This is a genomic window from Pseudomonas sp. TH41, assembly GCF_016650695.1.
GTDB lineage: Bacteria > Pseudomonadota > Gammaproteobacteria > Pseudomonadales > Pseudomonadaceae > Aquipseudomonas.
The window spans coordinates 230687-287939 of sequence record NZ_JAEKFH010000007.1 but is presented as its reverse complement, the minus strand read 5'-3'; the positions used below and the strand labels follow the sequence as shown (position 1 = coordinate 287939).

General features: G+C 59.5%; 48 protein-coding genes and 4 pseudogenes (2 of these 52 cut by a window edge). 23 read left to right on the top strand and 29 right to left on the bottom strand.

What is annotated here, in order from left to right:
- The 3 genes from metE to JFU37_RS28315 form a co-directional block, all read left to right on the top strand.
- Positions 1-1551: the 3' portion of a 5-methyltetrahydropteroyltriglutamate--homocysteine S-methyltransferase gene (gene metE, locus JFU37_RS28325; protein ID WP_201120435.1), read on the top strand. Its footprint begins 762 nt before the window's first position; the window shows 1551 of its 2313 coding nt (coding positions 763-2313); the start codon falls outside the window, past its left edge; its stop codon occupies positions 1549-1551.
- A 204-nt stretch (positions 1552-1755) separates the two neighbouring features.
- Positions 1756-2790, top strand: coding sequence for an alpha/beta fold hydrolase (locus tag JFU37_RS28320; protein ID WP_201120434.1), 1035 nt, complete (start codon positions 1756-1758; stop codon positions 2788-2790).
- A 124-nt stretch (positions 2791-2914) separates the two neighbouring features.
- Positions 2915-3580, top strand: coding sequence for a DsbA family oxidoreductase (locus JFU37_RS28315; protein ID WP_201120433.1), 666 nt, complete (start codon positions 2915-2917; stop codon positions 3578-3580).
- Between the two features lie 96 nt (positions 3581-3676).
- On the opposite strand, the pseudogene JFU37_RS31095 reads toward JFU37_RS28315, so the two are convergent.
- From JFU37_RS31095 to JFU37_RS28290, 6 genes and pseudogenes are all read right to left on the bottom strand, one after another.
- Positions 3677-3817 (bottom strand): annotated as a pseudogene (locus JFU37_RS31095) (DUF6124 family protein); the annotation flags it as partial.
- Positions 3818-4351: 534 nt separating this feature from the next.
- Positions 4352-5740, bottom strand: a complete 1389-nt coding sequence (locus tag JFU37_RS28310) for a sigma-54-dependent transcriptional regulator (RefSeq protein WP_201120432.1) — start codon at positions 5738-5740, stop codon at positions 4352-4354.
- Entirely contained in the window at positions 5730-7502 is a 1773-nt protein-coding gene (locus JFU37_RS28305) for a sensor histidine kinase (protein ID WP_201120496.1), read from the bottom strand. Before JFU37_RS28305 ends, JFU37_RS28310 begins: the two co-directional genes overlap by 11 nt.
- 227 nt (positions 7503-7729) lie before the next feature.
- Entirely contained in the window at positions 7730-8608 is an 879-nt protein-coding gene (locus tag JFU37_RS28300) for an alpha/beta hydrolase (protein WP_201120431.1), read from the bottom strand.
- Positions 8605-9999 carry an aspartate aminotransferase family protein gene (locus tag JFU37_RS28295; protein ID WP_201120430.1) on the bottom strand — a complete coding sequence of 465 codons (1395 nt, stop codon included), beginning with the start codon at positions 9997-9999 and terminating at the stop codon, positions 8605-8607. Before JFU37_RS28295 ends, JFU37_RS28300 begins: the two co-directional genes overlap by 4 nt.
- Entirely contained in the window at positions 9992-10690 is a 699-nt protein-coding gene (locus JFU37_RS28290; protein ID WP_201120429.1) for an MtnX-like HAD-IB family phosphatase, read from the bottom strand. Before JFU37_RS28290 ends, JFU37_RS28295 begins: the two co-directional genes overlap by 8 nt.
- A gap of 219 nt (positions 10691-10909) precedes the next feature.
- Here JFU37_RS28290 and JFU37_RS28285 point away from each other — a divergent pair, with 219 nt between their 5' ends.
- Positions 10910-11671, top strand: coding sequence for a MipA/OmpV family protein (locus JFU37_RS28285; RefSeq protein ID WP_201120428.1), 762 nt, complete (start codon positions 10910-10912; stop codon positions 11669-11671).
- Positions 11672-11787: 116 nt separating this feature from the next.
- Here the strand turns inward: JFU37_RS28285 and JFU37_RS28280 are convergent, their stop codons facing one another.
- The 13 genes and pseudogenes from JFU37_RS28280 to JFU37_RS28220 form a co-directional block, all read right to left on the bottom strand.
- Complete coding sequence (locus tag JFU37_RS28280; protein WP_201120427.1) at positions 11788-12186, bottom strand: transporter; 399 nt, start codon at positions 12184-12186, stop codon at positions 11788-11790.
- A gap of 10 nt (positions 12187-12196) precedes the next feature.
- Positions 12197-12583, bottom strand: a pseudogene (locus JFU37_RS28275) (hypothetical protein); the annotation flags it as partial.
- A 308-nt stretch (positions 12584-12891) separates the two neighbouring features.
- A pseudogene (locus tag JFU37_RS28270) lies at positions 12892-13220 on the bottom strand (GlpM family protein).
- An 8-nt stretch (positions 13221-13228) separates the two neighbouring features.
- Positions 13229-14557, bottom strand: coding sequence for a sigma-54-dependent transcriptional regulator (locus JFU37_RS28265; RefSeq protein WP_201120425.1), 1329 nt, complete (start codon positions 14555-14557; stop codon positions 13229-13231).
- Complete coding sequence (locus tag JFU37_RS28260; protein WP_201120424.1) at positions 14554-16455, bottom strand: sensor histidine kinase; 1902 nt, start codon at positions 16453-16455, stop codon at positions 14554-14556. The genes JFU37_RS28265 and JFU37_RS28260 overlap by 4 nt, the downstream gene beginning before the upstream one ends.
- A gap of 148 nt (positions 16456-16603) precedes the next feature.
- Positions 16604-17338, bottom strand: coding sequence for an amino acid ABC transporter ATP-binding protein (locus JFU37_RS28255; RefSeq protein WP_129438052.1), 735 nt, complete (start codon positions 17336-17338; stop codon positions 16604-16606).
- Positions 17335-18006 (bottom strand): amino acid ABC transporter permease, encoded by a 672-nt coding sequence (locus JFU37_RS28250; protein WP_201120423.1) that lies wholly within the window; start codon positions 18004-18006, stop codon positions 17335-17337. The genes JFU37_RS28255 and JFU37_RS28250 overlap by 4 nt, the downstream gene beginning before the upstream one ends.
- Entirely contained in the window at positions 18006-18752 is a 747-nt protein-coding gene (locus JFU37_RS28245; protein ID WP_201120422.1) for an amino acid ABC transporter permease, read from the bottom strand. The genes JFU37_RS28250 and JFU37_RS28245 overlap by 1 nt, the downstream gene beginning before the upstream one ends.
- A gap of 191 nt (positions 18753-18943) precedes the next feature.
- The gene (locus JFU37_RS28240; RefSeq protein WP_201120421.1) at positions 18944-19858 is read right to left on the bottom strand and encodes a glutamate/aspartate ABC transporter substrate-binding protein; all 915 of its coding nucleotides are present in this window, start codon (positions 19856-19858) and stop codon (positions 18944-18946) included.
- A 441-nt stretch (positions 19859-20299) separates the two neighbouring features.
- Complete coding sequence (gene glpD / locus JFU37_RS28235; protein WP_201120420.1) at positions 20300-21838, bottom strand: glycerol-3-phosphate dehydrogenase; 1539 nt, start codon at positions 21836-21838, stop codon at positions 20300-20302.
- 246 nt (positions 21839-22084) lie between these two features.
- Entirely contained in the window at positions 22085-22840 is a 756-nt protein-coding gene (locus JFU37_RS28230; RefSeq protein WP_059406283.1) for a DeoR/GlpR family transcriptional regulator, read from the bottom strand.
- 95 nt (positions 22841-22935) lie between these two features.
- The gene (gene glpK, locus JFU37_RS28225; protein WP_201120419.1) at positions 22936-24441 is read right to left on the bottom strand and encodes a glycerol kinase GlpK; all 1506 of its coding nucleotides are present in this window, start codon (positions 24439-24441) and stop codon (positions 22936-22938) included.
- Positions 24442-24516: 75 nt separating this feature from the next.
- Positions 24517-25368: an MIP/aquaporin family protein gene (locus tag JFU37_RS28220; RefSeq protein WP_201120418.1), complete on the bottom strand. Its 852-nt coding sequence runs from the start codon at positions 25366-25368 to the stop codon at positions 24517-24519.
- 484 nt (positions 25369-25852) lie between these two features.
- On the opposite strand from JFU37_RS28220, the gene ybaK reads away from it, so the two are divergent.
- Both ybaK and JFU37_RS28210 read left to right on the top strand, forming a co-directional pair.
- Positions 25853-26323, top strand: coding sequence for a Cys-tRNA(Pro) deacylase (gene ybaK, locus JFU37_RS28215; protein ID WP_201120417.1), 471 nt, complete (start codon positions 25853-25855; stop codon positions 26321-26323).
- Positions 26324-26429: 106 nt separating this feature from the next.
- Positions 26430-27212 carry a PhzF family phenazine biosynthesis protein gene (locus JFU37_RS28210; RefSeq protein ID WP_201120416.1) on the top strand — a complete coding sequence of 261 codons (783 nt, stop codon included), beginning with the start codon at positions 26430-26432 and terminating at the stop codon, positions 27210-27212.
- 108 nt (positions 27213-27320) lie between these two features.
- Here JFU37_RS28210 and JFU37_RS28205 read toward each other — a convergent pair whose 3' ends face one another.
- Both JFU37_RS28205 and argF read right to left on the bottom strand, forming a co-directional pair.
- Positions 27321-28430, bottom strand: a complete 1110-nt coding sequence (locus tag JFU37_RS28205) for an ABC transporter ATP-binding protein (protein ID WP_201120415.1) — start codon at positions 28428-28430, stop codon at positions 27321-27323.
- A complete protein-coding gene (gene argF, locus JFU37_RS28200) occupies positions 28427-29347 on the bottom strand; it encodes an ornithine carbamoyltransferase (protein ID WP_201120414.1) in 921 nt (306 codons plus the stop codon). The genes JFU37_RS28205 and argF overlap by 4 nt, the downstream gene beginning before the upstream one ends.
- Before the next feature lie 406 nt (positions 29348-29753).
- Between argF and JFU37_RS28195 the strand changes: the two genes are divergently transcribed.
- From JFU37_RS28195 to JFU37_RS28160, 8 genes are all read left to right on the top strand, one after another.
- A complete protein-coding gene (locus tag JFU37_RS28195; RefSeq protein ID WP_201120413.1) occupies positions 29754-30050 on the top strand; it encodes a hypothetical protein in 297 nt (98 codons plus the stop codon).
- A 127-nt stretch (positions 30051-30177) separates the two neighbouring features.
- Positions 30178-32286: a molybdopterin oxidoreductase family protein gene (locus JFU37_RS28190; protein WP_201120412.1), complete on the top strand. Its 2109-nt coding sequence runs from the start codon at positions 30178-30180 to the stop codon at positions 32284-32286.
- A gap of 97 nt (positions 32287-32383) precedes the next feature.
- Positions 32384-32725: a Grx4 family monothiol glutaredoxin gene (grxD, locus tag JFU37_RS28185; RefSeq protein ID WP_201120411.1), complete on the top strand. Its 342-nt coding sequence runs from the start codon at positions 32384-32386 to the stop codon at positions 32723-32725.
- A gap of 281 nt (positions 32726-33006) precedes the next feature.
- A complete protein-coding gene (locus JFU37_RS28180; protein ID WP_201120410.1) occupies positions 33007-33666 on the top strand; it encodes a FadR/GntR family transcriptional regulator in 660 nt (219 codons plus the stop codon).
- Positions 33656-34963, top strand: coding sequence for a CynX/NimT family MFS transporter (locus JFU37_RS28175; protein ID WP_201120409.1), 1308 nt, complete (start codon positions 33656-33658; stop codon positions 34961-34963). Before JFU37_RS28180 ends, JFU37_RS28175 begins: the two co-directional genes overlap by 11 nt.
- Positions 34964-35076: 113 nt before the next feature.
- Positions 35077-35547 (top strand): nuclear transport factor 2 family protein, encoded by a 471-nt coding sequence (locus tag JFU37_RS28170; protein ID WP_201120408.1) that lies wholly within the window; start codon positions 35077-35079, stop codon positions 35545-35547.
- Between the two features lie 58 nt (positions 35548-35605).
- Positions 35606-35896: a GIY-YIG nuclease family protein gene (locus JFU37_RS28165; protein WP_201120495.1), complete on the top strand. Its 291-nt coding sequence runs from the start codon at positions 35606-35608 to the stop codon at positions 35894-35896.
- Positions 35897-36092: 196 nt separating this feature from the next.
- A complete protein-coding gene (locus tag JFU37_RS28160) occupies positions 36093-37028 on the top strand; it encodes a glutathione S-transferase family protein (protein ID WP_201120407.1) in 936 nt (311 codons plus the stop codon).
- A 90-nt stretch (positions 37029-37118) separates the two neighbouring features.
- On the opposite strand, the gene JFU37_RS28155 is transcribed toward JFU37_RS28160, so the two are convergent.
- Together JFU37_RS28155 and yejK are read right to left on the bottom strand one after the other, a co-directional pair.
- Entirely contained in the window at positions 37119-37469 is a 351-nt protein-coding gene (locus JFU37_RS28155; RefSeq protein ID WP_201120406.1) for a glutaredoxin family protein, read from the bottom strand.
- On the bottom strand, positions 37469-38473 hold the full coding sequence (gene yejK / locus JFU37_RS28150) for a nucleoid-associated protein YejK (protein WP_201120405.1): 1005 nt from the start codon (positions 38471-38473) through the stop codon (positions 37469-37471). The genes JFU37_RS28155 and yejK overlap by 1 nt, the downstream gene beginning before the upstream one ends.
- 394 nt (positions 38474-38867) lie before the next feature.
- Here yejK and JFU37_RS28145 point away from each other — a divergent pair, with 394 nt between their 5' ends.
- Positions 38868-39149 (top strand): HU family DNA-binding protein, encoded by a 282-nt coding sequence (locus tag JFU37_RS28145; protein ID WP_007905514.1) that lies wholly within the window; start codon positions 38868-38870, stop codon positions 39147-39149.
- Positions 39150-39347: 198 nt separating this feature from the next.
- Here the strand turns inward: JFU37_RS28145 and rlmF are convergent, their stop codons facing one another.
- The 5 genes from rlmF to JFU37_RS28120 all read right to left on the bottom strand — a co-directional run bounded on the left by rlmF (position 39348) and on the right by JFU37_RS28120 (position 46114).
- Positions 39348-40370, bottom strand: coding sequence for a 23S rRNA (adenine(1618)-N(6))-methyltransferase RlmF (rlmF, locus tag JFU37_RS28140; RefSeq protein ID WP_033056419.1), 1023 nt, complete (start codon positions 40368-40370; stop codon positions 39348-39350).
- Between the two features lie 225 nt (positions 40371-40595).
- The gene (locus JFU37_RS28135; RefSeq protein ID WP_201120404.1) at positions 40596-43442 is read right to left on the bottom strand and encodes a valine--tRNA ligase; all 2847 of its coding nucleotides are present in this window, start codon (positions 43440-43442) and stop codon (positions 40596-40598) included.
- 219 nt (positions 43443-43661) lie between these two features.
- Entirely contained in the window at positions 43662-44036 is a 375-nt protein-coding gene (locus JFU37_RS28130) for a DNA polymerase III subunit chi (RefSeq protein WP_201120403.1), read from the bottom strand.
- Positions 44037-44044: 8 nt separating this feature from the next.
- Positions 44045-44473: a DNA polymerase III subunit chi gene (locus tag JFU37_RS28125; protein ID WP_201120401.1), complete on the bottom strand. Its 429-nt coding sequence runs from the start codon at positions 44471-44473 to the stop codon at positions 44045-44047.
- Between the two features lie 150 nt (positions 44474-44623).
- The gene (locus JFU37_RS28120; RefSeq protein WP_201120399.1) at positions 44624-46114 is read right to left on the bottom strand and encodes a leucyl aminopeptidase; all 1491 of its coding nucleotides are present in this window, start codon (positions 46112-46114) and stop codon (positions 44624-44626) included.
- Positions 46115-47688: 1574 nt separating this feature from the next.
- On the opposite strand from JFU37_RS28120, the gene lptF reads away from it, so the two are divergent.
- The 8 genes and pseudogenes from lptF to pdxJ all read left to right on the top strand — a co-directional run.
- On the top strand, positions 47689-48807 hold the full coding sequence (lptF, locus tag JFU37_RS28115; RefSeq protein WP_201120397.1) for an LPS export ABC transporter permease LptF: 1119 nt from the start codon (positions 47689-47691) through the stop codon (positions 48805-48807).
- Complete coding sequence (lptG, locus tag JFU37_RS28110) at positions 48800-49861, top strand: LPS export ABC transporter permease LptG (protein WP_201120395.1); 1062 nt, start codon at positions 48800-48802, stop codon at positions 49859-49861. Before lptF ends, lptG begins: the two co-directional genes overlap by 8 nt.
- Positions 49862-50032: 171 nt before the next feature.
- Complete coding sequence (lepA, locus tag JFU37_RS28105) at positions 50033-51832, top strand: translation elongation factor 4 (protein ID WP_201120387.1); 1800 nt, start codon at positions 50033-50035, stop codon at positions 51830-51832.
- Between the two features lie 5 nt (positions 51833-51837).
- On the top strand, positions 51838-52692 hold the full coding sequence (gene lepB / locus JFU37_RS28100; RefSeq protein ID WP_201120385.1) for a signal peptidase I: 855 nt from the start codon (positions 51838-51840) through the stop codon (positions 52690-52692).
- 184 nt (positions 52693-52876) lie between these two features.
- Positions 52877-53566: a ribonuclease III gene (gene rnc / locus JFU37_RS28095; protein ID WP_033053426.1), complete on the top strand. Its 690-nt coding sequence runs from the start codon at positions 52877-52879 to the stop codon at positions 53564-53566.
- Positions 53559-54461 carry a GTPase Era gene (gene era / locus JFU37_RS28090; protein ID WP_059403406.1) on the top strand — a complete coding sequence of 301 codons (903 nt, stop codon included), beginning with the start codon at positions 53559-53561 and terminating at the stop codon, positions 54459-54461. Before rnc ends, era begins: the two co-directional genes overlap by 8 nt.
- Positions 54462-54593: 132 nt before the next feature.
- Positions 54594-55283, top strand: coding sequence for a DNA repair protein RecO (recO, locus tag JFU37_RS28085; protein WP_201120384.1), 690 nt, complete (start codon positions 54594-54596; stop codon positions 55281-55283).
- Between the two features lie 74 nt (positions 55284-55357).
- A pseudogene (gene pdxJ / locus JFU37_RS28080) lies at positions 55358-56089 on the top strand (pyridoxine 5'-phosphate synthase); the annotation flags it as partial.
- A 10-nt stretch (positions 56090-56099) separates the two neighbouring features.
- Here pdxJ and mltF read toward each other — a convergent pair.
- A protein-coding gene (gene mltF, locus JFU37_RS28075; RefSeq protein ID WP_201120382.1) for a membrane-bound lytic murein transglycosylase MltF crosses the window boundary here: on the bottom strand, positions 56100-57253 show its 3' portion. The gene runs 307 nt beyond the window's last position; the window shows 1154 of its 1461 coding nt (coding positions 308-1461); its start codon lies beyond the right edge, outside the window; it ends in the stop codon at positions 56100-56102.

The following is a 57253-nucleotide window of genomic DNA, read 5'->3' as shown; positions in this document are numbered from 1 at the left end:
GGCCTGGAAGACAACCTCGGCCTGGCCGTCGGTTTGCCGGTGCAGGGTTTGCACATCGACGCGGTGCGCGCACCGGACCAACTGGGCCAGGTGCTGGACCGTCTGCCGACCTACAAGATTCTTTCGGTGGGGCTGGTCAACGGTCGTAACGTCTGGCGCTGCGAACTGGAGCCGGTGCTGGCGCAACTGCAATTTGCCCAGGAACGCTTTGGCGACAACCTGTGGGTCAGCAGTTCCTGTTCGCTGCTGCACAGCCCGGTGGACCTGGATCGTGAAGACAAACTCGACCCGGAACTGAAAAGCTGGCTCGCCTTCGCCGTGCAAAAGTGTGGCGAAATCGCCGTGCTGCGCGATGCCCTCAACGACCCGCAATCGCCCAGGGTGCAAGCCGCGCTGGCCGAAAGCCGTGCCATTGCGGCCCGTCGCGCCGAATCGCCACGCATTCACAAATCCGCCGTGCAGGCGCGTATCGCGGCGATCAGCGCAACGGACAGCCAACGCCATTCGCCATTTGCCACACGCATCGAGCAGCAGCGTGCGCGCTTGAAACTGCCGGCGTTCCCGACCACCACCATCGGCTCGTTCCCGCAAACCGGCTCGATCCGTCTGGCGCGTCTGGCGTTCAAGCAAGGCAAGCTGTCGGCCAACGACTACACCGATGCCATGCACAGCGAAATTCGCCATGCCGTGCAGGTCCAGGAACGCCTGGGGCTGGACGTGTTGGTGCACGGTGAAGCCGAGCGCAACGACATGGTCGAATACTTCGCCGAGCAGCTTGATGGTTATGCCTTCACCCGGTTCGGCTGGGTGCAGAGCTACGGTTCCCGTTGTGTGAAACCGGCAATCATCTACGGCGACCTGAGCCGCCCGAACGCCATGACTGTCGACTGGATCACTTATGCACAGAGCCTGACCGACAAGGTCATGAAAGGCATGCTCACCGGTCCTGTGACGATGCTGATGTGGTCGTTCCCGCGCGAAGACGTTTCACGCAAAGTCCAGGCGCAGCAATTGGCATTGGCCCTGCGTGACGAAGTGCTGGACCTGGAAACCGCCGGGATCAAAATCGTGCAGATCGACGAAGCGGCCTTCCGCGAAGGCTTGCCGCTGCGCCGTGCGCAATGGCCGGAATACCTCGACTGGGCGGTGGAAGCGTTCCGCCTGAGCGCCGCCGGCGTACGTGACGAAACCCAGATCCACACCCACATGTGCTACAGCGAATTCAATGATGTGATCGAGGCCATCGCGGCGATGGACGCTGACGTGATCACCATTGAAACCTCGCGTTCCGATATGGAATTGCTGGAGGCCTTCGAAGCGTTCGATTACCCGAACGACATCGGTCCGGGCGTCTACGACATCCATTCGCCACGGGTGCCGGATACGGCTGAGATGGTCGCGTTGATGAGTAAAGCCGTGAAGCGCATTCCGGCCGATCGGCTTTGGGTCAACCCGGATTGCGGATTGAAAACCCGGGCCTGGCCGGAGACTGAGGCGGCGCTGGTGAACATGGTCGCGGCGGCACGGCAGCTGCGCAGCCAGTTGGCTTAAAGGAAAATCAAAAGATCGCAGCCTGCGGCAGCTCCTACAGGTGTACATAAATCTGTGTAGGAGCTGCCGCAGGCTGCGATCTTTTTGCTTTGGTAAATGACCGTTCAGCACTCTTCATCAAACTGTCACGCAACTGTGGCAGCGCGCTTGAACAAACTTCATCAGACTCGCGCTCTACTGGGGTTCTGCGTTTCGGTGTTTTTCATGCGTGCGTCTTTTTTATCGAGAGCCATTTTTCTGGCCGCGTTGTTGTTTAGCCTGCCGTCGTTGGCGGCGTCTCGTTGTGATGTGAATGTTCCGACCGAACGGGTTGACCTGGCGCAGGTGAGCCTCGCGTATCAAAGCATCGGTCGCGCGTCGGACCCGGCGTTGTTGCTGGTGATGGGCCTGGGCGGGCAGTTGATCCACTGGCCGGACGAAGTCGTCGTCGCGTTGTGTCAGCAGGGTTTTCGGGTGATTCGTTATGACAATCGCGATGTCGGCTTGTCGACCTGGCGGCAAGCGCCCATCGACGCCAACCTGACCTTCGAAGTGCTGCGCTACAAACTGGGTTTGCCGGTGTCTGCGCCGTACACCCTCACCGACATGGCGGACGATGCGTTCGGATTGATGGATGCCTTGCACGTCGAGCAATTCCACGTGCTGGGCGCCAGCATGGGCGGAATGATCGCCCAGCACATGGCGGCCATGGCCCCGCAGCGTGTGGAAAGTCTGACCTTGATCATGACCAGTTCCGGGGCCGAAGGACTGCCGGCGCCGAGTGCGGCATTGCTGCAGTTGCTCGCGCGCCGTGGCGCACCGAATCGTGAAGTGGCGCTGGAGCAGCAGGCCGACTTGCTGGCCGCGTTGGGTAGCCCGACGGTCAGCGATGATCGGCAGGCGCTGCTGCATCAGGCGGCGCTGTCCTATGACCGGGCATTCAACCCCGAAGGCGTGAAGCGCCAGATCATGGCGATCCTCGCCGAGCCGAGCCGGGTGGCGCTGCTCAATCAACTGCGTGTGCCGACCCTGGTGGTCCACGGCACTGCCGATCCGCTATTGCCGGTGATGCACGGCGTACACCTGGCGGCGCATATCCGTGGCAGTCAGTTAAAGCTGATTCCGGGGTTGGCCCACCGTTTCCAGGAGGCGTTCAAGGCGCCCTTGCTGGCGGCGGTGTTGCCTTACTTGCAGGCTCATCGCGAAGACACCTCTCATTGGGCGCAGATTGAACCGCTACCGGCACCGAACCTTCTGTAACATTGCAAATCCATTGTAGGAGCGAGCTTGCTCGCGATGGTGTGTCAGTCGACATCAATGCAGCTGGCCCACCATCGCGAGCAAGCTCGCTCCTACACGGCGTGTTCAGCCTGCGAGGTGTGTGATGAGTACCCCCTTGAAAATCGATTTCGTCAGCGACGTGTCCTGCCCCTGGTGCGTCGTCGGCTTGTATGGCCTGACCCGGGCCCTGGATCTATTGGGTGACGAAGTGCAGGCAGAGATTCGTTTTCAGCCGTTCGAGCTGAACCCGAAGATGGGCCCTGAAGGGCAGAACATTACCGAGCACATCACTGAGAAGTACGGCTCGACGCCCGAGCAGTCGCAGAAAAACCGCGAGATGATCCGCGCGCGTGGCGCCGAGGTCGGGTTTGCCTTTCGCACAGACGGCAACAGCCGTATCTACAACACCTTCGATGCTCACCGTTTGTTGTACTGGGCGGGGCTGGAAGGGTTGCAGTTCAATCTGAAGGAAGCCTTGTTCAAGGCGTACTTCACGGACGGCGGCAATCCGTCCGACCCCGGTCAGCTGGCGCAGATTGCGCAAAGTGTTGGCCTGGACCGGCAGCGGGCCGAGGCGATTCTGGCGTCGGACGAGTTCGCCAAAGAGGTGCGCGAGGAAGAGCAGTTGTGGCTGTCCCGTGGCGTGAGTTCGGTACCGACCGTGGTCTTCAATGGACAATACGCGGTCAGTGGCGGGCAACCGGTGGAAACGTTTGTCGGGGCAATTCGGCAAATCATGAGTGAGGTGAAGGGCGGAACGGTCAGCTGAGGGATTTCAGTCGGCAAAAAAGTGATGTTTTTTTGTGGCGAGGGAGCTTGCTCCCTCGCCACAGTGGTTTCTTTCGTTCACCTCATGGCCGTTGCGCTACTCGAGCGGATCGAGTTGATCCAGCGCCCGGTTCACCGCCAGTTCACCGAGCATGATGACTTGCGCGATACCCAGTAAAGAATTGCGACTCGGCCCCTCCATATGATCCGCCAGGTCTATGGTCATGACATTGGCCGAGCAAGTCCAAGATGTCCATGAGAGGTCTCCGCAAGTAAATGAGAACCCCGGTAAGTTTAGATGTAGCGGGGTTCCCGTACTGGGCTGACCATCTCATTAGGGTGGTGGCCATGCACAGGTTGGTAGACCGGAGTACTGGAACCGGCGCTTCCGAAGAAGCCCTGCGCATAACCACCATAAAAGCAGGACCTGAACAAGCGTCTGCACAAGGGGGCGTTGCGCGCCGTACTCCGGGCTACCAAACCCGATCGCTGTTTTTCAGCGACCGGCAAACGATAGAGCCCAGGTCCAAGGCGCACAAGCCGGCGGATTCTGGCGTAAGCGTAGGCAACGACGCAAGGTGCTGTGGCTTTCATGAAGTAACTTCGGGCGCCGTTAAACAAGATCTGGCCAAGCCTTCCACCCGAAAAAATGTAGGAGCGAGCTTGCTCGCGATGAATTCGACGGCGGCGCATTTTTCCAGGCAGTACGCGTCATCGTTTACGCCCATCGCGAGCAAGCTCGCTCCTACAGGGGGAGATGGGGAGGTCCTTATTAGCGGGCGATTTTGTCCACGTGAATCCCGAGTTTCTTTAGCCGATACCAGAAACTGCGCTCGGAGATCCCGATCAACTGCGCGGCCGCGGCCTGCACGCCGTTGCTTTGTTGCAGGGCCGCCAGAATGTAGGCCTTCTCGACCTCGGCCAGTGCCGCTTCCAGGTCCGCCGGCACGCTGCCTTCGGTGATCAGCGTGCCGCTGGCGACGGGATTTGAGGCGAACAGGTAAGCCGGCAGATCCTCCTCTTCAATCACCGCGCCTGACGCAACAATGGTCGCCCGTTCCACGCAGTTCTGCAGTTCGCGAATGTTCCCCGGCCACGAATATTGAGCCATGGCCTGCAACGCTTCCGGGCTGAATCCGGTAAAGCGTTTACCGGCAGTAGCCCCCAGCGTATGGGCAAAATGCCGAGCCAGCGGGGCGATGTCCTCGACGCGTTCGCGCAAGGCAGGCAGCGGGATCGGAAAGACGTTGAGGCGGTAATAAAGGTCTTCGCGAAATTCCTTGTTGGCCACCGCGTCCAGCAGGTTCTTGTTGGTCGCCGCGATCACCCGCACATCGACCTTGCGCTCGCGCGGATCGCCCACCGGCTCGATCACCCGCTCCTGCAACGCGCGTAGGATTTTTGCCTGCAAGGCCAGCGGCATTTCGCCGATTTCATCGAGAAACAGCGTGCCTTTGTCGGCCTGCAGGAAACGCCCGACCCGATCCGCCACGGCGCCGGTAAACGCGCCTTTGCGGTGGCCGAACATTTCGCTTTCCAGCAGCCCTTCGGGGATCGCCGCGCAGTTCACCGCGACAAAAGGTTTGTCGGCGCGATTGCCGTGATTGTGGATCGCCCGGGCGACCATTTCCTTGCCGGTGCCGCTTTCGCCGGTGAGCAGGATGGTCGCATTGCTTTCGCGCACCGAGGCGATGGCGTGCAGCACCCGACGAAAGCTTGGGCTGTCGCCGATAAGGCTATCGATCTGCCGGTGTTCGTCGAGCTCGGCGCGCATGCGCTGGTTGTCTTTGAGGATGTCGCGAAATTGCAGGGCCTTGCTGACGGTGATGTCCAGCTCATCGATATCGAAGGGTTTGGCGATGTAGTCGAAGGCGCCGTTGCGCATCGACTGCACGGCATTTTTCACTGTGCTGTAGGCGGTCATGACGATCACCGGCAACTGCGGAAAGCGCAATTTGATTTCCGCCAGCAGCTGCGGGCCGTCCATACCGGGCATGCGCCAGTCGCTGATCACCAGGTCGATGTCTTCGACCTCCAGCACCTTGAGCGCATGCACGCCATTGCCGGCGGTGAACACTTGAATGCCGTTCTGACTTAACGCCGAGGCCAGCAGGTCGCAGAGCTTGGGCTCATCGTCGACCACCAATACGTTATGTGTCATTTCTGCCCTCGTCGAAATCTTCACCGTTGGCCGGAATGTACAGCGTGAACGTGGCCCCGGCATCCTTTTCACTGACGCATTCGATGCGCCCGTCATGACTCTCCATGATCGAGAACACCTTGGCCAGACCCAGGCCGGTGCCCGACGCCTTGGTGGTGACGAACGGCGTGAAGATCCGTTCGAGCATGTTCGGCTCGATGCCTTGGCCGGTGTCGGAAATGCTGATCATGGTGTAGCGCTGATCGCTGGTGATGCCAAGGGTCAGTCGGCCGCCATCGGGCATGGCGTCGATGGCGTTGACGATCAGGTTCAGACCCGCCTGTTTGAGTTGCCGCGCATCGGCGTAAAGGGTCGCGGCAGGGGCCTGGTCGTCGATGCGTACATCGATGGCGTGGCTGGCCAGTTCCGGCGCGCAGAAACCGACCAGTTCATCCACCAGCGGCCGCGCCAGTTGCGTCGACCGCATCGGTGCGCTGGGTTTGGCGAAGTCGAGAAATTCAGTGATCAGGTCGTTGATCCGGCTGACTTCGCTGACCACATACTCCAGATGCCGCTTGTCGGTTTCGGGCAAGTCGGCGCGCCGGTGCAGCAATTGCGTGGCGGTCTTGATGATGCCCAGCGGATTGCGGATTTCATGGGCCAGGCCCATCGCGACTTCGCCCAGGGCATGCAAACGGTCGCGGCGGCGCAGTTGTGATTCCAGATGCTGCAACTCGCCCAGGCGCTCGCTCATGTGGTTGAAGGTGCTGCTCAATTCTGCCAATTCGTCGCCGCCAGTGACCGGCAAGCGCTGGCGGTAATCCCCGGCGATCACCGCCTGAACGCCGATGGACAGCCCGCGCAAGGGTTTGGTCAGGCGTTGTGAGACCAGCCAGCCGACCGTCAGTGACGCCGCCGAGCTGAGCAGGAAAATCAGGATGAACAGGTTGCTCTGATTCACCAGGCCCAACAGGCTGGTGTGGCGCAGCAGGCCGCTGAAGATCACGCCTTGCAGCTCGCCATTCTCGTTGAGGATCGGCCGGTAGATACCGCTGTAGCGACTGGTCGACTGCTCGATCGGCTGTTTGGTGCTGCGCAGGATCTGTTCAATGTTCTCCGGGACGGCCGGCGGGTGATCTTCGAAACGCTGGCTGGAAAAGATCTCCGAGAAGTCATCGGCTTTGGCCAGGTACAGCCGCAGGTCGAGAGAGTGCACGTCCGCCACGCTGGTGAGGAAACTGCTGTCGAGGTAGGTGCCAATCACAAGTTTGTAGTCGACGCCGCCCTGCTCGGTCTCGAACGTCGAGACCACCGTGCCGGTCGCTACGCCACCGACTTGCAGGGTCTGCAACACTGCTTTGGGCTCGGTGCTGATCTGGCGGACGATGTCGTCGGCCACGGTGCTGAACACCACTTTGTGATCGCTGTTGCGCACCAGCGCCACCACGTCGATGCCCATGGCGTCGGCGATGTCGGTGGTCAGTTTGTCGTTGCTGACCGATAGCTGATCCGTGGGCGGACTGGTGTAGCGCAGGAACAACCGGGCAACCCGGGCGTTATCGCGAAGGATCTCAGTGATCTCGTCCTCGACAATCTTGGTCGATTCTTGCAGCCAGATCCGCACGTTGCTGTCGAAAATCTGCGAAAGCGTGGTCGCGGCCAGTTCGGCCGCAATCATCGTCGGGATCACGCTGACCAGCCAGAACGCCAACACCAGTTTGCGCTGCAGGCTCCAGCCAGAGAGGGCGAAAGGTCTAACGGTGGCGGGTGGTACTTTGATCATCATGCTTCGCTTATTTCAGCCGCTTATCGCAGCAGCCATGGCAGGGCGGGAACGGTCCGGCCGGTACGCGCAGCTTACTGGCATCACCGGCCTGGCCGCACGCGTAGATCTCAGTGTAGGAGCTGCCGAAGGCTGCGATCTTTTGATCTTGATTTTGATCTTTTCGAGACCGCCGAAGATCAAGATCAAAAGATCGCAGCCTTCGGCAGCTCCTACAGGTGGGTGTGTCAGGCCAATTGTCGATAGTCCTGATGGATGGGGTGCGGAACGCAGCCTTGTTGCGTGAAACGGTGCTGGATAAAATCTGCGCTCAACTCCACGACGCGGCGGTATTGCAGGTCGACGGTGATCATGTGATAGCAATCGTCGAGCAAGATTTTCACCACCGGCCCGCCGAGTTTGCGTTCCACATAGTCGGCGTTCCAGCGGCTGGTGATGTCGTCTTCACTTGAATGCAAGACCAGCGCCTGGGTGGTGATCTGCGGCATGCGTTTCTTCACCGCCGCCACCAACCGATGCAGTTCCCGAACACTGACCCCGGACATGGTCAGCAGCCCGGCATTACTGCTTTCGCCCGCCTTCATCTGTCGCTCGACGATCGCTCGCAAGCGTTCGTCCTTTATGCCGAACGGGGATTTTTCGTTGAAGCGGCACAGGTGCACGCCAAATGGAATCGACATCACCAGGCTGCTCAATTTCGCCACCCACGGCATGTTCCAGCCGTCATAACGCAGGGTCGTCGAGTACAGCAACAAGCCTTCGATCTGCCCCGGGTGTTCGGCGGCCAGGTACATCGACAGCACCGCGCCCATCGACAAACCGCCGACGAACACGTGTGGGTGCTTACGCCGGATACCGACGAAGGTTTTGCGTGCGCTTTCGTACCAGTCGCGCCAACCGGTGGCTTGCAGGTCGGCGTTGTTGCCGCAGTGTCCGGCCAGGGTCGGCACGTAGACCGTGCAACCGGCCTTGGCCAGGCCCATGGCGACCCGACGCAATTCGGTCGGGGTGCCGGTGAGGCCGTGGATCAACAACACCGCGACCTCCCCGCTGCCGAGAACGAAACCGGCGCTGCCTTCGCCCATGTCGATCTCTTCGGCATTCATCGTTTCATGGCTCGATCAAGCAAACGGTCGAGCAGGGCGATGCCCAAATCGATTTCGGGGTAGCTGATTTCCAGCGACGGCGCCAGGGTGATGACGTTCTTGTAGTAACCGCCCACGTCGAGAATCAGGCCGAGGCGTTTACCGTCGATTTCGATGTCGCCCTTCATGCCTTCTTCAACCATGAAGTCCAGGGTTGCCTTGTCCGGTGTGAAACCGTCCGGGCCGCAGATTTCGCAGCGCAGTGCCAGGCCCAGACCGTCGACGTCGCCGATGATCGGGTAGCGTTTTTGCAAGTCTTTCAGGCCTTCGAGGAAGTACTTGCCCTTGTTCATGACCATCGCACCGTAGTCGACTTCGCTGGTCATCTTGAACATTTCCAGACCCACCGCCGTGCCCAGCGGGTTGGACGCAAAGGTGGAGTGGGTCGAACCTGGCGGGAAGATTTTCGGGTTGATCAGTTCTTCCTTGGCCCAGATGCCACCCAGCGGATTGAGGCCATTGGTCAGCGCTTTGCCGAAGACGATCACGTCCGGTTTGACGTCGAAGTGTTCGATCGACCACAGCTTGCCGGTGCGCCAGAAACCCATCTGGATTTCGTCGACCACCATCAAGATGCCGTGCTGATCCAGCACATGCTTGAGTTCGCTGTAGAAGTTCATCGGCGGAATCACATAGCCGCCGGTGCCCTGGATCGGCTCGACGTAGAAGGCGGCGTATTCGCTCTGGCCGACTTTCGGGTCCCAGACGCCGTTGTATTCCGTCTCGAACAACCGGGCGAATTGCTGCACGCAATGGCTGCCGTACTCTTCCTTGGTCATGCCTTTCGGGCCACGGAAGTGGTACGGGAACGGGATGAAGTTGGCGCGCTCGCCAAAGTGGCCGTAGCGGCGGCGATAGCGGTAGCTGGAGGTAATCGACGAGGCGCCGAGGGTGCGTCCGTGGTAGCCGCCCTCGAAAGCGAACATCAGGCTTTTGCCGTTGGTGGCGTTGCGCACGACTTTCAGCGAGTCCTCGATGGACTGCGAGCCGCCGACGTTGAAGTGCACACGACCGTCGAGGCCGAATTTCTTCTTCGCATCGACCGCGATCATTTCCGAGAGCTCGATCTTGCCTTTGTGCAGGTACTGGCTGGCGATCTGCGGCAGGGTGTCGATCTGTTGTTTCAACGCATTGTTCAGGCGCGGGTTGGCGTAACCGAAGTTGACTGCCGAGTACCACATTTGCAGGTCGAGGTAGGCCTGGTCGCTGGTGTCCCAGACGTAGGAACCTTCGCAGCGGCTGAAGATGCGCGGCGGTTCGATGTAGTGAACGGTGTCGCCGTAGGAGCAGTACTTGGCTTCTTTTTCCAGAAGGATCTGGTCTTCTGCGGTCGCGATTCGAATATCAGACATGGTGGAAGAGTTCCTGTGTTTCTACGTTGAATGAGGTGACGTTAGCGGCGCGGGCGTTTGGTAGCAGGGCGAGCAAGGCCGGGAGTTCGGCGAAGCTGTCGAAGCGCGCGTAGGCGATGCCGTTGCGTTCGCAGTGTTCGGCCAGGCGATCCTTGGCGAACACGAAATCGGCGGTGGAGGCCACGCACATGTCGGACTGGCCGTCGCCGATGACCAGCACGCGTTGGGCATTGGGTGTGGATTTGCATTTACAGTTGCCGGCGGCCGCGCGGCAGGCGTCGCTGGCGTGCGGGAAGTCGATGCGCCAGCTCTCGTGATCGACCTGACGCAAGCGGTTGGCGAGGATCGGCAGCAGGTTCACGTAGTTGCGCGCGAGGATTCGTGCGATGCCTTGCTCGATGCCATCGCTGACCACTTCAAACGAAGCGCCGAGGCCGATAACGTGATCGACGAAGTCGGGGAAGTCCGGGTCGATCTCGATGCTGTCGAAGAACCCGAGCAGTTCGGTCGGCGTGGCCTTGACCAGTGCGAGCTGGCGGCTGAGGCATTCACGGGAACCGATGTCGCCTGCCAGCCACTCGTTTTCGATCGCTTCCCAGCTTGGGTCGGCGAATCGTTGGAGGATGCTGTCGATCACGTCGGTGCGGGTGATGGTCCCGTCGAAATCACACACGATATGCCAGTCAATCATCTTTTGTACCTATTTGGCCGGACGCGCTGTTTGCGCTTGCCAAAGGGGTAGAGCAGGGACTGTGCCAATCGTGTTCGGCCCAGCGGGGCTGGGGTTATGGCAGGTTTTGGTGGTGGCGAAGCTACAATTTTTGTAGGTCGCTACAAACAACATGAGTGCTTGCGCAGGGCGCTTGATCCGAGGATTGATGCGCGTATGTACAGATTAAGGAACCGCCTCATGTCGAGGATTACTGTTGCTCTATTCACAGCGTTGACGTGCGCTTCGGCCAACGTTTTTGCGGGCAGCATCACCGGTGAGGCAGGCGCTGGCCTCAGCTATCAACCGCGCGATCCGAGCGGCAGCCGCTACGAAACCCGGCCAGTGCCGTACCTCGATCTGGACTGGGGCGATGTCAGCCTCAGCACTGATGACGGGTTGACCTGGAATGCGTTCAAGGCCAACGGTTTCAGCGCGGGGCCGTTTGTGAATTACCTGCCTGGGCGGGCTTCCAATGGCGAGCTCCGGGGGTTGCGGGATGTGCCGGACATGGGCGAAGTGGGCGGGTTTGTTCAGTACGCGCCGGCTGATTTCTGGCGGGTGTTTGCCTCGGTTGGCCAGGCCGTGGGCGGTGGGGGCGGGCAGGGTGGGGTGCTGGGACGGGTTGGCGGGGAGGTGGGTTATCCACTGGGTGGCGGGGTGATTGGCAGCAGTAACCTGACCGCGCACTTCGCCGATGCCCGGCAGAATCAGACGTTCTTCGGCGTCAGTGCCCAAGAGTCTCAAGCCTCCGGGATTCGCCGGTACAACGCGGGAGGCGGCTTGCAGAACGTGGCGCTGACCCAGAGCTTCGAGTTTGCGCTGGCGCCGCATTGGTCGCTGGTGACCAGTGCGAGCTGGATTCACCTGACGGGTTCGGCGGCGGACAGCAGTATTGTCAAAGAGATCGGGCAGACCAATCAGGGCGAAGTGCAGGCAGCAATCGCCTACAAATTCAACTGACTCACCGCTAACCTTTGTAGGAGCTGCCGCAGGCTGCGATCTTTTGATCTTGATTTTTAAAGCAAAGTCAAAAGATCGCAGCCTGCGGCAGCTCCTACAAAGGTTCGATGTTGGCGTCAGGTTTCTTCGCCTTCGGCGAGCAGCGCAATCCCGCCCATGATCACCGCCATACCGATCCAGTGCAGTACGCTGATCTGCTCCCCGAGCCCCAACCAGGACCCGAGCAAAACCCCGACAAACACCAGTGAACTCAGCGGAAACGCCAGAGACAAACTGCTGCGCCGCAGGATCAGCATCCACACAAAAAACGCGCCGATGTAACAAGCAATCGCCAGCCACACGCCGGGATTGACCGCCACGGCCAGCAGCCACTGCAGGTTGAAACTCACCTGGCCCAATTGATCGCCACCGACTTTGCTGGCGATCTGGCCGGCACTTTCGAAACCGATCAACAGCGCCCACAGCACGATAGTGCCAAGGCGCTCATGCAGCCAATCCGTGTTGCTTCTGCGCATCGATTGAGCCTCAGGCATAAGGAACACACACGAGCATGACGCCCGCCGTAATCACTAACGTACCGAGCCAGCGCCGACGACTGACGGTCTCGCCGAGGATCAGTTTTCCAGCCAGCACCACGCCGCAATACGCCAGCGCCGCCGCGGGAAACAACAGGCTTAGTGGTGCCCGGGACAGGGCTTCGAGCCAGACGAAAAACTCGATGGTGTAGGCGCCGATTCCGCACCACAGCAGGGGGGCGTTGAACACCTGGCCCCAAAACGCGTTCAGCCGAAACCTGCCTTCGAGTTCCGGCAAACGGTCCAGGCCGAGCTTGAAACAGAGCTGGCCGATGACGTCCAGCACAATCGAAAACGCCACCAGCACAATCACGGTGAAGGTCATGGAATCAACGCCTCGGACCGCTCGATGAGTGTCGTGGCCCGGCCGTTTTCAAGCAACCGCGCGATGGGGACCTGGGCCGTGAGGCTGTGGTCGAGGTCTGAAATGTTCAAGGTCAGGGTTCACCCTTGGCAGACCCTCCCAGACACCGGCTTCATCCATCATGAAGGCGGCCGAGGGGGCTTTTGGGGGTAAATGCAAGGGACGGGCCACCCATCAACGATTCCCTGTAGGAGCGAGCTTGCTCGCGATGGTGTGTCAGCGACATCGATGTCGACTGACACTCCATCGCGAGCAAGCTCGCTCCTACAGGGGGAATGTGGTCAGGCTTGGAAGCGGACCCAAATACTGACCAGCACCGTCGCCGCCATCAACCACGCCACTGCCGCCACCGCCAGGGACGCTTCCAGGCGCATCCGGTCCACCATCACATACAAGGTCGCCAGATAGATGAAGTACGGAATGATCGACCACATCCAAACATGATGGTGGTCTTCAAGTCCTCCAGTGAGCGCCCTTTGCCGACGATGTAATGAGCAATGAGCGCAAAGGTCGGAAACAGTGGCACCAGCCCTGCGATGTAATAGTTTTTAGTCCTGGCCAGGGCGGCGAGGATCAGTACCACGGCCGCACCCAGCGTCGCTTTGAGAATCAGGTCCATCAGTGGCTCAACCCGTACTTCTTCACTTTGTCGAACAGCGTGGTCTTGGCCATGCCCAGTTCGAGGCTGGCCTGGGTCAGGTTGCCGCCACTGCGTTGCAAGGCGTCGCTGAGCAGGTTGCGCTCGAAGGCTTCGACCGCTTCGGCGAAGGCCAGGCCCTGGTTGCTGCCACTGGTACCGGATTTTTTGAAGGCGGGCAGACCGAGGGCAAAGCGCTCGGCCACGTTGCGCAGCTCACGCACGTTACCCGGCCAGTCGTGGCTCATCAGGTTCGACAGGGTCTGGTTGTCCAGTTCCGGCACCGCGCGGTCAAAGCGCAGGGACGACTGCTGCAGGAAGTGTTCGAACAGTTGCAGGATGTCTTCACGCCGTTCGCGCAGGGGCGGCAGCTCGAGGGTCACCACGTTGAGGCGGTAATACAGGTCGCTGCGAAATTCCCCCGCTTTGCTTGACTCGTCCAGATCTGACTTCGTTGCGGCGATCACTCGGCAATCCACGGCCACGCTCTGGTTCGAACCGAGTCGTTCGAGGGTGCGTTCCTGCAACACCCGCAGCAGTTTGATCTGCAAGGGCAGCGGCATGCTTTCCACTTCGTCGAGGAACAGGGTGCCACCGTCGGCGTGTTCAATCTTGCCGATCCGCCGTTTGCCGGCGCCGGTAAAGGCGTTGGCTTCATGGCCGAAGATTTCGCTTTCGAACAGGTTCTCCGGTAGACCACCGCAGTTCAGTGCCACGAACTGTTTGGTGTGCCGGCGACTGAAGTCGTGCAGGCAACGTGCAACCAGTTCTTTACCGGTGCCGGTTTCGCCTTCGATCAGCACGTTGGCCGAGGTGTCGGCCACGTTGGCGATCAGTTCCCGCAGATTCTGCATGGCCGGCGAGCGGCCGATGATCCGGCCTTCAAGAGAATCCCGCTCCGCCAGTTGCCGGCGCAAGGACGAGACTTCCCGCGCCAGGCTGCGTTGCTCCAGCGCGCGGCGGGCTACCTCCACCAGCCGTTCGGGGGAGAACGGTTTCTCCATGAAGTCGTAGGCGCCTTTTTGCATCGCGCCGACGGCCATGGAGATGTCGCCGTGGCCGGTAATCAGTACCACTGGCAGGCTGCGGTCGCGGGCCTTGAGCCGGGTCAGCAGTTCCAGCCCGTCGATGCCAGGCAGGCGGATGTCGCTGATCACGATCCCCGCGAAGTTGTCACCCACCCGCTCCAGCGCTTCTTCGGCGCTACCGACACCCACGCAGGGAATGTCTTCCAGGGTCAGCGCCTGTTGGCAGCCGAGCAGCACATGGGGATCGTCTTCGACGATCAGCACACTAAGGTCGTTGTTCATATTGGCTCGGCGGGAGTGGGGCTTACCAACGGTAAACTGAGGACGAAGGTGGTACCACCGCTGACGGGGTGTTCGACACCCAAATGGCCGCCAGTGGCCGCCGCCAGACTGGCCGACAGGGTCAGGCCGAGGCCCAGGCCCTGCTCGCCGGGCTTGGTGGTAAAGAACGGTTCGAACAAATGTTTGCGCGCTTCGGCGTCGATGCCGTGGCCGTTGTCGCGTACGCGCAGGCGATACTTGCCGTCGAGCGCTTCGCCTTCGAGCCACAACTCCGGCAGCGGTTGCGCCTGCATGGCGTCGAGGGCGTTGCCGATCAGGTTGACCAGAATCTGCTCCAGGCGGGTCTGGTCGATCTGCACCTGTACCTGCTCGAAGTCACGATGCAGTTGCAGATGGACACTTTCCACGCGACCGCCGAGCAGTTGCAACGCGGCGTCCACTGCTTTGCAGAGGCTGGCCTGACCCTTGTCATCGCCGCGACGGGCGAACGACCGCAGGCTGGCGGTGATCCGGCCCATGCGGTCGATCAATTCGTTGATGGTCTTGAGGTTGGTGCTGGCCACGTCCAATTGACCGCGTTCCAGAAAGCGGACGGTGTTGCCGGACAAGGTCCGCAACGCGGCCAGCGGCTGGTTCAATTCGTGGGCGATGCTGGTGGACATCTGGCCGATAGCGGCGAGTTTGCCAGCCTGCACCAGTTCATCCTGGGCCCGGCGCAACGTCTCTTCGGCTTGACGGCGTTCGCGGATCTGGCCCTTGAGCCGTTCATTGCTGGCGCGCAGGTCGGTGGTGCGTTCGGTAATCCGACGCTCCAGTTGATTGTTGGCCTCCTGCAAGGCTTCCCGGGCGGCGAGGCGGGTGGCGATGACCTTGCGCCGTTCGTTCCAGGCGATCAGCAGGAACGCCACCAGGGCAAATGCCACGGCCACCAGAATCCCCTGATTGATCGCTTCGCGCCGCAAATCCTGCAAGGGCGTGAGCAGGGTGAAATTCCACGGCGTGTCACTCAGCGGGCGAGTTTGCGAGAGGTAGCTGATGTCCTCTTCATCGGACTCGACTTCGCTGTTGGCCGGGAACGTCAGTTTTTCTTCGCCTTCGGCCAGTTTTTCCCGGGCCAGCGGTTGCAGCTCGTTCAGTGGAAACCAGTAGTACTGAAGGCTGCGGGCGAGTTTTTCCTTGGTCTCGTCGCTCAACGGTACAACCGATTTGAGCCGTCGCGCCGGATCGCTGGAGAGAATGATGATGCCGTTCTCGTCACTGACGAAGGCTTCCAGGCGCGCCCGTTGCCAGCGTTCCTCCATGGCTTCGAGGCGGACTTTGACCACGGCAACGCCGATGATCTTGCCGTGTTCTTCCAGGCCATGGGCCAGATAGTAACCGGGTTCGCCATTGGTGCTGCCAATGCCGTAGAAGCGCCCCGGCTGACCGCGCACGGCGTTCTGGAAATAAGCGCGAAAGGACAGGTCTTCACCCAGATAGCTGTCGACATCGCGCCAGTTGCTGGTGGCCATGACTCGACCGGTGGTGTCCATCACGTAGATGGCCCGGCTGCGGCTGCGCCGGTTCAGGCCTTCAAGGTATTCATTGACCGTTTTCCGGTGTTCCGGCGTCGGGTCGGCCAACAGTGTTGGAACGCTGGATTCGAGTTCCAGCAGGCTGGGCAGGTAGGTGTACTTGCTGATCTCGCTCTCGACGGCGCGGGCATGCAGTTCCAGCTGACGCTGGCCATTTTCGCTGAGGCTGCGGATCCCGTAGTGCTCACTGACCCAAAAGCCGAGGTAACCCAGTCCGATCATCAGGGCGATGATCAGCGGCGGCAGGAACAAATGGCGAATCAGACGGGGTTTCACGGCGAGTGATGGCGGCGCGGCGCGATAGAGAGTGGGGTCGCATTTCATCACAGATGCCTTGGGTCAACCACAACTACAAGCCTTGAGGTTCCCCTGTAGGAGCTGCCGCAGGCTGCGATCTTTTGATCTTGTTTTTAAGGGCAAGGTCAAAAGATCGCAGCCTGCGGCAGCTCCTACAGGGGCGGCCGTGTAGCTTTTAGTGCTGCAAAATCTTGGCGAGGAAGTGCTGTGTGCGTTCGGCGCGGGCGTTGATGTCGCCGAAGAACTCCTCTTTCATGCAGTCTTCGATGATCTTGCCCTGGTCCATGAAAATCACCCGATCCGCCACTTTACGGGCGAAGCCCATTTCGTGGGTCACGCACATCATGGTCATGCCTTCGTGGGCCAGTTGCACCATCACGTCGAGCACTTCGTTGACCATCTCCGGATCGAGTGCCGAGGTCGGTTCGTCGAACAGCATGACGATCGGGTCCATCGCCAGCGCGCGGGCAATTGCCACACGCTGCTGCTGACCACCGGAGAGCTGGCCCGGGTGCTTGTGGGCGTGGGCAGAGAGGCCGACGCGCTCAAGCAGTTGCAGGCCTTTCTTGGTCGCTTCTTCCTTGCTGCGGCCCAACACCTTAATCTGCGCGATGGTCAGGTTTTCGGTGATGGTCAGGTGCGGGAACAGTTCGAAGTGCTGGAACACCATGCCAACGCGCGAGCGCAGTTTCGGCAGGTTGGTCTTCGGGTCGGCGATGGACGTGCCATCGACCACCACGTCGCCTTTCTGGAACGGTTCCAGGGCGTTGACGCATTTGATCAACGTGGATTTGCCGGAACCTGACGGCCCGCACACCACGATCACTTCGCCTTTTTTGACCTCGGTGCTGCAATCAGTCAGTACCTGGAAGTCCCCATACCACTTGTTGACGTTCTTGATAGAGATCATACGGCAAACCTTTTTTGCAGACGCTTGACCAGCTGCGAGGCGGCAAAGCTGATGATGAAGTACGTGAGCCCTGCGATGATCAGGAACTCATTGGAGCGGCCGATGATGTCGCCACTGGCACGCGAGGCATTGAGGAAGTCAACCAGGCCGACCGCGTAAACCAGCGAGGTGTCCTGGAACAGAATGATGCTTTGTTGCAGCAACAGTGGCGTCATCTTGCGGAACGCTTGCGGCAGGATGATCAACCGCATCATCTGGCCATACGTCATGCCCAAGGCCTGTGATGCGCCCATCTGGCCCTTGGGAATCGACTGCACGCCGGCGCGGACGATTTCGCAGAAGTACGCCGCTTCGAACATCATGAAGGCCACGATGCACGAGGTGAACGCGCCGATCGGGGTGTCTTCACCGGTGATCCAGCGCAGTACAAACGGCACCGCCAGGTAAAACCAGGTGATGACCAGCAGCAACGGGATCGAACGGAAGTAGTTGACGTAGGCGCCGGCAAGGTTCGACAGCCACTTGCTGTGGGACAGGCGCATCAGGGCCAGGATCGTGCCGAGGATGATCCCGCCGACGACGCCCATGGCCATCAGTTTGAGGGTCATGACCATGCCGTTCCACAAACCCGGCAGGGACGGAATGATGCCCGAGAAGTCGAATTCCATCATTTACCCCCTACGGAGATCAGGCCCGGTACGGCGACTTTCTTCTCGACCGCACGCATCAGCAGCATCAGGCTCATGTTCAGGGTGAAGTAAATCAGCGTCGCCAAGGTAAAGGCTTCGAATAGATTGGCGGAGAACTCGGCAGTCTGTTTGGTCTGCGCGAGCAGCTCCATCAGGCCGATCAGCGAGGCGACGGAGGAGTTCTTGAACACGTTCAGGAATTCCGAAGTCAGCGGCGGAATGATGATCCGGTACGCCTGGGGCAGCAGCACGTTCCAGTAGATTTGCGGCAGTTTGAAGCCCATGGCACGCGCGGCGGCTTCCTGGCCACGCGGCAGCGCCTGGATACCAGTGCGCACTTGTTCGCAAACGCGGGCGGCAGTAAACAGGCCCAGGCAAACGACGACGCTGAGATAAGCCGAGGTGGTCGGGTTCAGGTCCTGTTTGTACCAGTCCTGAAGGTTTTGCGGCAGCAGGTCAGGCACCAAAAAGTACCAGATGAACAGCTGAACCAGCAGCGGCACGTTACGGAAGAGTTCGACGTAGCAGGTCGCGATGCCCGATACGATGCGGTTCGGCACGGTGCGCATGACGCCCAGAATCGAGCCCAGCAGCAGGGCGATGATCCATGCCACGACGGCGATAGCGATGGTCCAGCCCAAGCCGGCGATGTACCAGTCGAGATACGTCTCGCTGCCTATGCCGGTGGACCTGAAGAACACGCCCCAGTCCCAGTTGTAATTCATTAGGGTCTCCCCACAGATCGATCGATGTACAAATGCCCGCCTGGGGAGATCCTTTCCCGCCTGATCTTGACGATCAGGCACACACGAACGGCTCGACAGCCACCGGTTCGAGTGATTCCAAAAATACCAGCAGGGAGTGACAACCTCCTGAAAGGGCCGTGGCCCTGTCAGGAGATAAGGTTAGTCAGAAATCAGGATTTCTTGTCGTCAGCCGCTTTATCGGTCGGATTGGCGATCAATTTTTTGAGCTCTTCGCTCATCGGGAAGTTCAGGTTCAGGCCTTTTGGCGGGATTGGCTGCATGAACCATTTTTCGTAGATCTTGTTGATCTCGCCAGACTTGTAGGTGGCAACGATCGCGTCATCCACGGCCTTCTTGAACGGCTCGTCGCCCTTGCGGACCATGCAGCCGTAGATTTCGTAGGACTGTGGAGTACCGGTCACGGCCCAGTCAGCGGCGTTCTTGGCTTTGGCCGCTTCACCGGCCAGCAAGGCGTCGTCCATCATGAAGGCAACGGCACGGCCCGATTCCAGCATCTGGAAGGATTCGCCGTGGTCTTTGGCGGAGATGACGTTCATGCCCATTTGCTTGTCGGCGTTCATCGACTTGAGGATGCGCTCGGACGTGGTACCCGCGGTGGTCACGACGTTCTTGCCTTTGAGGTCGTCGAAATCCTTGTACGCGGAACCTTTCTTGGACAGCAGGCGGGTGCCGATTTCGAAGATGCCAACGGAGAAGTCAACCTGTTGCTGACGTTCTACGTTGTTGGTGGTGGAGCCGCACTCGACGTCCACGGTGCCGTTCTGCACCAGCGGGATACGGGTTTGCGAAGTGACCAGGTTGTATTTGACCTGAAGGTTCGGCAGGTCCAGGTCTTTCTTGATGGCTTCAACGATTTTCAACTGGATATCGTGGGAGTAGCCAACCGGTTTGCCGGAAGCGTCCGCGATATAGGAAAACGGAATAGAGGCGTCACGATGCCCGAGGGTGATAACGCCGGACTCTTTGATCTTTTTCAGAGTGCCGGTGAGTTCGGCGGCGAAAACTGGCGTGCTGATCAGAGCGGCAGCAATGGCTGCGCCCAGGATATGGGGAACGATGCGCATCAAATTTTCCTCGACATTGTTTTTTTTATGGAGCCAGTTCATCGGCCCTTTTGTGCTTCAAATGCCTGGCGGGTCCCTGAAAGGGCGGACGGCAGGTATTCGTCAAGAGTGTAGAGCATGACTCGTGCCAGGCCAGGCGCTGTAGATTAAGCTATTGATTTATAAGGAAATTAAATATTTTTTATGCGATTTTTTGCCTTTAATAATCCGGTTAACCGAATCGACTGGCAGGTCGCGTTCGGAAAACCGAATGCAATCTACGGCTCACCCCTATCCCCTGTGGGAGCGAGCCTGCTCGCGATGGTGTGTCAGTCGACATCAATGCAGCTGACACACCATCGCGAGCAGGCTCGCTCCCACAGGGGATTGGTGGTGTCTGGCGGAACGCAAAAAGCCCCTGAATCATGAAATTCAGGGGCTTTGCTTTAACCGGATTTCCGATCAGGCGGCTTCGATCTTGCTGCGATTCTGCTCGAGCTTGCCCAGGTAGTCCGCCAATGTCTGCTGTTCCGCCGGGGTGGTGAACAAGCCGAGCTTGGTGCGGCGCCACAGAATGTCGCGCGCTGTGGTCGCCCACTCTTCGCGGCACAGGTAATCGACTTCGCGGGTGTAGAGTCCGCCGCCGAGGTGTTCGCCCAGGTCGCTCAGGTTTTGCACGCCTTCAAGCATGCGCCAGGTGCGGCTGCCATACGTGGTGGCCCAGCGCCGCGAAATTTCCGTCGGCACCCAGTCGTATCGGTCGCGGATCAACGAGCTCAGCGCCTGCGGGGTGGTCATGTCTTCGCCGCCCGGCAGCGTAGCGCTGGCCGTCCAGCTTGGCTGGATGTGCTTGAAGTACGGCGCCAGTTGCGCCAGGGCTGACTCGGCCAGTTTTCGGTAGGTGGTGAGCTTGCCACCGAACACCGACAGCAGCGGCGCTTCTTCGCCAGTGCCCGACAGCGCCAGGGTGTAGTCGCGGGTGACGGCCGATGGGTTGTCGGATTCGTCGTTGCACAGCGGCCGAACGCCGGAATAGCTGTGCAGGATATCGTCGCGGCTGATCTGCTTTTTGAAGTGGGCGTTGACGACCTTCAGCAGGTAATCGGTCTCGCCTTCGGTAATTGCAACTGCAGCCGGGTCACCGGTGTATTCGCGGTCGGTGGTGCCGATCAGGGTGAAGTGGTTCAGGTACGGGATGGTGAACACGATGCGCTGATCTTCGTTTTGCAGAATGTGCGCGTGCTCGCCTTCGTACAGTTTAGGCACGATCAGATGACTGCCCTGGATCAGGCGAATGCCATAGGGCGATTCCATTTTCAGGTCGTCACGAATGAACTTGGCGACCCATGGCCCCGCCGCATTGACCAGTGCTTTGGCGCGGATTGAAAACAGGCTGCCATCGGCACGTTCCAGGTGCAGGTGCCAGAACCCTTTGGTGCGACGAGCGTTGACGCAACGGGTCTGGGTGTGGACATGGGCGCCTTTTTCGCGGGCGGCCATGGCGTTCAGCACCACCAGGCGTGCATCGTCGACCCAGCAATCGGAGTATTCGAAGCCTTTGGTGATTTCGCTTTTCAGCGGGCTGTCCGGGCCGAACTTCAGGCTTTTTGAACCTTCGAGCTTTTCCCGTTTGCCAAGGTTGTCATACAGGAACAGGCCGGCGCGGATCATCCACGCCGGACGCAGGTGCGGACGGTGCGGCAGCACGAAGCGCATTTGCTTGACGATGTGCGGCGCCTTGGCCAGCAACACTTCACGCTCGGCGAGCGCTTCTCGCACGAGGCGGAATTCGTAATGTTCGAGGTAGCGCAGGCCGCCGTGGATCAGCTTGCTGCTGGCCGACGAGGTGTGACTGGCCAGGTCATCCTTTTCGCAAAGGAACACCGAGAGGCCGCGACCGGCGGCATCCGCTGCGATCCCTACGCCATTGATCCCGCCACCGATGACGGCAATGTCGTAAACCTCAGCGAGAGGGGGCGTAGGCAAGGTAGAAGTGGGCATCGGCTGGCCTCGGGCTTTTTTGATTTTCTGTATTGGATTTCGAACATTAATGTTCATTTGCGAAAATGGTAGCCCATAAAGACGCGCGCAGCCAGTCAACTTCGATTGAAAAAACTGATCGAAGGGCCGTGAAAGGAAAATATTCGAACATTAAATGCAAAAGATCGCAGCCTTCGGCAGCTCCTACAGATGTAATCAAACCCTGTAGGAGCTGCCGAAGGCTGCGATCTTTAGAGGCTGAAAGCCTTAAACCACTTCCAACCGAATCTTGTGCTGACTTAACAATTGCGCCAGCGCCGGCACCGGCTGCTGATCGGTCACCAGGCAATCGATCAGGCTGATCGGCCCCAAACGAATCATGGCGTTGCGCCCGAATTTGCTGGAGTCCGCCGCCAGAATCACCTGTCTCGCGTTGGCGATGATCGCCTGCGATACCCGAACTTCCTGATAATCGAAGTCCAGCAGGCTGCCGTCTTCATCGATGCCGCTGATGCCGACCAGCGCGAAGTCGACCTTGAACTGATTAATGAAGTCGACACTGGCCTGACCGACCACGCCGCCATCACGCCGCACATTGCCACCGGTCAGCAGAACGTCGAAGTCGTCCTTGGCGCTGAGCATTGAGGCCACGTGCAAGTTGTTGGTGATGATCTTCAGGTGGTTATGGTTGAGCAGCGCCCGGGCAATCGATTCGGTCGTGGTACCGATGTTGATGAACAACGAGGCGTGATCGGGAATCTGTGCCGCAATGGCTTCGCCGATACGCTGCTTTTCATCGCGCATCTGATCGGCGCGCATGGCGTAGGCGGTGTTTTCGACACTGGAGTCGTAGGCTGCGCCGCCGTGGTAGCGACGCAATAAATTAGCTTCCGCGAGCTGATTGATATCGCGGCGGATGGTCTGCGGTGTAACGACGAACAGCTGAGCCATTTCCTCGATGCTGACATAGCCGCGTTCGCGGACCAGCTCGAGGATTTGCTGCTGACGGGGAGGCAGATTCATGGGGCTTCCTTTGGGCTGCCGTGCAAAATTTGCCCATGATGCCGCAGGAATCTGCTCCCTACCAGTTACATACAGATACGAGTACTCAGGCTGGTTTATTCAGCGCCTTCATGCGGTTCCCAATCACGGGTGCGGCTGACGGCTTTTTTCCAGCCGGCGTAGAGTTTTTCCTTCGCGGTTTCATCCAGGGTCGGTTCGAATTCGCGCTCGATGACCGCCTTGCCGCGCAACTCATCCAGGCTGCCCCAGAAGCCACAGGCCAGGCCCGCCAGGTACGCCGCACCCAGCGCCGTGGTTTCGCGCATGTGCGGACGCTCGACCTGAGTGCCGAGGATGTCGGCCTGGAACTGCATCAGGAAATTGTTGGCTACCGCGCCGCCGTCCACGCGCAGGGACTTGAGGCGTTCGCCGGAGTCCTGTTGCATGGCGTCGAGTACATCGCGGGTCTGGTAGGCAATCGATTCAAGCGCTGCCCGAATGATGTGATCCACGCGTACGCCGCGAGTCAGGCCGAACAACGCGCCACGGGCATACGGGTCCCAGTACGGAGCGCCCAGACCGGTGAAGGCCGGGACCAGGTACACGCCGTTGCTGTCCTTGACCTTGTTGGCGAAGTATTCGGTGTCGTGGGCGTCGTTGATGATTTTCAGTTCGTCACGCAGCCACTGAACCGTGGAGCCGCCGTTGAATACGGCGCCTTCCAGGGCGTAGGCCACTTCGCCACGCGGGCCACAGGCGATGGTGGTGAGCATGCCGTGCTTGGACTTCACGGCTTTGTCGCCGGTGTTCATCAGCAGGAAGCAACCGGTGCCGTAGGTGTTTTTCGCCTGGCCGGGCTCGACGCACATCTGGCCGAACAGGGCGGCCTGCTGGTCGCCGGCGATACCGCCGATGGCAATGCCGCTTTTAGTGTGACCGTAGATTTCGGACGAGGATTTAACCTCGGGGAGCATCTCGCGCGGGATATCCAGCACCTGCAGCATCTTCGCGTCCCACTCGAGCGTGTGGATGTTGAAGAGCAGGGTGCGCGAGGCGTTGGTGTAATCGGTGACGTGCACCTTGCCGCCGGTAAATTTCCAGATCAGCCAGCTGTCGACGGTGCCGAACAGCAGCTCACCCTTGCGCGCACGTTCACGGCTGCCTTCGACGTTGTCGAGGATCCATTTGAGTTTGGTGCCGGAGAAGTACGGGTCGGTGACCAGGCCCGTGGTGTCGCTGATGTATTGCTCGTGACCGTCGCGCTTGAGTTGCTGGCAGATTTCGGTGCTGCGGCGGCACTGCCAGACAATCGCGTTGTAGATCGGGCGGCCAGTGGTCTTGTCCCAGACCACGGTGGTTTCGCGCTGGTTGGTGATGCCGATGGCTGCGACCTGGTCGTGATGCAGTCCGGCTTGAGCCAGGGCCTCGACCATCACGGCGCTTTGGGTGGCAAAGATTTCCATCGGGTCGTGTTCAACCCAACCGGCTTGCGGGTAATGCTGGGCGAATTCGCGCTGGGCGGTGCAGACCACGTTCGCGTCACGGTCGAAAATGATCGCGCGGGAGCTGGTCGTACCCTGATCGAGGGCAATGATGTAGTTCTTATTCTGAGTGTCGGTCATGTCGATTGCCTTGGACGAAATAAGGGAGTGAGGTTAGGCGCGCGATCAAACGGGCAGGACAACGCGCCTACGGTATCAAGAAGTTCGTGGTTTGCCGTCAATGGCCGGTGTTGCGTCCTTTGTAGTAACCAGGGCATTGGGCAGATGGCGGGCAATCAGCCCGCGATAAGCCGCCGCACCGAGGCAGGCACCGACAATCGGTGCAAAGATCGGAATCAGGAAATACGGGATGTCACGCCCGCCAGTGAAGGAAATTTCACCCCAGCCCGCGAAGAAAGTCATCAGTTTGGGGCCGAAGTCGCGCGCCGGGTTCATCGCGAAACCGGTCAGCGGGCCCATCGAACTGCCAATCACCGCAATCAGCAGACCGATCAGCAGCGGTGCCATGGGGCCCTTTGGCAGGCCATTATTGTCGTCGGTCAGGGACATGATCACGCCCATCAGGATGGCGGTAATGATCACTTCAACCAGGAAGGCCTGGGCCGTGGACAGGGCAGGGTTCGGAAAGGTGGAGAACACCGAGGCCAATTCAAGACTGGTCTGGGTACCACGAACCATATGGTGAGTTTGTTCGAAATCGAAGAATAAGTTGCTGTACAGCGTGTAAACCAACAAAGCCCCGCAAAAGGCCCCGGCCACTTGGGCGAGAATGTAGAACGGCAGTTTACGTTTTTCGAAGTCAGCAAAAATGCTCAGGGCGATGCTGACGGCGGGATTGAGGTGAGCCCCGGAAACCCCGGCGGTCAGGTAGATCGCCATGCTGACGCCGACGCCCCAGATGATGCTGATTTCCCACAAGCCGAAGCTGGCGCCCGCGACCTTGAGCGCGGCAACGCAACCAGTGCCAAAAAATATAAGCAGCGCAGTACCCAGGAACTCGGCCATGCATTGGCTCGAGAGCGATGGTTGTTGTAAAGCAGTTGTCATTGAAACCTCGTTTTTTGTTGTTGTGTGGCGCTTGTCCTTCCAGGACAAAGCGCGATTTACACCGAGCCAGGATCCCCATCCTGTTCTCTGCTGACTGCTTGTACCGCGAAGGAATATTCTTACGGTATTCGTAAACGAAAAAATATAGACAAGAAACGCCGCTGTCAAAGGTCGAAAGTGAACCGTCGGTCACAATTCAACTATTAGTGAGGTGAATGATCGTATTGTTCATGGGGCAGACTGAATGTGGACGAACGGCCAAAGGTGCGAAAACGCCATGGAAACAGGGCCGCAATGTAGGAGCGAGCTTGCTCGCGATGGACGTTAACGATGACGAGTTCTGTCTGGATGAACGCGGTGCCCTCAAGTCCATCGCGAGCGAGCTCGCTCCTACAGAGGGCAGAGGGCGCAACAGAGCCTTTTGTGGATCAATGACCTAGAATCCAGCGCAGGATTTTCTACTGCCGCCCAGTCTGGAGCTGTCATGACCCCCGCATTGGATTTGTTGAAAAAAGTTCGTGCCGAACATCGCGTGCACAGTTACGAACATGATCCCAAGGCAGCGTCCTACGGGTTGGAGGCCGCGGAAAAGCTGGGATTGGCCCCGGCGCAGGTGTTCAAGACCTTGCTGGCGGCCAGTGAGAAAGGTGAATTGCTGGTAGCGGTGGTACCGGTCGTCGGAAGTCTGGACCTGAAGGCTCTGGCTCACGCTGCCGGCGTGAAAAAGGTCGAAATGGCCGACCCCGCCGCGGCTCAACGATCCACCGGCTACCTGTTAGGCGGGATCAGTCCGCTGGGGCAAAAGAAGCGCTTGCGCACATTCATCGACAGTTCTGCCCAACCCTTCGCCAGCATTTTTGTCAGCGCCGGTCGCCGCGGGCTGGAAGTGGAGTTGGCACCGGCCGTGCTGGCCGAATACACCCAGGCGAAATTTGCCGATATCGGTCGCGCCTGACGAGAGAAAACAGGCGGGCGCTGTATGGCGAAAATTAGCCTGCTCTGTCACTGGTGTGTGATTGATCGCGCCTTCATGCTCGGTGGCCGGACTTAAGGAGAAGGTTATGCAGCTTGAATTTCATCAGGTCGATGCGTTCAGTGATCGCCCGTTCAGTGGCAACCCGGCGATGGTGTATCGGCTCGACGCCTGGCTCAGCGATGAGTTGATGCAGAAGATTGCTGCCGAACACAATCTCGCCGAAACCGCCTTTGTGGTGCGCGAAGGGCAGGGTTGGCATATCCGCTGGTTTACACCGGCCACCGAAGTCCCGTTGTGTGGTCATGCGACGCTGGCCAGTGCCTACGTGCTGTTCGAGATCTATAAAGAGCCCGTCGAGCGGCTGGACTTTGTCTGCAAGTCCGGCCCCTTGAGCGTGAGTCGAGAGGGCGATCGCTTGTGGCTGGATTTTCCGGCAATCGTGCCATCGGAAGTGGGCGTGACCCTGGATGTCGAGCGCGCACTGGGTGTTGAAGCGGTGGATGTGCTGGGTTCGAATGAATTGTTCGTGGTGCTGGAGTCCGAGCAAGCGGTGCTCGACTGTCAGCCGGACATGATTGCCCTGGCGAAACTGCCGTGGCTGGGCGCCATCGTGACAGCGCGGGGCAGCAAGCACGATTTTGTTTCTCGTTACTTCGCCCCGGCGATTGGCATCAACGAAGACCCGGTGACCGGGTCCACCCATTGCAGCCTGATCCCGTACTGGTCGAAACGCTTGAGCAAGTCGAGTATGACGGCGTACCAGTGTTCGGCGCGGGGCGGGGAATTGTTCTGCCGGTTGGAAGGTGATCGGGTGAAAATTGGCGGGGCTGCGACGCTGGTGGCGAGTGGAACGCTGATGCTGGGTTAACGCAAGTCCCCTGTAGGAGCGAGCTTGCTCGCGATGGTGTATCAGCCGAAATCGATGTCGCTGATACACCATCGCGAGCAAGCTCGCTCCTACAGGGGTTTGTGTGTATCAATGAGCGGTGCTGTAGCGGCGGACACCCGACTCCACAAGCGGAATCTGCGCCGCCGTGCTACCGGACGCCTGGAACAACACCAGGTGTTCAGCCGCGACACGAATGCCGACCTCCGAACCCACCGGGTGATCGGCATGACTTGGAAATATCGACTCAAGCTGTGCGCCAGTCGGTAGCTGCAAGCGATACAAGGTGGACGCACCCTGGAAGCTCTTGCCGACAATCCGCGCTTTCAGCGCACTGTCGGGTGCATAAACAATATCGTCCGGTCGCAGCAACACGTCCACGGCGCCACCGATCGGCCAGGTGTAAGCACGATTGCCGCGTAATTCACCTAGCTCGGTCTGCACCGATTCCGGGGTGTTCAGCTGGCCGCGAATGAAGTAACCCTGCCCAATGAAACTGGCCACAAACGGCGTCAGCGGTTCGTGATACAGGTTGTAGGGCGTGTCCCACTGTTCCAGGCGACCTTCCTTGAAAACGCCAACATGGTCACTGACCGCGAAGGCTTCTTCCTGGTCGTGGGTCACCAGAATTGCACTGGTCCCGCGGGCCTTGAGAATGTCGCGCACCTCATGGCTGAGCTTGCGTCGCAGCTCGCCGTCGAGGTTGGAGAAGGGTTCGTCGAGCAGCAACAATTGCGGTTCCGGCGCCAGGGCGCGGGCCAGTGCAACCCGTTGCTGCTGACCACCGGACAGTTCATGCGGAAAGCGCTTGCCGAGGTTTTTCAGGTTGACCAGTTCAAGCAGTTCCTCGGTGACGCGATCCTTTTGCGGATGCTTGCGGATCCCGAAGGCGATGTTTTCGGCGACGCTCAAATGCGGAAACAGCGCGTAGTCCTGGAACACCATGCCGATCCGGCGTTTCTCCGGCGCGAGGGTGAAACCGGCACTGGAGATTGTCTCGCCAGCCAACGTGATCTCACCTTCGTGCACCGGTTCAAATCCGGCGATGGCCCGCAGCGTTGTGGTCTTGCCGCAGCCCGAAGAACCCAGCAGGCAACCGATATCACCCGCGTTCAAATGCAGGTTGAGGTTCTGCACGACCCGTTGGTCCTGGTATCCGCAGGCGAGGTTGCGCAGGTTCAGCAGTAATGGCTGGCTCATGCGTGGTGGTACGCCGGTTCGACGAGAAACTCGAGCAGCGCCTTTTGTGCGTGAAGCCGGTTTTCCGCTTGATCCCAGGCGACCGAGCGCTTGTCGTCAAGCAGGTCGACGCTGATCTCTTCGCCACGGTGGGCCGGCAGGCAATGCATGAACAGCACATCGTCTGCGGCCAGATCCAGCAGCGCACGGTTGACCTGGAACGGTGCGAACAGCTTCAGGCGCTTGGCGGTTTCCTCTTCCTGGCCCATGGAGGTCCAGACGTCGGTGCTCACCAGATGGGCGCCGCGAACGGCATCCTTCGGATCGCGAACGATGGTCACCCGATCGCCGGCCTTGGCCACGAACTCTGGATTAGGCTCGTAACCTTCCGGGCAGGCAATGCGCAACTGGAAGTCGAACTGAATCGCCGCTTCTATATAGCTGTTGCACATGTTGTTGCCGTCGCCGATCCAGGCCACGGTCTTGCCTTGAATCGAGCCTCGGTGCTCGAGGAATGTCTGCATGTCGGCCAGCAACTGGCACGGGTGCAAGTCATCGGACAGGCCGTTGATCACGGGCACGCGGGAGTTGGCCGCGAATTCGGTCAGGGTGCTGTGGGCAAAGGTACGGATCATCACGGCGTCGAGCATGCTCGACATCACGATTGCGCAGTCGCCGATCGGCTCGCCACGGCCCAGTTGAGTGTCGCGCGGCGACAGGAATATGGCCTGGCCGCCGAGCTGGATCATGCCGGCTTCAAACGAAATACGGGTGCGAGTCGAGGACTTCTCGAAAATCATCCCGAGCACGCGGTTTTTCAGAGGCTCGAACAGTACGCCGCGGTTACGCAGGTCCTTGAGCTCAACGCCTCGACGGATCACGCTGACCAGCTCTTCGGGCGTGCAATCCATCAGGGAGAGAAAGTGCCTTGCGCTCATCATTGACTACCTTTTTGCTACAAACCGCAGATGCTCAAAGCCTTGTTTAACGGAACAACGGGCGAGACCTGCGGCGTAAGCCGCACGGGGCGACGAAATAGGGGAAGGCGCGATCTTATAATTAAATGTCGCGTCTTACCAATAGGGCTACGGTTTTTAGGGGATTTCAGAGAGGCTACGGGGTGACCGCGATAGCGCTTTTGAAGCCTGTTTCCTGACAGCAGCCAGTCATTTGTACACTGGGCTCGCGGGGCTTTGCAATCGAACGGGGCGGGTACGGTATAGCAACGGTCGGTTTCTGACCCGGGATTCGAGGTTTTTGCGCAAAGATGTCAGGTCTGAAACATTTGCTAATGCAAAGTGCTGGGTTATAACTAAGTCACGAGCGATGGAGGAAGCCTTCGGAATGGAATCGAAAGAACAGCAATTGTTGGAATTACTTGGCGTCACGGCCCGCTCACTGACCCACCTCACTGCTTCCATCACCTCGATGTCTTTCGAGCTGTTGCGCAGTAACGACGAGGTCACTAAAGCCGCCGGTCGACGCATGATCGACCGCATGGCAACCATCAGTACCGGGCTCGACGATCACTGGCGACTGATCGGCGAACTCACCGGTGTGCACGTCGCCCACGAGCAGATCGAGACCCTCCAGGAGATCCAGGCCCAGGCGCCGCTCAGGTTGCGTCGTCCCGATCCCTGACAGCCATCGGCTGGCCTGATGGCTGCCGATTCACAGGATGAACGTCGCTGGCGCAAGTGGCGGGGCACGCGCCATAGTTTTGTTTCGGCGGTCGACATCGCCCGCCCAGAACAAGACTGAGATGGCCATGACCAAGACTCTCCATCACCGTGCCTGCCACCTGTGTGAAGCCATTTGCGGCCTGACCATCGAAACCACCGAGGTCGACGGCGGTGGCGTGCAGATCACTTCGATCAAGGGTGACCCTCAAGATACCTTTAGCCGCGGGCACATCTGCCCCAAGGCTGTCGCCTTGCAAGACATTCAGAATGACCCGGATCGCCTGCACCAGCCGATGCGGCGGGTCGGCAGCGAATGGCAACCCATCGAGTGGGAAGACGCCTTCGACCTTGTCGCCGAACGTCTGGCGGCCATTCAGGAGCGTCACGGGCACAACGCGGTGGCGGTCTATCAAGGCAACCCCAGCGTGCATAACTACGGGCTGATGACCCACAGCAATTACTTTCTTGGCCTGCTGAAAACCCGCAACCGGTTTTCCGCAACGTCGGTCGACCAGTTACCGCATCACCTGACCAGCCATTTGATGTACGGCCACGGTCTGCTCTTGCCGATACCGGACATCGATCACACCGACTTCATGCTGATTCTGGGCGGCAACCCGCTGGCCTCCAACGGCAGCATCATGACCGTGCCGGATGTGGAAAAGCGCCTGAAGGCCATTCAGGCCCGGGGCGGCAAAGTGGTGGTGGTCGATCCGCGCCGCAGCGAAACGGCAGCGATTGCCGATCAGCATCTGTTCGTGCGCCCGGGAGGCGATGCGGCGTTGTTGTTCGGGCTACTCAATACGCTGTTCGCTGAGGGCTTGACCCGCGGCAGTCATTTACCGGTGGACGGTCTGGATGAGGTGCGTGAGGCGGTCGCGTGTTTCACCGCCGAAGCGATGAGCCCGCTGTGCACGGTGCCGGCCGAACAGATACGCCAACTGGCGCGGGACTTCGCGGCGGCACCGAGCGCCGTCTGCTACGGTCGCATGGGCGTTTCGACCCAGGCGTTCGGTACCTTGTGTCATTGGGTGGTACAGCTGATCAATCTGGTCACCGGCAATCTCGATCGCGTGGGCGGTGCGCTGTGCACGGAACCCGCGGTGGATTTGGTGGCGTCGACCTCGGGAGGGCATTTCAATCGATGGCAAAGCCGGGTGTCCGGGCGTCCTGAATATAGCGGCGAGCTGCCGGTGTCGGCGCTGGCCGAAGAAATGCTCACCGAAGGGGAAGGGCAAGTTCGCGCATTAATCACCGTGGCGGGCAATCCGGTGCTGTCCACACCCAATGGCCGGCAACTGGAACAGGCTCTGGACGGTCTGGAGTTCATGGTCAGCATCGACCTGTACATCAATGAAACCACGCGGTATGCCGACCTGATCCTGCCGTCCACCTCGGCCCTGGAAAACGATCACTACGACACCACGTTCAATATGTTTGCGGTGCGTAACGTCAGCCGGTTCAACCGCGCGATCCTGGCCAAACCCGAAGGTGCATTGCATGACTGGGAAATCTTCGTGGGGCTGGCCAAGGCGTTTGCGGCAAAGTCCGGCAAGGAATTGAAGCCTACTGTTCCACCCGCGCAGATGATCGACCGTGGTCTGCGGATGGGGTTGTATGGCGATGCCTCGGAACACCGGTTGTCTGTGGCGACGTTGTTCGATCACCCGCATGGCGTCGACCTCGGGGCGTTGAAAGCCAACCTTGCGCCACGGCTGAAAACGGCCAATCAGCGAATTCAGGCAGCGCCTGCACCGCTCCTCGCTGACCTGATTCGATTTGCGGCGTTGCAAGCGCCGGCTGCCGATGAGTTGTTGTTGATTGGCCGCCGCCATGTGCGCAGCAATAACTCGTGGATGCACAATTACCACCGTCTGGTGAAGGGCAAGCCGCGCCATCAATTGCTGATGCACCCCGATGACCTGGCCAGCCGGGGGCTCAACGATGGGCAGCGAGTGCGGGTCAGTTCGCGGGTCGGAATGATCGAGGTTGAAGTGCTGGGCAGTCTGGACATGATGAAAGGGGTGGTCAGTCTTCCTCACGGCTGGGGGCATGCGCGGCCGGGCGTGCAGATGACGATTGCCAGTGGCCAGCCAGGCTCCAGCGCCAACGACTTGACTGACGAGTGTCAGCTCGATGAGTTGTCCGGAAATGCGGCGTTGAACGGCGTGCCAGTGACCGTGGCGGCGGCTTGATCGAGTCTGTCGGGGAGACCGAGCATGGCGCTCGGGTTTCCGTTACAATGCGCCACCGTGCCGACCTCTGAGTCGGAAAGTTCAGCCGAGGTGCTCCATGGATATCATCGAAACGATTAAAGAGCAGATTGCTAACAACACCATTCTGCTTTACATGAAAGGCTCACCGAACGCCCCGCAGTGTGGCTTCTCCGCGAAAGCCGCGCAGGCCGTGATGGCGTGTGGTGAAAAGTTTGCGTACGTGGACATCCTGCAGAACCCGGAAATCCGCGCCAATCTGCCAAAGTACGCCAACTGGCCAACCTTCCCGCAATTGTGGGTCGGTGGAGAGTTGATCGGCGGTAGCGACATCATGACTGAAATGGCCGCCGACGGTTCGTTGCAGGCCACGATCAAAGCCGCTGCTGAAAAAGCCGCAGCAGCCAAGACCGAAGCCTGAGAACCGGGCATCAAAAAAGGTCCTTCACGGTCATCCGTGAAGGGCCTTTTTTTTCGCCTGTGAACTGTAGGAGCGAGCTTGCTCGCGATGGACGTTAACGAAAACGCGTGTTACCTGGGTAAACGCGGTGTTCTGAAGTCCATCGCGAGCAAGCTCGCTCCTACAGTGAGCACAAATCTCCTCTGATTTTGACCGCCCAGCCCGAGAAGGTTGTCCTCTCGGACGAAGCTGACTAACATGTCAGAAAATTCATCCTATGATTGGATGAAAGGGCGATTCCCATGTCAGAAATGTCTCCATTGATTAAGCGTTCCTTGGTCGACCAGGCCCTGGAACAATTGCGTCTGCGCATTACCCAAGGAATCTGGACCATCGGCCAGCGCCTGCCCACCGAGCCCGAGCTGTCTGCAGAGCTCGGCATCAGCCGCAACACGGTGCGTGAAGCCATGCGCGTGTTGGCGTTTTCCGGATTGATTGAAATCCGTCAGGGCGACGGCAGTTACCTGCGGGCGGTGGTCGATCCGCTGGATACGATGAAGGCGTTGTCGCGCTGCTCCCACGAGCAGGCCCGGGAGACTCGGCACATTCTGGAAGTCGAAGCCATTGGCCTCGCGGCATTGCGCCGTACCGATGAAGACCTCGTGGCGTTGCGCGAAGCGCTCGGTGTCAGCGGCAGTCATTACCATGGCGATCTCGACAGCTACATCGCCTGCGACCTGGTGTTCCACCGTCGCCTGGTGGACGCTGCGCACAACCCGGCACTCAGCGAGTTGTATCGCTATTTCTCCAGCATCGTCGGCGCACACCTGCGCCAGACCCTGAACATTTCCCCCCGACGCCAGGAAGTGTTCGATCTGCACATCGAACTTCTGGATGCCGTCGAGCAACGCGACCCGGAACGGGCGAAAGCCTTGTCGAGGCAGTTGATCAATGAACCTTGAAACCGAGAATTCCATGTCCAGCGACAACAGCAGCATCACGCAACCCAAACGCACGGCAGAGCTCGAAGAGCTGCTGATCGACGCCGAGGCCGATGACGAAGCGGTCCAGCACAGTCATCCGGTCCTGCAGCGGCGGTGGTTGTTGTTGCTCGGCCTGATTCTGGTGGCGTTGAACCTGCGCCCGGCCTTGTCGAGCATGGCGCCGATGCTCAGCGAAGTCTCGAAAACCCTCGGCTTGTCGGCGGCCCAGGCGGGTTTGCTGACGACCTTGCCGGTGCTTTGCCTGGGCTTGTTTGCCCCGTTGGCGCCGATCCTGGCACGACGTTTTGGCGCCGAGCGGGTGGTATTGGGAATCCTGCTGATGCTGGCTGGCGGGATCATCCTGCGCAGTTCTTTCGGCGAGATCGGCCTGTTTGCCGGCAGTGTACTGGCCGGCGCCAGCATCGGTGTGATCGGCGTGTTGCTGCCCGGCATCGTCAAGCGTGACTTCCCGAAACAGGCCGGCACCATGACCGGCGTCTACACGATGGCCCTGTGCATGGGCGCGGCGATGGCTGCGGGCGCGACCGTGCCGTTGAGCGAACACTTCGACAAGAGCTGGGCCCTGGGCCTGGGCATCTGGGTTGTTCCGGCATTGGTGGCGGCGATTTTCTGGTTGCCACAAGTCGGGCAGAAACACGGCGCACATCACGTTGCCTACCGCGTCCGAGGACTGCTGCGTGACCCGCTGGCCTGGCAAGTGACCTTGTACATGGGCCTGCAATCGTCCCTGGCGTACATCGTATTTGGCTGGTTGCCGTCGATCCTGATCGGCCGCGGCCTGACCCCGACCCAGGCCGGTCTGGTGCTGTCGGGCTCGGTGATCATTCAGCTGGCCAGCTCGCTGGCTGCGCCGTGGCTGGCGACTCGCGGCAAGGATCAACGCCTGGCGATTGTGATTGTCATGGTGCTGACCCTGGGCGGTTTGTTCGGCTGCCTGTATGCCCCGATCGAAGGCTTGTGGGGCTGGGCCATCCTGCTGGGTCTGGGGCAGGGCGCTACGTTCAGCCTGGCATTGACCCTGATCGTGCTGCGCTCGCGGGATTCGCATGTTGCCGCGAACCTGTCGAGCATGGCTCAGGGCTTCGGCTACACCCTGGCGTCCATGGGGCCGTTCGCGGTCGGTATCGTCCATGACTGGACCGGCGGCTGGACGGCGCTGGGCTGGATCTTTGGCGTTATCGGTCTCGGTGCGATCCTCGCCGGCCTCGGTGCCGGGCGTTCGTTGTACGTGCAGGTCGAAAGCGAGAAAGTCTGACAACCGCGTACTGTCGGTATTCGGCTCACGAATGCCAATAGTGCTTCGCGCATTTGTTGACTATCGTGCAGGCAATCTTTCGACGCCCATTTTCCAACCCGGGGAACCTGCCCATGAGCGATGCCCACAGCGCCTTGATCACCCAGTTCTATCAAGCTTTCCAGCGGCTGGATGCCGAGGCCATGAGTGCCTGTTACACCGATGACGTGGTGTTCAGTGATCCAGCGTTCGGCGAACTGCGCGGTCAAGCGGCTGGCGACATGTGGCGCATGCTCACCACCCGGGCCAAGGATTTTTCCTTGACGTTCGACAGCGTGCGCAGCGATGAGCGCACGGGCGGCGCCCATTGGGTGGCGACGTATCTGTTCAGCCAGACCGGCAACACCGTGGTCAACGACATTCAGGCACGCTTCGTGTTTCGCGATGGCAAGATTTGCGAACATCACGACAGCTTCGATTTGTGGGCGTGGTCTCGACAGGCATTGGGGGTCAAAGGTCTACTGTTGGGCTGGACGCCGCTGGTGAGAAACGCCGTCCGCGCTCAAGCCTTGAAGGGGCTGAAGGCATTTCAGGCCAGTCGCTGATAAGATCGCGGCTTGTTTCCTTTCAAGCCTTGATCGTTACGTGAGCACCCTCAGCGAAATGCCTGCCGACACCGACGCGCCAGTCATCAAACCCTGGTTCGTCTACCTCGTTCGTGCGGCCAATGGCTCGCTCTACTGCGGGATCAGCGACGATCCGTTGCGCCGCTTCGCCACTCACCAGAGCGGCAAGGGCGCACGCTTCTTTCTGTCCAGCCCGGCAGTCGCCCTGGTTTACACCGAAGCATGCCGCGACAAAAGCGAAGCGCTACGTCAGGAGCGACTGATCAAAAAACTCAAGAAAAGCGCCAAGGAATGTTTGGTAGCGAGTGCTGCACGCATACCGCTGTAGGCGCTGGCTTGCCAGCGATGGACTCAAGAACTCTGCGTCAATCCAGTATGATCCCGTCATCGTTAACGTCTTTCGCTGGCAAGCCAGCTCCTACAGGTTATCAATCTGCCTGATAGGCTCCCATCAGGCAGATGGGTAGGCTGGCCATGGATTGCGCGTTAAGCTGAAAGCTCCTATTCCTGCGGCGGAGCCGAGCATGTCAGAGTTGATTCTTCATCATTACCCGACGTCCCCTTTCGCTGAAAAGGCCCGCTTGCTCCTGGGTTTCAAAGGGTTGTCCTGGCGCTCGGTGAAGATCTCGCCCGTGATGCCAAAACCCGATCTGACCGCATTGACGGGGGGCTACCGCAAGACGCCGGTGTTGCAGATTGGCGCGGATATCTACTGCGACACTTCGCTGATCGCTCGTCGTCTGGAGCAAGAGAAAGCCTTGCCGGCGTTCTTCCCGGAAGGTCAGGAAATGATCGCCGCGACCTTCGCCGCCTGGGCGGATTCGGTGGTGTTTCAGCACGCGGTCAGCCTGGTGTTTCAACCGGAATCGATCGCGGTGCGTTTCGGCCATTTATCGCCGGAAGCGATCAAGGCGTTTGTTGCCGATCGCGCGGGATTGTTCAGCGGTGGCAGCGCCACACGGTTATCGGCTGAGCAGGCTCGGCATCAGTGGCCGACCCTCATGGCGCGTCTGGAGCAGCAGCTTGAACGCGAACAAGGCGATTTCCTGTTCGGCGAGCCGTCGATTGCCGACTTTGCCCTGGCCCATCCCATGTGGTTCCTCAAAGCGACGCCTGTGACTTCACCGCTGGTCGATGCCTATCCGGCGGTTTCGGCATGGTTCGCTCGGGTGATGGGCTTCGGTCATGGCGCGTCCAGCGAGATGACTTCCGAAGAGGCGCTGGAGGTGGCGCGCATTGCCACGCCGGCTGCCTTGCCGGATGAGCAGTTTGACGAACCGAATGGGTTTGAGCTGGGCCAACAGGTTTTCATCGCGGCCACTGACTATGGCGTCGACCCGGTGGTGGGTGAGTTGCTGTTTGCGGGCCGCGAAGAGTTGATTCTGCGTCGTGAAGACGAACGTGGCGGCGTGGTGCATGTGCACTTTCCGCGGTTGGGATTCTGCATCGAAAAACGCTGAAATCAATGTAGGAGCGAGCTTGCTCGCGAAGGCGTGTCAGGCACTTTGATGTCAACTGACAATCCATCGCGAGCAAGCTCGCTCCTACAATTATTTCAGTGCGGCGAGAATTGCATCCGGGTCATACCCGCGAATCAACGTCCCGTTGACATCGATGATTGGAATCCCGCCGCCACCCAATGCCTCATAGGCTTTGCGCGCTTCAGCATCTTTTTCGATATCGAATTCCTTGTACGGAATACCTTTCTGATCGAGAAAGCGTCGGGTCAACTTGCAGTAGCCGCACCAGTCGGTGGCATAGAGCACGACATTGGCCTTGGCCTGGGTCTGCTCCGACACCACCTGCGCCGGATGGATCACCCGCTCGATCTTGCCCCAGTTCTGGTAAACCACGACCACCAGCAGGATCAGCAGGAATTTCTTCAGTACGCCGCCCAGCATCAGTTGCGTCGCTTGAGCTGGTCGGTCAGCTGGGTCGGCAGGCCTTTGATGATCAGCGTGCCGGCTTCTTCGTCGTATTCGATCTTCGAGCCCAGCAGGTGCGCTTCGAAGCTGATGGACAGGCCTTCGGCGCGGCCGGTGAAGCGGCGGAACTGGTTCAGGGTGCGTTTATCCGCCGGGATCTCTGGCGACAGGCCGTAATCCTTGTTGCGGATATGGTCGTAGAACGCTTTCGGGCGTTCTTCGTCGATCAGCTCGGAGAGTTCTTCCAGGCCCATGGGCTCGCCCATTTTTGCCTGGCTGCTGGCGTAATCCACCAGGGTCTTGGTTTTCTCGCGGGCAGACTCTTCCGGCAGGTCTTCGCTTTCGACGAAGTCGCTGAAGGCCTTGAGCAAGGTGCGGGTTTCGCCGGGGCCGTCGACGCCTTCCTGGCAGCCGATGAAGTCGCGGAAATACTCCGAAACCTTTTTCCCGTTCTTGCCTTTGATGAACGAAATGTACTGCTTGGACTGTTTGTTGTTCTGCCACTCGGAGACGTTGATCCGTGCCGCCAGGTGCAACTGACCCAAGTCCAGGTGTCGCGACGGTGTCACGTCCAGTTGCTCGGTCACCGCAACGCCTTCGCTGTGGTGCAGCAGGGCGATCGCCAGGTAATCGGTCATGCCTTGCTGGTAATGCGCGAACAGCACGTGGCCGCCCACCGAGAGATTCGACTCCTCCATCAGCTTTTGCAGATGTTCCACCGCCACTCGGCTAAATGCCGTGAAATCCTTGCCGCCGTCGAAATACTCCTTCAGCCAGCCACTGAACGGGTGCGCCCCGGACTCGGCATGGAAGAAACCCCAGGCCTTGCCTTGTTTGGCGTTATAACTTTCGTTGAGGTCGGCAAGCATGTTCTCGATGGCGCTCGACTCGGCCAGTTCGGAGTCGCGGGCGTGAAGAACTGCGGGCGTGCCGTCGGGTTTTTTGTCGATCAGGTGGACGATGCAATGGCGGATCGGCATGGGCTTCTCGGCTGATTGAAGAGAGGAGGGCGTGCTCCCTCAAAAAGTGCCAAGTGTACCGCAATCATTGGTTTTGGCGCGGTGCGAAGGGCAATTCACCCCCGACCACCGGTGCTTATGCAGTTTTTTCCCGATTTAGAGCAATAAAGCTGACCAAATGGGTAGCTAGAGGCGGATATTTCCCCGTCTCTGTGCTAGTTTTGCCCGGTCTTACGCGAAGTCACTGCGTTAAGCGTGCATTCAGCATTTGTCAGGTCGAACCAAACCCAGATTTCGGTATCTATAACCCCGATCCCGTTGTTATTGGCCGAGGGTGCCGGATCCAGATGATCGGGCTCGATGGCTGACACTGCACACTGCAAACCATATGAATTTGATAGGGAAGGAACACTACATGGCTCTTACTAAAGACCAACTGATCGCTGACATCGCTGAAGCTATCGACGCGCCAAAAACCACCGCGCGTAACGCTCTGGACCAACTGGGCCAAATCGTTGCCGATCAGCTGGAAAACGGCGGCGAAATCACTCTGCCAGGTATCGGCAAACTGAAAGTGACTGAGCGTCCTGCCCGTACCGGCCGCAACCCTTCGACTGGCGCTGCCATCGAAATCGCTGCCAAGAAAGTTATCAAGCTGGTTGTGGCCAAAGGCCTGACCGACGCTGTTAACAAGTAAGACGCAGTAAAAAAAGCCGTGCTCCGGAGTGATCCGGGCACGGCTTTTTTGTGTCTGTGATTTACCCTCAACACCGCTAAACCAATGTGGGAGCGGGCTTGCTCGCGAATGCGGTATGTCAGTCGACTTTAATGGTGACTGACACACCGCATTCGCGAGCAAGCCCGCTCCCACAGTTGATCTGCGTCGGTCAGTTACTCAGCTTTTTTTCACCCAGCGTTCACGCCAGACCTGCTGCTCGGACTTGGTCTGGAAAGTCCAGGCGACGAAGCGGCTTTGCTTCTGCCCCTGGGACATTTCCACGACCTGGCTTTCCAACACGCCGGCTTTTTTCAGCGCGGTCTGGATCGCCGGCAGGTTCGAGGCTTTCGACACCAAGGTGCTGAACCAGAGCACTTTATGTTGAAAATGCGCGCTCTCGGCGATCAGTTGCGTCACAAAACGTGCTTCGCCACCTTCACACCATAGTTCGGCCGATTGACCGCCAAAGTTCAGCACCGGCAGTTTACGTTTCGGGTCGGCGCGGCCCAGTGCACGCCATTTACGCTCGCTGCCCTTGGTCGCTTCGTCCATCGAGGCGTGGAACGGTGGGTTGCACATGGTCAGGTCAAAGCGTTCACCGGGTTCGAGCAGGCCCAGCAAGATGTGCTTGGGATTGCTTTGCTGGCGCAACTGGATGGCTTTGTTCAACCCGTTGGACTGCACGATGGCTTTGGCGGCGGCCACGGCTGTCGGGTCGATTTCCGAACCGAGGAAGTGCCAGCGGTAGTCGCTGTAACCGATCAACGGATAGACGCAGTTGGCGCCCATGCCGATATCGAGCACCTTGACCGGTGCGCCGCGAGGGATTTCGCCGTCGTTGACGCTGGCCAGCAAGTCGGCCAGGAAATGCACGTAATCGGCACGGCCCGGAACCGGCGGGCACAGGTAGTCGGCCGGGATGTCCCAGTGGGCCACACCGTAGAACGACTTGAGCAGCGCCCGGTTGAACACCCGCACCGCGTCGGGGCTGGCGAAGTCGATGCTTTCCTTGCCATACGGGTTAATGATCACGAACTTCGCCAGTTCCGGCGTGGTCTTGATCAGCGCCGGGAAGTCGTAGCGACCCTGATGGCGGTTGCGCGGGTGCAGGCTGGCCTTTTCACGCGGTTCCACGGCTTTGGCCGGGGTGGCGGAGTCAGGCTTCTTGCGCGCAGGTCTAGGTGTGCGGGGGGCGTTCATGGGCGTGGTCGATTCGGGTATGGCTGAAAGTGGCGGGTATTGTCCCACATCCGCTCCCTGATGACGCATATCCCCTGTAGGAGCTGCCGAAGGCTGCGATCTTTTGATGTTGTTTTTTAAAAAGCAAAATCAAAAGATCGCAGCCTTCGGCAGCTCCTACAGGGGAATGTGGCGGGCATAAAAAAGGGAGACCACTTGGGCCTCCCTTTTCATTGCGATTTGCCGTTACAGACTGGCAATCCGCGCATGTTGCTCGGCCAGTTTGCCCAGAGCCTGTTCGGCTTCAGCCAGTTTGGCGCGCTCCTTGTCGATGACTTCGGCCGGAGCCTTGTCGACGAAGCCTGCGTTGGACAACTTGCCACCCACGCGCTGGACTTCGCCCTGCAGGCGCAGGATTTCCTTGTCCAGGCGCGCCAGTTCGGCGTCCTTGTCGATCAGGCCGGCCATCGGCACCAGAACTTCCATCTCACCCACCAGCGCGGTGGCGGACAGCGGTGCTTCTTCGCCGACAGCCAATACGGTGATCGATTCCAGGCGAGCCAGTTTCTTCAGCAGGGTTTCGTTCTCGGTGAGACGACGCTGATCTTCGGCGCTGACGTTTTTCAGGAACAGGTTCAGCGGCTTGCCCGGGCCGATGTTCATTTCGCCACGAATGTTACGTGTGCCCAGCATCACGCCCTTGAGCCATTCGATGTCGTCTTCGGCGCCTTGGTCGATGCGCTCTTCATTGGCCACTGGCCAAGGTTGCAGCATGATCGTCTTGCCTTCGATACCGGCCAGCGGCGCGATGCGCTGCCAGATTTCTTCGGTGATGAACGGCATGAACGGGTGCGCGAGGCGCAGGGCCACTTCCAGTACCCGAACCAGCGTGCGACGGGTGCCGCGTTGACGTTCAACGGGCGAGTTTTCGTCCCACAGCACCGGCTTGGAGAGTTCCAGGTACCAGTCGCAATACTGGTTCCAGATGAACTCGTACAAGGCTTGTGCCGCCAGGTCGAAGCGGAACTGGTCGAGTTGACGGGTCACTTCAGCTTCAGTGCGTTGCAGCTGCGAGATGATCCAGCGATCCGCCAGTGACAGCTCGTAAGCTTCGCCGTTCTGGCCGCAGTCTTCGCCCTTGTCCAGAACATAACGCGCGGCGTTCCAGATCTTGTTGCAGAAGTTGCGATAGCCTTCGACGCGGCCCATGTCGAACTTGATGTCGCGACCGGTGGACGCCAGCGAGCAAAAGGTGAAGCGCAGGGCGTCAGTGCCGTAGCTGGCGATGCCGTCGGCGAACTCGTCGCGGGTCTGCTTCTCGATCTTCTTCGCCAGCTTCGGCTGCATCATGCCGGAGGTGCGTTTCTGCACCAGCTCTTCCAGCTCGATGCCGTCGATGATGTCCAGCGGGTCCAGGACGTTGCCCTTGGACTTGGACATCTTCTGGCCCTGGCCATCACGCACCAGACCGTGAACATACACAGTCTTGAACGGAACCTGCGGCGTGCCGTCTTCGTTTTTCACCAAATGCATGGTGAGCATGATCATCCGGGCAACCCAGAAGAAAATGATGTCGAAGCCGGTCACCAGCACGTCGGTGGAGTGGAATTTCTTCAGGAACTCGGTCTGTTCAGGCCAGCCGAGGGTGGAGAAGGTCCACAGGCCCGAACTGAACCAGGTGTCGAGAACATCGTTGTCCTGTTGCAGCGCAACGTCCGGGCCGAGGTTGTGCTTGGCACGCACTTCGGCTTCGTCGCGACCGACATAGACCTTGCCCGACTCGTCGTACCAGGCCGGAATCCGGTGGCCCCACCACAGCTGACGGCTGATGCACCAATCCTGGATGTCGCGCATCCACGAGAAGTACATGTTTTCGTATTGTTTCGGTACGAAGGCAATGCGGCCATCTTCAACGGCGGCAATTGCAGGCTCGGCCAATGGCTTGGTCGACACGTACCACTGGTCGGTCAGCCACGGCTCGATGATGGTCCCGGAGCGGTCGCCTTTCGGCACTTTCAGTGCGTGATCGTTGACGCTGACCAGCAGGTCAGCGGCATCGAACGCTGCAACGATTTGCTTACGCGCTTCGAAGCGGTCGAGACCGGCGTATTCGGCCGGGATCTTGCCGTCGATGCTTTCGTTCAGCGTGCCGTCGAGGTTAAACACCTGACAGGCCGGCAGTACGGCGGCGTTCTTGTCGAAGATGTTCAGCAGTGGCAGGTTGTGACGCTTGCCGACTTCGTAGTCGTTGAAATCGTGGGCCGGGGTGATTTTCACGCAGCCGGTGCCGAATTCAGGGTCGCAGTAATCGTCGACGATGATCGGGATGCGGCGGCCGACCAGCGGCAGCTCGACAAATTTGCCGATCAGGGCTTTGTAGCGTTCATCGTTCGGGTTCACGGCAACGGCGGCGTCGCCGAGCATGGTTTCCGGACGAGTGGTCGCGACGATCAGGAAATCATCGCCTTCAGCGGTCTTGGCGCCGTCGGCCAGTGGGTACTTCAGGTTCCACAGGAAACCTTTCTCGTCGTGGTTTTCCACTTCGAGGTCGGAAATCGCCGTGTGCAGCTTGGTGTCCCAGTTGACCAGGCGCTTGCCGCGGTAGATCAGCCCGTCTTCATGCAAGCGAACGAACGCTTCTTTAACCGCTTCCGAGAGGCCGTCATCCATGGTGAAGCGCTCACGGCCCCAGTCCACGGACGAGCCGAGGCGGCGGATCTGACGGCTGATGTTGCCGCCGGACTGATCCTTCCACTCCCAGACTTTCTCGAGGAATTTCTCACGACCGAGGTCGTGGCGATTCTGGCCTTGGGCTTCGAGTTGACGTTCCACCAGCATTTGCGTGGCGATACCGGCGTGGTCGGTGCCCGGCTGCCATAGGGTGTTGCGACCCTGCATGCGGCGGAAACGGATCAGGGCGTCCATGATCGCGTTGTTGAAGCCGTGACCCATGTGCAGGCTGCCAGTGACGTTCGGCGGCGGGATCATGATGGTGTAGGACTCGCCCGCGCCTTGCGGGGCGAAGTAATTCTCTGACTCCCAGGTGTTGTACCAGGAAGTTTCAATGGCGTGCGGCTGGTAGGTCTTATCCATGCGCGGCGGGACCCTATTGGCATTAATTCAGGAAAAGCCGACGAGTATAGCGGGGCATGGGGCGAAGGGCGAGCAGGGGCAGACTGTGGCGAGGGGATTTATCCCCGTTGGGCTGCGAAGCAGCCCCCAGCATTTCATTCGGAATACGCATTTACAGGGTTGACGACTGCTGCGCAGCCGAACGGGGATAAATCCCCTCACCACAGAGGGGATTGGGGATTACTCGTATTGACTGAGGAGCCGTTCCATCCGCGCAGCGAGGCGGCGTTTGATTTCGGTTTCGATGTGCGGCGCGAAGTCGTCGATCACGTCTTGCATGATCAACATGGCGGCGGCACGCAGTTCGCCATCCAGATGCAGCAAGGCATCAGGGCCTTTTTCGGCGGTGGGTGCGGCCGGGGCAGCGCTCGGTTCGGTGACGGGCGGCGGGTTGTCGACGGCCTCGAACAGCATCGGAATTTGTTCCTGGTCATCGTCGTTGACCGTATCGGTCAGCAGCGGCGGTTGCAGGTTGTCATCGCCGAGCAGTTGGCGGATCGACTCGAGGTCGTCCAGCAAGTGCGCGGACTTTTGCAGCGGTTTTGGAGTGTCCATCGGAATGCTCAGAGTCGCTGTAAACGGTGATCTTGCAGAGGATAGCCCTGTTCGCGGTAGAAACGGAAACTCTCCCGCGCAGCCGTGCGAATCGTCGGATCTTCCACCACCACTTCCGCCACGCGGGCGAAGCGGGGGGCAAAGGTCGGGACTTTCAGGTCGAGGTTGACCAGCAAGTCCTGATGCTGACCGCAGTTATCGCCAACACCCAGGACAATCAAACCGTCCGGCTCGCTTTCGGCGGGGCCGTGGGGCACGAAGCTTTCGCCCTTGAACGCCCACAAACGCGCATCGAGATCATCGCGCTGGGCCGCATCGCTGCAATGCAGGTAGATGCGGTGGCCCATGCGCCAGGCTTTTTCGGTGAGCTTGCAGGCGAAGTCCAGTCGCGCCGATGGATCGGCGCTGGGCAGGATATAGAAGTCGACTTTGGTCATTGCGGTTCCTGGCCCCGGGGTGGCTATAGAATTGACCCGGGAATTGTAGGAGCGAGCTTGCTCGCGAAAAACACAAAGACGCCGCGTTTATGCGGGTTCCCTGCGTTATCGTTGACGATCTTCGCGAGCAAGCTCGCTCCTACACGACGGTTAAGCTTTAGCGCGGTCCAGCAGGTATTGGGTCAGCAGGGGAACCGGGCGGCCAGTGGCGCCCTTGTCCTTGCCGCCACTGGTCCAGGCGGTGCCGGCGATGTCCAGGTGCGCCCAATTCAGGTTCTTGGTGAAGCGCGACAGGAAGCAGGCCGCGGTGATGGTGCCGGCTTTGGGGCCGCCAATGTTGGCGATGTCGGCGAACGGGCTGTCCAGTTGCTCTTGATACTCATCGAACAGCGGCAGTTGCCAGGCGCGGTCGTCGGCGGACTGGCCGGCGCTCAGCAGTTGGCCGATCAGTTCGTCGTTGTTGCCCAGCAGGCCCGAGGTGTGGGAACCCAGCGCGACGACGCAAGCACCGGTCAGGGTCGCGATGTCGATGACGGCTTGCGGCTTGAAACGCTCGGAGTAGGTGAGGGCGTCGCACAGCACCAGACGGCCTTCGGCGTCGGTGTTGAGGATTTCTACGGTCTGGCCGCTCATGGTGGTGACGATGTCACCCGGGCGCGAAGCGTTGCCGCTCGGCATGTTCTCGGCGCAGGCCAGGATGCACACCAGGTTGATCGGCAGCTTCAATTCGAGCACGGCGCGCAGTGTACCGAACACGCTGGCAGCACCGCCCATGTCGTACTTCATTTCGTCCATGCCGGCGCCTGGCTTCAGGCTGATGCCGCCGGTATCGAAGGTGATGCCTTTGCCGACCAGTGCGTACGGCTTCTCGGATTTCTTGCCGCCGTTGTATTGCATGACGATCAGGCGCGGTGGCTGGGCGCTGCCCTGGCCGACGGCGTAGAACGAGCCCATGCCCAGGTCCTTGATCTTCTTCTCGTCAAGGACTTCGACTTTCAGGCTTTTGAATTCTTTACCCAGGTCCTTGGCTTGTTCGCCGAGGAACGTCGGGTGGCAGATGTTCGGTGGCAAGTTGCCCAGGTTACGGGTAAACGCCATGCCGTTGGCGATTGCGGTGGCGTGGGCCACGGCGCGCTCGACTTCAGCCTGTGCAGCCTTGATGGTCACCAGGGTGACTTTCTTCAGCGTGCGAGGCTCGGCTTTCTGGCTTTTGAACTGATCGAACTGGTATTCGCCGTCCACCAGGGTTTCAGCCAGCAGGCGGGTCTTGCCGTAGCTGTCGCGGCCTTTGACGACCACTTCGTCCAGGGCCAACACGGCATCGCTGCCACCCAGGCCTTTAAGGGTGTTGAGGATGCCGGCGATGATTTTACGGAACGGGCGATCGCCAAGCTCTTCATCCTTGCCCACGCCGACCAGCAAAACGCGTTCGGCCTTGAGGTTCGGCAGGCTGTGCAGCAACAGGCTCTGGCCAACTTTGCCGGCCAGGTCGCCGCGCTTGAGCACGGCGCTGATCGCGCCACCGCTCAGTTCGTCAAGTTGTTTGGCGACGGCGCCGAGCTTGCGGCCTTCGCCGACGGCGACCACCAGAGTGGCGGTTTTCAACGTTTCTGGGCTAACGCTTTTTACAACCAGTTCCATGTCCGGGTCCCTGAATTAATGGTCAACACGCAAGCGCTCGACGCTCGGCGTGCGTCGCTTGCTTATATATAGAAAGACGCAAGTCACGGCCTGCGACAAAGGCCGCAGTTTGAACCTCACGCCCCGAGGCTGACAACCCTCGGTTATACGATTGTAGGAGCGAGCTTGCTCGCGAAAAACCCGAGACCGCAGCGGGGTATCAGGCTTCCCGCTTTATCGTTGACGACCTTCGCGAGCAAGCTCGCTCCTACGCACCTCGGTTATACGAGTGTAGGAGCGAGTTTGCTCGCGAAAAACCCGAGACCGCCGCGGGGTGTCAGGCTTGCCGCTTTATCGTTGACGACCTTCGCGAGCAAGCTCGCTCCTACACCCCCTCGGTTATACGATTGTAGGAGCGAGCTTGCTCGCGAAAAACCCGAGACCGCCGCGGGGTGTCAGGCTTGCCGCTTTATCGTTGACGACCTTCGCGAGCAAGCTCGCTCCTACACCCCTCGGTTATACGATTGTAGGAGCGAGCTTGCTCGCGAAAAACCTGAGACCGCCGCGGGGTGTCAGGTTTGCCGCTTTGTCGTTGACGACCTTCGCGAGCGAGCTCGCTCCTACACCCCTCGGTTATACGATTGTAGGAGCGAGCTTGCTCGCGAAAAACCCGAGACCGCCGCGGGGTGTCAGGCTTGCCGCTTTATCGTTGACGACCTTCGCGAGCAAGCTCGCTCCTACACCTCCTCGGTTATACGATTGTGGGAGCGAGCTTGCTCGCGAAAAACGTGAGACCGCCGCGGGGTGTCAGGCTTGCCGCTTTATCGTTGACGACCTTCGCGAGCAAGCTCGCTCCTACGCACCTCGGTTATACGAGTGTAGGAGCGAGCTTGCTCGCGAAAAACGTGAGACCGCCGCGGGGTGTCAGGCTTGCCGCTTTATCGTTGACGACCTTCGCGAGCAAGCTCGCTCCTACACCCCTCGGTTATACGAGTGTAGGAGCGAGCTTGCTCGCGAAAAACCCGAGACCGCCGCGGGGTGGCAGGCTTGCCGCTTTATCGTTGACGACCTTCGCGAGCAAGCTCGCTCCTACGCACCTCGGTTATACGAGTGTAGGAGCGAGCTTGCTCGCGAAAAACCCGAGACCGCCGCGGGGTGTCAGGCTTGCCGCTTTATCGTTGACGACCTTCGCGAGTAAGCTCGCTCCTACACCCCTCGGTTATACGATTGTAGGAGCGAGCTTGCTCGCGAAAAACCCGAGACCGCCGCGGGGTGTCAGGTTTGCCGCTTTGTCGTTGACGACCTTCGCGAGCAAGCTCGCTCCTACACCCCTCGGTTATACGATTGTAGGAGCGAGCTTGCTCGCGAAAAACCCGAGACCGCCGCGGGGTGTCAGGCTTGCCGCTTTATCGTTGACGACCTTCGCGAGCAAGCTCGCTCCTACACCCACAGCCTCGCGCCAATGCATTGCGCAGTGACAGGCGCACCCAATCACAGGATAATGCGCCATCTTTTTTCGGCGGCTCTGCCCTACGGGCTGCCTGATACGTTTGCTTGTTTGGCCGCCTTAGCCTGACAACCCTGGAGTGTCTGGTTTGATTGTCTTCCGTTATCTATCCCGCGAAGTCCTGTTGACCTTGAGCGCCGTCAGCGCCGTGCTGCTGGTCATCATCATGAGCGGACGCTTCATCAAGTACCTCGCTCAAGCGGCTGCCGGCCTTCTGGATCCAGGCTCTCTGTTTCTGATCATGGGCTTTCGCCTGCCGGGTTTCCTGCAACTGATTCTGCCTCTGGGGCTGTTCCTCGGCATCCTGCTCGCCTATGGTCGTCTGTACCTGGAAAGCGAGATGACCGTGCTGTCGGCCACCGGCATGAGCCAGCAGCGTCTGTTTGTCATCACCCTGTTTCCGGCCACACTGGTTGCACTGATGGTGGCCTGGCTGAGCCTGAGCCTGGCGCCACAAGGGGCCAACCAGTTCCAGCTGTTGCTGAACAAACAGGATGCACTGACCGAGTTCGATACCCTGGAACCGGGGCGCTTCCAGGCCCTGCGTGACGGAACCCGTGTGACTTACACCGAAAAGTTGTCGGATGACCGCATCAACCTTGGCGGTGTATTTATTTCGCAGAAAAACGTCTCGTCCGATAATAAGGATCGCGGCATTTCCGTGTTGGTGGCCGAAAAAGGCCGTCAGGAAATTCGCCCGGACGGTAATCGCTACCTGATTCTCGACAACGGCTATCGCTACGATGGTAATCCGGGGCAGGCCGACTACCGTGCGATCAAGTACGACGAGTACGGCGTCTTGTTGCCAAAACCGGATGTCAGCGACGAGGTTACCGACCGCGATGCAATGAGCACCGGTACATTGATGGACAGCGACGACGTGCGTTTGCGCGCCGAGCTGCAATGGCGTCTGTCCTTGCCGCTGCTGGTCTTCATCGTGACCTTGATGGCGGTGCCGCTGTCGCGGGTCAATCCGCGCCAGGGTCGTTTCCTAAAGCTTTTACCGGCGATTCTTCTTTATATGGGTTACCTGTCTATCCTGATTGCCGCTCGTGGCGCCCTTGAAAAGGGCAAGATTCCGCATGAGCTGGGTTTGTGGTGGGTGCATGCGATGTTCCTGGTCATCGGTCTGGGCCTGCTCTATTGGGAACCTCTGCAGTTGAAGCGGGCGAGTCTGCGCAGCGCGCGGGAGGTGGCTCGTGGTTAAGCTCGACCGCTACATCGGTAGCAGCGTGTTCATTGCGATCCTGGCGGTACTGGGGGTCATTCTCGGTCTGGCAACGCTGTTTGCCTTCATCGACGAAATGGGTGAGGTCAGCGATACCTACACCATGGTAGACGTATTGAGTTTCGTGCTCCTGACTGCGCCGCGTCGTCTTTACGACATGTTGCCGATGGCTGCGCTGATTGGTTGCCTGATCGGCCTCGGCAGCCTGGCCAGTCACAGCGAGTTGACCATCATGCGCGCTGCGGGCGTGTCGGTCGGTCGAATTGTCTGGGCGGTCATGAAGCCAATGCTGGTCCTGATGGTAGCGGGTGTGTTGATTGGCGAATACGTGGCGCCGGCGACCGAAAGCACCGCTCAGGCCAACCGTTCCCTGGCTCAGGGCAGTGGCGATGCGCAAAGTTCCAAGCATGGTCTATGGCATCGCCAGGGAGGCGAGTTCATTCACATCAATGCCGTGCAGCCCAATGGCGTGCTGTATGGCGTCACCCGTTATAGTTTCGACGATCAGCGCCATATGCTGACTTCAAGCTTCGCCAAGCGAGCGGATTTCGACAAGGATCACTGGCAGTTGAGCGACGTCACCACGACGCTGTTCCATGACAAGAGCACTGAAGTGGTCACTGCACCGGTCGAGCGCTGGAACGTGGCGCTGAGCCCGGAACTCCTGGATACGGTGGTGATGACCCCCGACGCGTTGTCGATCACCGGTCTGTGGGGTTACATCCACTACCTGGCTGATCAGGGGCTGAACAATGGCCGCTACTGGCTGGCATTTTGGGTCAAGGTGTTGCAACCATTGGTCACCGCCGCCCTGGTGCTGATGGCTATTTCCTTCATCTTCGGTCCGCTACGCTCGGTGACCCTGGGTCAGCGGGTGTTCACCGGCGTGCTGGTGGGCTTCACCTTCCGCATCGTCCAGGATCTGTTGGGGCCTTCGAGCCTGGTATTCGGTTTCTCGCCGCTGTTTGCAGTGCTGGTTCCGGCGGGCGTTTGTGCCCTGGCCGGGGTCTGGTTGTTACGGCGAGCCGGTTGATTACGGGTATTTCCCGACCTGGCTGGTCATGAAAAACGCCCCTGTCGCGAGACCGGGGCGTTTTTGTACGTGCCGTCTGACCTGCGAACGTGACGCTTGCGCCGTGGATCAGGTACAATTCCCGGCTATTTTTCGGCGGGCTATGCCTGCAGCCTTTTTGAGTGTTGATCCGTGAGTGATTTGAGTCATATCCGCAATTTCTCCATCATCGCCCACATTGACCATGGCAAGTCGACGCTGGCCGATCGCTTCATCCAGATGTGCGGCGGCCTTGCCGAGCGCGAAATGGAAGCCCAGGTTCTGGACTCCATGGACCTGGAACGTGAACGCGGGATCACCATCAAGGCCCACAGCGTCACCTTGTATTACACCGCCAAAGACGGCATCAAGTATCAGCTGAACTTCATTGACACCCCGGGCCACGTCGACTTCACCTATGAAGTCAGCCGGTCGCTGGCGGCCTGTGAAGGTGCGTTGCTGGTGGTCGATGCCGGTCAGGGCGTTGAAGCGCAATCGGTAGCCAACTGCTACACGGCGATCGAGCAGGGCCTGGAAGTCATGCCGGTCCTGAACAAGATCGACCTGCCACAGGCCGATCCGGACCGCGTCAAAGAAGAAATCGAAAAAATCATCGGCATCGATGCCACCGATGCGGTCGAGTGCAGCGCCAAGACAGGCCTGGGCGTTGACGAGGTGCTCGAGCGTCTGGTCAAGACCATTCCTGCGCCAACCGGCAACTACGAAGATCCGCTGCAAGCGTTGATCATCGATTCCTGGTTCGACAACTACCTGGGCGTTGTTTCCCTGGTACGCGTGCGCCACGGCCGTGTGAAGAAGGGCGACAAGATCCTGGTCAAATCCACCGGCAAGATCCACCTGGTGGACAGCGTCGGTGTGTTCAATCCCAAGCACACCCCCACGGCCGACCTCAAGGCTGGCGAAGTGGGCTTCATCATCGCCAGCATCAAGGACATTCACGGTGCGCCAGTGGGCGACACCCTGACCTTGAGCTCGACGCCTGACGTCGACGTGCTGCCAGGCTTCAAACGCATTCAGCCACAGGTTTACGCCGGTCTGTTCCCGGTCAGCTCCGATGACTTCGAAGATTTCCGTGAAGCGCTGCAAAAGCTCACGCTCAACGACTCGTCCCTGCAGTACACCCCGGAAAGCTCCGACGCCCTGGGCTTCGGCTTCCGTTGCGGGTTCCTCGGCATGCTGCACATGGAAATCATCCAGGAGCGCCTCGAGCGCGAGTACGACCTGGACCTGATCACCACAGCGCCCACCGTTATTTTCGAGCTGTTGCTGAAAACCGGTGAAACGATTTACGTCGACAACCCGTCCAAGCTCCCGGACGTGTCTTCGATCGAAGACATGCGTGAGCCGATCGTGCGGGCCAATATTCTTGTGCCGCAAGAGCACCTGGGCAACGTCATTACCCTGTGCATCGAGAAGCGTGGCGTACAACACGACATGCTGTTCCTTGGGTCCCAGGTCCAGGTGACCTACGATATTCCGATGAACGAAGTGGTCCTGGACTTCTTTGACCGTCTGAAATCCACCAGCCGCGGCTATGCTTCGCTGGATTACCATTTCGACCGTTATCAATCGGCTAGTCTGGTGAAGCTGGATGTGCTGATTAACGGTGACAAAGTCGACGCCCTGGCGTTGATCGTGCATCGTGACAATGCGCACTATAAAGGTCGCCAGTTGACCGAGAAGATGAAAGAACTGATTCCGCGGCAGATGTTCGACGTTGCGATCCAGGCCGCCATTGGCGGGCAGATCATTGCGCGGACTTCCGTCAAGGCACTCAGAAAGAACGTATTGGCCAAATGCTACGGCGGTGACGTTAGTCGTAAGCGCAAGCTGTTGGAAAAGCAAAAGGCCGGTAAAAAACGCATGAAGCAAGTCGGTAACGTGGAAATTCCACAAGAAGCCTTCCTTGCAGTGCTCAGGTTGGATAGTTAGGTCCTATGTCGCTAAATTTCCCGCTGTTGCTGGTCATCGCCGTGTTCGTCTGCGGCCTGTTGGCGTTGCTCGATCTGGTTTTCCTGGCGCCGCGTCGGCGTGCCGCCATTGCCTCCTATCAAGGCAGCGTCAGCCAGCCTGATGGGGTGGTGGTCGAGAAACTGAACAAAGAGCCGCTGCTGGTCGAATACGGCAAGTCGTTCTTCCCGGTGTTGTTCATCGTGCTGGTACTGCGTTCGTTCCTGGTGGAACCGTTCCAGATTCCATCCGGCTCGATGAAACCGACCCTGGACGTCGGCGACTTCATTTTGGTGAGCAAGTTTTCCTACGGGATCCGCTTGCCGGTGATCGACAAGAAAATCATCGAAGTCGGTGAGCCACAGCGCGGCGACGTGATGGTGTTCCGCTACCCGAGCGATCCGAACGTCAACTACATCAAGCGTGTGGTAGGCCTGCCGGGTGACCAGATTCGTTACACCGCCGACAAGCGTCTGTTCGTCAACGGTGAATCGGTTGCCGAACAAATGATCGGCTCCGAGCCGGGCACGTTGGGCAGCGCTGAGCTCTACAAGGAAAAACTCGGCGCCGCCGAGCATCTTATCCGCAAGGAAATGAGCCGCTATCGCGCAACACCGGAACATTCGTGGACCGTGCCCGCCGGGCACTACTTCATGATGGGCGACAACCGCGACAACTCGAACGACAGTCGCTATTGGGATGATCCGAGTATTCCCAAGGATCTGCTGGGCATGGTTCCCGACAAGAATATCGTCGGCAAGGCCTTCGCAGTCTGGATGAGCTGGCCAGAACCTAAACTCAGTCACCTGCCGAATTTCTCGCGGGTTGGCCTGATCAAGTAATCACCCACGGCGCTGTTGAACACAGCGCCGAATGCTTTTCTGGCGTCGACACATTCGGCACCGAAAGCATGAAGCCAATGATATTCAGGACGTTATTTTTGAACACAGCGTTAATTGTCCCAAGCCTGCGCCGCATCACGGCGATGGCGGTGGAATCCAGCCACGAACTCAGCGTGGGTAAACCGTGAGCGTCTCCTTAAGCCGTCTAGAGCGTCAGCTCGGCTACACCTTCAAGGATCAGGAGCTGATGGTCCTGGCCCTGACTCACCGCAGCTTTGCCGGGCGCAACAACGAACGCCTGGAATTCCTCGGCGATGCCATACTCAATTTCGTCGCTGGCGAGGCGCTGTTCGACCGCTTCCCGCTGGCCCGCGAAGGACAGCTGTCCCGTTTACGCGCACGCCTGGTAAAAGGCGAGACCCTGGCCGTACTGGCCCGGGGATTCGATCTGGGCGAATACCTGCGCCTGGGTTCCGGCGAGTTGAAAAGCGGCGGTTTCCGTCGCGAATCGATTCTGGCCGATGCCCTGGAAGCACTGATTGGTGCGATCTACCTGGACGCCGGCATGGACATGGCGCGTGAGCGCGTGTTGGCCTGGCTGGCCGGTGAGTTCGAAGGGTTGACGCTGGTCGACACCAACAAAGATCCAAAAACCCGCCTGCAGGAATTCCTGCAGTCCCGGGGTTGTGAGCTGCCGCGATACGAAGTGGTGGATATCCAGGGTGAGCCGCATTGCCGGACGTTCTTCGTCGAATGTGAAATCACCTTACTGAATGAAAAAAGCCGAGGTCAGGGTGTGAGCCGTCGTATTGCCGAACAGGTAGCGGCCGCCGCAGCACTGATTGCCCTGGGCGTGGAGAATGGCCATGACTGATTCAACTGCAACTCGCTGTGGCTATGTCGCCATCGTCGGCCGTCCAAACGTGGGCAAGTCCACGCTGCTGAACCACATCCTTGGTCAGAAGCTCGCGATCACCTCGCGCAAGCCTCAGACCACTCGCCACAACATGCTGGGCATCAAGACCGAAGGCGCCGTGCAGGCGATCTACGTCGACACCCCGGGCATGCACAAGGGCGGCGAAAAGGCTTTGAACCGCTACATGAACAAGACCGCTTCGGCTGCGTTGAAAGACGTCGACGTGGTGATCTTCGTGGTTGACCGCACCAAGTGGACCGACGAAGACCAGATGGTCCTCGAGCGCGTTCAATACGTGACCGGCCCGCTGATCGTGGCGCTGAACAAGACTGACCGCATCGAAGACAAAGCCGAATTGATGCCGCACCTGAGCTGGTTGCAGGAACAGCTGCCGAACGCGCAGATCATGCCGATCTCGGCTCAGCACGGGCACAACCTCGAAGCGCTGGAGCGCGTGATTGCCGGTTACCTGCCGGAAAACGATCACTTCTTCCCTGAAGACCAGATCACCGACCGCAGCAGCCGCTTCCTCGCCGCTGAGCTGGTGCGTGAGAAAATCATGCGTCAGATGGGCGCTGAGTTGCCGTATCAGATCACCGTGGAAATCGAAGAATTCAAGCAGCAGGGCAAAACCCTGCATATCCATGCCTTGATCCTCGTGGAACGTGACGGCCAGAAGAAAATCATCATTGGTGACAAGGGCGAGCGCATCAAGCGCATCGGCACCGAGGCGCGCAAGGACATGGAGTTGCTGTTCGACTCCAAGATCATGCTTAACCTGTGGGTCAAGGTTAAGGGCGGCTGGTCTGACGATGAACGCGCCCTGCGTTCGTTGGGTTACGGCGACCTGTAATACACCGCAGGACCCCCTGTAGGAGCGAGCTTGCTCGCGATGGACTTGAGAGCGCCGCATTCATTCAGAAAGCCCGCGTTATCGTTATCCACCATCGCGAGCAAGCTCGCTCCTACACCTCGCGAGAAGCCCATGTCCCCAACCCCACCCCTCGGCCAACCCGCCTACGTCCTCCACTCCCGCGCCTACCGCGAAAACAGCGCGTTGGTGGATTTCCTCACGCCACAAGGTCGGCTGCGGGCGGTATTGCGCAGTGCGCGAGGCAAGGCCGGGACGCTGGCGCGGCCGTTCGTGCCACTGGAAGTCGAGTTCCGCGGGCGCGGAGAATTGAAGAACGTCGGGCGCATGGAAAGCGCCGGCGTTTCGACCTGGCTCATCGGTGAGGCACTGTTCAGCGGTCTCTACCTCAATGAGCTGTTGATTCGTCTGTTGCCCTCTGAAGACCCTCATCCTGGAGTATTCGATCACTACGCCGCGACGTTGCTCGCTCTGGCCGAGGGTCGCGCGCTTGAGCCGTTGCTGCGCTCCTTCGAATGGCGCCTGCTGGATGATCTCGGTTACGGCTTTGCGCTGAACACCGACATCCACGGCGAGCCGATCGCGCCGGATGGTCTTTATCGTTTGCAAGTGGACGCGGGCCTGGAGCAGGTCTATCTGCTGCAACCCGGCCTGTTCAACGGCACCGAACTGCTGGCCATGGCCGAGGCAGACTGGTCCGCCCCTGGCGCGCTGTCTGCCGCCAAGCGCTTGATGCGTCAGGCACTGGCCGTTCATTTGGGCGGTCGTCCGCTGGTTTCCCGAGAGTTGTTTCGCAAGCCGTAGGGTCTGTTGATCAACAGACCCTATCTCCTTGTGTATGCTGTGCACCGAACTTTCCCCTCTTCAGGAGCGCTTCCGTGACCACCAGCAATCGCATTCTTCTTGGCGTGAACATCGACCACGTCGCCACCCTGCGTCAGGCCCGGGGCACTCGCTATCCGGATCCGGTCAAGGCAGCACTGGATGCGGAAGAGGCGGGCGCTGACGGCATCACCGTGCATCTGCGCGAAGACCGTCGGCACATCCAGGAGCGCGACGTGTTGCTGCTCAAGGATGTCCTGCAAACCCGCATGAATTTCGAAATGGGCGTCACCGAAGAAATGATGGCGTTCGCCGAGCGCATCCGCCCGGCACACATTTGCCTGGTCCCGGAAACCCGTCAGGAGCTGACCACCGAAGGCGGCCTGGATGTCGCGGGGCAGGAAGCACGGATCAAGGCGGCGGTGGATCGTCTGGCGAAAATCGGCTGTGAAGTGTCGCTGTTCATCGATGCCGACGAACGGCAGATTGCAGCCTCCAAACGCGTAGGTGCGCCAGCCATTGAACTGCACACCGGTCGTTACGCCGATGCCGAGACGCCGACAGAAGTGGCTGAAGAGCTTAAGCGTGTGGCCGATGGTGTGGCGTTTGGTTTGGCCCAAGGCTTGATCGTCAACGCCGGTCACGGTTTGCATTACCACAACGTCGAAGCGGTCGCCGCAATCAAGGGTATCAACGAATTGAACATTGGCCATGCATTGGTGGCCCATGCGTTGTTCGTGGGTTTCAAGTCGGCAGTGTCGGAAATGAAAGCGTTGATTCTGGCTGCGATCTTTTGTTTTAAAGCGGCGCAGGTTCCTGAGCCGGCTTGGTCTTGTCGATCCCGGGCACATGCAGGTTGCCTTCAGCCACCTGATTGCCCTCAAGCTGTGGCTGCGTCACCCACGTCAGGATGTCGTAGTAGCGACGGATGTTCGCCACAAAATGCACCGGCTCGCCGCCTCGGGCGTAGCCATAACGCGTCTTGCTGTACCACTTCTTCTCTGACAGGCGTGGCAGGATTTTCTTGACGTCCAGCCACTTGTTCGGGTTCAGCCCTTCCTTCGCCGCCAGTTTACGCGCGTCATCCAGGTGGCCGCTGCCGACGTTGTAGGCCGCCAGTGCAAACCAGGTGCGATCCGGCTCCTGGATCGACTCATCGAGCTGATCCTTCATATAAACCAGGTACTTGGCGCCACCCATGATGCTTTGCTTCGGGTCGAGTCGATTGGACACGCCCATGGCCTGCGCGGTGTTCTGGGTCAGCATCATCAAACCGCGCACACCGGTCTTCGACGTGACAGCCGGCTGCCACAGTGATTCCTGATAACCGATCGCCGCCAGCAGTCGCCAGTCGACCTGTTCTTTCTTGGCGTACGCCTTGAAGTGCTGCTCGTATTTGGGCAGCCGTTGCTGCAAGTGCTGGGCGAAGGTGGTTGCCCCCATGTAACCGAGCACATCGACGTGGCCGTAATAGCGGTCTTTCAAGCGTTGCAGGGTGCCGTTTTTCTTCACCTTGTCGAGGTAGGCGTTGATCTCATTGAGCAGGCTGTTGTCATCACCCGCCGCCACGGCCCAGCTCTGGTTGCTGGCGTCGCCGAGATCAAAGGCGACCCGTATGTTGGTGAAGTAGACCTGGTTCATCGCCACTTCGTTGGAGTCGACCAGGGTCAGATCGATCTGGCCTTCATCGACCATGCGCAGCAGGTCGACGACTTCAACCGCGTCGGACTCTTCGTATTCAATGCCGGGGTATTTCTTTTTCAGCACCGCCAATTGCTCGGCGTGGGTGCTGCCCTTGAGCACCATGATCTTTTTGCCAACCAGATCACCCGCGTCGGTGGGCCGTGATTGGCCGTTGCGGTAGATGATCTGAGGGGTGACTTCCAGGTAGGAGTGGGAAAACCGTACCTGCTTTTTGCGTTCTTCGCTGGCGACCAGGCCGGCGGCCGCCA

What these genes read in the sequence shown, in the direction of transcription:
- JFU37_RS28120 (WP_201120399.1), bottom strand. Translation starts at nt 46,114, where the DNA reads ATGGAACTGGTTGTAAAAAGCGTTAGCCCAGAAACGTTGAAAACCGCC.
- JFU37_RS28280 (WP_201120427.1), bottom strand. Translation starts at nt 12,186, where the DNA reads ATGCGCAGAAGCAACACGGATTGGCTGCATGAGCGCCTTGGCACTATC.
- JFU37_RS28240 (WP_201120421.1), bottom strand. Translation starts at nt 19,858, where the DNA reads ATGCGCATCGTTCCCCATATCCTGGGCGCAGCCATTGCTGCCGCTCTG.
- JFU37_RS28170 (WP_201120408.1), top strand. Translation starts at nt 35,077, where the DNA reads ATGAGCGATGCCCACAGCGCCTTGATCACCCAGTTCTATCAAGCTTTC.
- JFU37_RS28285 (WP_201120428.1), top strand. Translation starts at nt 10,910, where the DNA reads ATGTCGAGGATTACTGTTGCTCTATTCACAGCGTTGACGTGCGCTTCG.
- grxD (WP_201120411.1), top strand. Translation starts at nt 32,384, where the DNA reads ATGGATATCATCGAAACGATTAAAGAGCAGATTGCTAACAACACCATT.
- era (WP_059403406.1), top strand. Translation starts at nt 53,559, where the DNA reads ATGACTGATTCAACTGCAACTCGCTGTGGCTATGTCGCCATCGTCGGC.
- JFU37_RS28295 (WP_201120430.1), bottom strand. Translation starts at nt 9,999, where the DNA reads ATGTCTGATATTCGAATCGCGACCGCAGAAGACCAGATCCTTCTGGAA.
- JFU37_RS28190 (WP_201120412.1), top strand. Translation starts at nt 30,178, where the DNA reads ATGACCAAGACTCTCCATCACCGTGCCTGCCACCTGTGTGAAGCCATT.
- JFU37_RS28145 (WP_007905514.1), top strand. Translation starts at nt 38,868, where the DNA reads ATGGCTCTTACTAAAGACCAACTGATCGCTGACATCGCTGAAGCTATC.
- JFU37_RS28310 (WP_201120432.1), bottom strand. Translation starts at nt 5,740, where the DNA reads ATGACACATAACGTATTGGTGGTCGACGATGAGCCCAAGCTCTGCGAC.
- JFU37_RS28125 (WP_201120401.1), bottom strand. Translation starts at nt 44,473, where the DNA reads ATGACCAAAGTCGACTTCTATATCCTGCCCAGCGCCGATCCATCGGCG.
- argF (WP_201120414.1), bottom strand. Translation starts at nt 29,347, where the DNA reads ATGAGCGCAAGGCACTTTCTCTCCCTGATGGATTGCACGCCCGAAGAG.
- JFU37_RS28305 (WP_201120496.1), bottom strand. Translation starts at nt 7,502, where the DNA reads ATGATCAAAGTACCACCCGCCACCGTTAGACCTTTCGCCCTCTCTGGC.
- JFU37_RS28210 (WP_201120416.1), top strand. Translation starts at nt 26,430, where the DNA reads ATGCAGCTTGAATTTCATCAGGTCGATGCGTTCAGTGATCGCCCGTTC.
- JFU37_RS28135 (WP_201120404.1), bottom strand. Translation starts at nt 43,442, where the DNA reads ATGGATAAGACCTACCAGCCGCACGCCATTGAAACTTCCTGGTACAAC.
- JFU37_RS28245 (WP_201120422.1), bottom strand. Translation starts at nt 18,752, where the DNA reads ATGAATTACAACTGGGACTGGGGCGTGTTCTTCAGGTCCACCGGCATA.
- JFU37_RS28195 (WP_201120413.1), top strand. Translation starts at nt 29,754, where the DNA reads ATGGAATCGAAAGAACAGCAATTGTTGGAATTACTTGGCGTCACGGCC.
- yejK (WP_201120405.1), bottom strand. Translation starts at nt 38,473, where the DNA reads ATGCCGATCCGCCATTGCATCGTCCACCTGATCGACAAAAAACCCGAC.
- JFU37_RS28250 (WP_201120423.1), bottom strand. Translation starts at nt 18,006, where the DNA reads ATGGAATTCGACTTCTCGGGCATCATTCCGTCCCTGCCGGGTTTGTGG.
- rlmF (WP_033056419.1), bottom strand. Translation starts at nt 40,370, where the DNA reads ATGAACGCCCCCCGCACACCTAGACCTGCGCGCAAGAAGCCTGACTCC.
- ybaK (WP_201120417.1), top strand. Translation starts at nt 25,853, where the DNA reads ATGACCCCCGCATTGGATTTGTTGAAAAAAGTTCGTGCCGAACATCGC.
- JFU37_RS28255 (WP_129438052.1), bottom strand. Translation starts at nt 17,338, where the DNA reads ATGATCTCTATCAAGAACGTCAACAAGTGGTATGGGGACTTCCAGGTA.
- glpK (WP_201120419.1), bottom strand. Translation starts at nt 24,441, where the DNA reads ATGACCGACACTCAGAATAAGAACTACATCATTGCCCTCGATCAGGGT.
- JFU37_RS28165 (WP_201120495.1), top strand. Translation starts at nt 35,606, where the DNA reads ATGCCTGCCGACACCGACGCGCCAGTCATCAAACCCTGGTTCGTCTAC.
- JFU37_RS28315 (WP_201120433.1), top strand. Translation starts at nt 2,915, where the DNA reads ATGAGTACCCCCTTGAAAATCGATTTCGTCAGCGACGTGTCCTGCCCC.
- JFU37_RS28290 (WP_201120429.1), bottom strand. Translation starts at nt 10,690, where the DNA reads ATGATTGACTGGCATATCGTGTGTGATTTCGACGGGACCATCACCCGC.
- lepB (WP_201120385.1), top strand. Translation starts at nt 51,838, where the DNA reads ATGTCGCTAAATTTCCCGCTGTTGCTGGTCATCGCCGTGTTCGTCTGC.
- JFU37_RS28155 (WP_201120406.1), bottom strand. Translation starts at nt 37,469, where the DNA reads ATGCTGGGCGGCGTACTGAAGAAATTCCTGCTGATCCTGCTGGTGGTC.
- JFU37_RS28300 (WP_201120431.1), bottom strand. Translation starts at nt 8,608, where the DNA reads ATGAATGCCGAAGAGATCGACATGGGCGAAGGCAGCGCCGGTTTCGTT.
- JFU37_RS28130 (WP_201120403.1), bottom strand. Translation starts at nt 44,036, where the DNA reads ATGGACACTCCAAAACCGCTGCAAAAGTCCGCGCACTTGCTGGACGAC.
- glpD (WP_201120420.1), bottom strand. Translation starts at nt 21,838, where the DNA reads ATGCCCACTTCTACCTTGCCTACGCCCCCTCTCGCTGAGGTTTACGAC.
- JFU37_RS28220 (WP_201120418.1), bottom strand. Translation starts at nt 25,368, where the DNA reads ATGACAACTGCTTTACAACAACCATCGCTCTCGAGCCAATGCATGGCC.
- JFU37_RS28175 (WP_201120409.1), top strand. Translation starts at nt 33,656, where the DNA reads ATGAACCTTGAAACCGAGAATTCCATGTCCAGCGACAACAGCAGCATC.
- JFU37_RS28160 (WP_201120407.1), top strand. Translation starts at nt 36,093, where the DNA reads ATGTCAGAGTTGATTCTTCATCATTACCCGACGTCCCCTTTCGCTGAA.
- JFU37_RS28230 (WP_059406283.1), bottom strand. Translation starts at nt 22,840, where the DNA reads ATGAATCTGCCTCCCCGTCAGCAGCAAATCCTCGAGCTGGTCCGCGAA.
- JFU37_RS28205 (WP_201120415.1), bottom strand. Translation starts at nt 28,430, where the DNA reads ATGAGCCAGCCATTACTGCTGAACCTGCGCAACCTCGCCTGCGGATAC.
- JFU37_RS28265 (WP_201120425.1), bottom strand. Translation starts at nt 14,557, where the DNA reads ATGAACAACGACCTTAGTGTGCTGATCGTCGAAGACGATCCCCATGTG.
- JFU37_RS28180 (WP_201120410.1), top strand. Translation starts at nt 33,007, where the DNA reads ATGTCAGAAATGTCTCCATTGATTAAGCGTTCCTTGGTCGACCAGGCC.
- JFU37_RS28320 (WP_201120434.1), top strand. Translation starts at nt 1,756, where the DNA reads ATGCGTGCGTCTTTTTTATCGAGAGCCATTTTTCTGGCCGCGTTGTTG.
- recO (WP_201120384.1), top strand. Translation starts at nt 54,594, where the DNA reads ATGTCCCCAACCCCACCCCTCGGCCAACCCGCCTACGTCCTCCACTCC.
- JFU37_RS28260 (WP_201120424.1), bottom strand. Translation starts at nt 16,455, where the DNA reads ATGAAATGCGACCCCACTCTCTATCGCGCCGCGCCGCCATCACTCGCC.